This window comes from Bacillus sp. jun7 (assembly GCF_051034795.1).
GTDB classification, from domain to species: domain Bacteria; phylum Bacillota; class Bacilli; order Bacillales; family Bacillaceae; genus Bacillus; species Bacillus velezensis.
In genome coordinates this window covers 3,694,840-3,752,510 of sequence record NZ_CP093219.1, presented here as the reverse complement: position 1 = coordinate 3,752,510, position 57,671 = coordinate 3,694,840, and the positions used below count along the sequence as shown (strand labels likewise).

Genomic DNA, 57,671 nt, shown 5'->3' with positions numbered 1-57,671 from the left:
CCTTTTTAATGGAAGCTCTGTTTACAAAATGCTGTGCGGCAATTTCTTTTGCGGAAACGGGCTTTGAATTCATTAATAAATCATAAGCGATGTGAAGTATTCTTTCTTCATCGGTCTTGTGCCTGCATGTAAAGTGCTCATTATAAATGTGCCGGCTTAACCGTGACCTTTCCTGTTCAGATATATGTAAATAGACGCCTAATCCCGGTTTGCGGATCAGCTGAGCTTGAGCATGTTCATTCAGGAAATCTTCAATCGTTTTCAAATCATTCCTGATCGTTTTTTCAGAACAGCGGACCCTGTCTGCGAAATCTTGCACAACTAAGTAGTCATCAGGTTCAGATAACAACAGATACAAAATCTTTTTCTGTCTTGAATTCATGTATTTCATCTGTTTTTCTATCCTTCCTGTCCGTTTCTGCTGGAGCAATTGTGATAGGTTAAATATACCGCGCATACGAAACCGTTTTCATTGTATAGTGAAACAAAAGAGTAAAAAGTTTTGTTTTTTACCGCAGATTCCGGAAAAATCATGTTTTATACTGAGTCTGTTCACCTTTGGTTGACAACAAAACACCAACCGTTTTTAAACGATTGGTGTCGGCAGCGAAAACCTGCTGTTACAGCCAAAATGTTTCGCCAAGCGCTAATGCTTTCAGGTTTTCAGGAGGTAATGCACGCCGGGCCCACTCGCCGTGCAGTCTGCTTAATGCTTCCGGGCCTGTATCATCAGCAAGCCGGAATGCCCCGTAATGCATGGGAATGAAGCTGTCAGCCTTCAGCTCCAAAAACGCTTTCACGGCGTCTTCCGGATTGATATGTGACACTTTCATAAACCATTCGGGTTCGTATGCTCCGATCGGCATCAGGGCCGCCTTAATACGAAACCTCTCTCCGATTTCTTTAAAGCCTTCAAAATAGCCTGTATCTCCTGCAAAATAGATGGACTCGCCGTTTTCGCTTTCTATGACCCAGCCTCCCCAATGAGAAGTATCGGTATCCCAAAGCGTTCTCCGTGTCCAGTGCTGGGCCGGAACAAATGATATATTCACCCCCCGCATCTCAAAACGATCCCACCAATTCATTTCATGAACCTTTTTGCGGCCTTTTTTGATGAACAGCTTTTTCAGTCCCGCAGGCACGTAAAAATCCGGGTTTCCTCTCAGTTTTTTTATACTCGGAAAATCAAGATGGTCATAATGCCCATGTGAGATGAGCACGGCATCAATGTCAGGCAGTTCGCTCAATTCATATCCCGGCTCTGTCAGCCGTTTTTGAAAACCCATCCTCCGCGCCCATACAGGGTCGGTCATTATGTTAAGCCCCTGTATTTGGATCAGAAATGAAGAATGGCCGATCCATGTTATGGCGGTTTCCGTCCGATTGACGGCAACATCACGGACATCCCTTGTGACCGCTTTCGGAATATTCTCGCTTAAATCTTTACTTTTTTCTCTTCGTTCTTTCATCCATTTCCACATGTCCATGAATCCATGTTCATTCTTCACGCCATTCAAGTTTTCATATCTTTTTTTCATTATCATTCTCCCTTGAAACGTGTATTCCATTAGATCCACCGGACATTTATACAATGTCTGTAAATACCGCTCCGCTTGCTTCGGCTAAATCTTGAGGCGCTACTTTCAGCTGCATTCCGATTTTCCCCGCACTGACAATCATAAACCCCAGTGTTTCAGCGGATCTATCAATAAAAGTCGGAAACCTTTTTTTCATTCCGATCGGAGAACAGCCGCCGCGTATATAGCCGGTCACTCCCAAAAGGTCCTTCATGGCAATCATTTCTATTTTCTTCTCACCTGCCGCCTTCGCAGCCTTTTTCAGATTCAGTTCTTTTGCAACGGGAACGACAAAGACGTAATAACGATCAGTTCCTGCAGATGCCACTAAGGTTTTATAAACATATTCGGCAGAGTATCCGATTTTTTGTGAAACGGAAAGACCGTCTGCGGGCTGTCCCCCTTCTGTTTTGTAACCTAATAGCTCATAGGGAATGTTTTGCTGCTCAATGATACGGACAGCATTTGTTTTCACTGTTTTTTTCGCCATGGTTATCCTCCGTTTTCTGTATTTCTTTCTGCTTTATTTTCAACTTCGATTTTAATAAAATGACCGCTCAGTTGCGTGCTTTGTAATAATCAAGTGCAAACTGTTTAAAACGCTCAGCAGCGGGAGAGAGAGCATGGTTTTTTAACTGGGCTAACGCTATGGTGCGTTCGCATTGGTAATCTGCAACCGGGAGAAAAACGACCGGAAAGTATGAATGCTCCGCGGTTTTCGGCAGCACTGCAGCCCCAAGACCCGCGGCGGTCAGCCCTAATATGGTTGACACTTCCTCTCCTTCAAATGCGAGATGCGGGTGTATATTCAAATCCCGGCACATCAGATCAAACATATACCTCAGCCCGTATCCCGGTTTAAATCCGACAAAATCCTCGTCCTGCATCTCTTTCATTTGAATGCTTTTATTTCCTGCAAGCGGGTGGTTCTCAGGAAGCACCGCATAAAGAGGCTCTTTCTCCAGCACTGTCCATTGTAAAAGCTCGCTGGGAAGCGGCGGGGAGCTGAGACAGATATCCGCATCTCCCGTTTCCACCATTTTGCGAAGCGTTTCATTTGCGCCTTGATAAAGCCGGAAGGTGACGTTTGGGTATAGCTTTTTAAATTCGGCAATCAGCTGAGGCATCAAGCGCAGCCCGAGCGTATGAAGAAAAGATACAGATATTTCGCCGTGCTCCAGGCTCATATTTTTTTTCACTTGTTCAACGCCTTCATTTAAAGCTCGTCTCGCTTGTTTTGCTTTTATTAAGAACTGCTCTCCGTGCCTTGTCAGCCGGACGGCTTTTGTCTCTCTGTAAAATAACGGCGCGCCTAATTCTTCTTCGAGCCTGATAATCGATCGGCTTAATGCCGGCTGAGAAATCATCCTTTCTTTTGCCGCATTTGTGAAATGCTGATGAGTTGCCGCCGCAATGAAGTTGTCAATTTGATGAAGCTCCATTTTCTCCTTCTCCCCTTTCCTCATAACCTACACGCATTAATTCTATAGTTATTATAAATTAGACACATTGAAATGAAAAGCGTACGATACATATATAACCAACAGTGAGAAAAGAGGGACATTCATGACGTTTATTCAGCCTCATACAAAGGCTTACAGAAAGGCCAGCTTGGCTCTGTTTATCAGCGGCTTTGTGACATTTGCCACGCTTTACACGACACAGCCGCTTATGCCTTTGTTTTCGGAAGAGTTTCATATTTCCGCTGCGGCTGCCAGCTTAACTTTATCCATCTCAACAGCCGTTTTGGCATTTTCATTATTGGCCGCCGCTTCGTTGTCTGACGGATTCGGCAGAAAAAAATTAATGGTGCTGTCGTTAACAGCTACTTCTGTTTTAGGTCTATTAACAGCGTTCAGTCCGGCTTTTCCGGCGCTTTTGGCGATGAGGGGGCTGCTCGGTATTTTTCTGGCGGGCGTTCCTGCTGTCGCTATGACATATGTAGGCGAGGAGTTTGATCCGAAGGGCCTCGGGAAAATGATGGGCCTGTATATCAGCGGCACAAGCATCGGGGGAATGAGCGGCAGGCTGTTAACGGGGCTTCTGACTGATGTATTCGGCTGGCGGCCGGCGCTTGCCATTATCGGCATTCTTTCTATTGTATTAAGCTATTTGTTTTGGCGTTTTCTTCCGGCTCCGCGCCATTCATCTCAGCGGCATGCGGGCGTAAAAGCGGCATGTAAGGAATACGGAGCGGTTCTACACCGCAAACGGCTGCTTTTGTTAATATCTCTGGGATTTATATTAATGGGGAGTTTTGTGACATTATATAATTATATCGGCTTTCATTTAATGGCGGCTCCTTATCATTTGTCACAGACTGTGATCGGTTTTATTTTTATTGTCTATCTCGCGGGAACGTTCAGCTCTGTCTATATGGGGAAAAAAGCGGACCTTTTCGGAAGTTCAAAAATGATTAAGATTGCGATTTTTGTTATGCTGGCCGGTGCAGCGGTGACACTTTTGCCCCAGCTTGCCCTTAAAATCGCGGGGATTGCCGTCTTTACCTTCGGCTTTTTCGGCGCACATTCGATCGCAAGCGCCTGGGTCGGCCGCGCAGCCGGTGATCAGCGCGCGCAAGCCTCTTCATTATATCTGCTTGCATACTATATCGGGTCAAGCGTGGCCGGGTCTTGCGGCGGTTTCTTTTGGACGCATTTTCATTGGATCGGTATCATTTCATTTATTTCGGTTTTGCTATTGCTGTCTTATCCGGTTTTATTTCTGGCGGAATTCAGAAAAAAGGGACATAGCCGCCTGCATGTAAATCAATAAAAACATTAAAGATTTGTGTCTTTTGTCCGATACTAAAGATAAGGCCGGCACGATACTCCCTATAACTATTCCTTTTGATTCAGTAGATTTCAAATATCGTGCCGGCTTTCTTCAATTAAAACACAATCTTCAATTGCCTTACGCTTCTGTTACACACCTGCCCAAACATCTTTCGCATATCTTCCTTCCGCCTGCAGCTGTTCAAGCCAATTCAAGGAAACTTTTGAATCAGTGTTATGCACCTTTTCATACGCCTGAAGCAGTACATTTTCGACAGCCGGAGCCATTTTGCTTCCGTCTCCGCATATATAGAGATGGCCGCCTTGGTCAAGAAGCGCAATAATCTGTGCAGCCTCGCGAAGCAGGACATCCTGTACGTAAACTTTACAGTCCTGATCTAATCTGGAATACGCCCGATGCACGGTGACAAGGCCGTTTTTCTCCGCATGGTCGAATTCATCTTTGTACAGATCGTCTTCTTCAGGATGTCTGCAGCCGAAGTATAAATGAGCTTCGCCCAGGCTGTTACCGGACATTTTTTCTGCAGCCCGCGCCTGGATAAATCCCCTGAACGGTGCAATTCCGGTGCCTGCTCCGATCATAATGAGAGGCGTTTTCGTATTTTCAGGCAATGCAAAACCCGACTGCGGCGAGCGGATGAAACAGACCGCAGAATCGCCATTTTGTAATCCGGCTAAATAGTTCGAAGCCACGCCCCTGTATTCTCCCCGGCCGCTCCACGCCGGAGCCGTCACAACGCCGACCGTGATACTGAGCTCCCTTTTGTTTGCCTTCGGTGAGCTTGAGATTGAATAATAGCGCGCCTTTAAGGACGGCAGAAGTTCTAAAAAGCGCTCAAACGGCAGTTCACAAGCCGGATAAGCTTCCAGCAGGTCCAGCATGGTCATTCGTTTTTTCAGCACGTTTTCTTTATATGCCGCATCGTCAGAATAAAGATGCTCCAATTCTTTTTGGTGCGGCGGGCACACGGTATGGGCGGCAAGTTCGCGAAGCTGGGCTCTCGTTGCCGGTTCCTGCAGCTCTACATATGACGCCAAAAGCTCCGGCGCATTAACCGGCCGGTCCATCGGCAGATGAGGCAGCTGCCGGCCCTTGATCTTAAAGTGCTGGTTCGGATCAAGACCGAATCGGCGAATGACACGGCTGATCAGTTCCCCGCTGTTTTGCGGAAGCACCCCGAGATGGTCTCCTTCCCGATACGTTTCGGTTTTCGGGAGACGCAGCTCAATATGCCGGACTGAACGCTTGCTGCTTTCGGTATGAAGCTCTTTGTTTGTGATGACTTCCGCCTCAAATGCTTTGTACGTTTTGGCAATCGGCGTCTCGGCTGCTTCACTTACGTATTCGATTGATAACTGTGATTTGTTTGCCTGTTTTGGAGCGGCCTCTATATGAAAAGCCGTCATGATGTCCTTCCAGAATGAGTCTTCCCAGGCTTCCTGACTGTACTCAAAATCATCGGCATTGTCGCCCTCCCCGATAGAAGTCAGCCGTTTTGCCCCTTTTTCTTCAAGCACTTTGTCTATCAGGCGGGGGATCCTCTGGTAAGTGGCGGCCCAGTTGCGGTCTCCGCAGCCGAAGACAGCGTAAGAAACACCCTTTAATTCCTGATCTTCAAGGGTTTCCATCCATTTCACAAAGCCCGCCGCGTTATCAGGCGGCGCCCCGTTATAAGAAGCCGTCACAATAACGACTGCGCCTTTTACAGGCAGTTTCCCGGCATAATCATCGAGCGGTCCGGTTTCAGTTGAAAATCCTTTGCTTCTGCCGATATCAGCCAGCTCTTCCGCAATTCCTTCCGCAGTTCCTAAATTTGATCCGTAAAGAATGAGAAGCGGCGTTCCATGGGACGGGATTTCTTTCGTTTCTTCTTTGTGACCGCTGCCTTCAGCTTTATGGACTTGTGCGGACTGCTGATTAGACACATCCTTGTTTTTCACACGGATTTTAAAATCACCGGGCTTAATGGTTAAAGCTTCTTTAATCGTAAGCTCATAATCAGTATGATCAATCAGTTCAAAGTGTTTAAGGACAAGGCCGAGCACCATTGTCGCTTCCTGCAGGGCAAACTGCATCCCGATGCATGCGCGCTGTCCGTTTCCGAACGGCTTATACGCATCAGCCGGAATTGCCGCGGGATCGCTGAACCTTTCCGGACGGAATAACTCGGCATCTTCTCCCCACGCGCTTTTATCCCGGTGCAGCTGCGGAGTCAGAATCGTCACCGGCTGTCCCTTCGCAATCGGATATTTCCCGCCGAGAACCGTATCTTCTTTCGCGTACAGGGAAAATGCCGGGGCAGTCGGATACAGCCGCAAAGTCTCGTTCAGCACCATGCGGATATATGTCAGCTGCTGAATCTGCTTATATTCAGGTGTCTCTCCCGTCAGCACCCGCTCGGCTTCCTGAACGGCTTTTTTCAATTTATCTTTATTTTTCAGCAGGCAGTATATCGCAAAAGAAAGCAGCCCGCTTGTGGTTTCATGCCCCGCGATCAAAAAGGTAATGATTTGATAACGGATATTTTCATCATCCAGCCTTTCCCCTGTTACAGGATCTTTCGCTTCAAGCATCAATGCTAAAAGATCAGACAGATTCTCATCCGGATTTTCTCTCCGCTCAGCGATGATCCGGTCTACGAGTTCATTCATCACTTCAATATCCTGCTGGAACTGATGTCTCGTTTTGATCATCAGCTTGTCCTGCAGGCTGTGTCTCTGTGATTGGCGCATTGCCTCCTGCAGCGCGCGAAGCATGCTCGTGATAAAAGGATGCTGTGTGTCGCGGTAAAAGCTGTTAAAGCGGTAATGAAATCCGCACAGGCCGATTGTATCCAGCGTCAGGCGCGTCATATCTTCAGCGACGTCAATTTCTTCATTCGGATTTAACCTGCTCCACTTCTGCACGAGCTGCATGGCAATATCAAGCATCATTGAATGATAGCCTTTCATCGCCTTCTGGCTGAAGCTCGGCAATAAAATCCGATGCGCTTTCTGCCAATTCTTTTCGTGAGTCCAGCTCGTAAATAGTCCGTCACCGCCAAACTCACGGACTTTCAGCAAGGCTTTGCTGAGGTTTTTATCAAATCGCTTTTCATCACAGACTTCTGCCGCGAGCTCGCGGCCTGAGACGAAGACCCCGACAGAGCTCGGAAATTCAAAACGAAAGATCGGGCCGTATTCTTCGGCAATTTTCCAGAGCGATTGTGACAGTTTTTCTTTTTCCAAGTGAGGGAGATTTTTCAGAGGTCCGTATGTTTTCGGCTGCGGTATAGCGCTTAGCTGTTTCATATCGATCTTCCTTCCTTCGGCGAATAATTAATGAGTTCTGATGGCATCCCAAGAACATTGTTCCAGTTCTTTCAGAAACGGTTTTGTTATTTCGACGCTTCCCGTCCGGATAAGCTGATAGAGTTTGAGATATGCCCCGAGCAGCAGCGCCATCAGCACATTGGACGGCAGATTGCGGAGCACACCTTCAGACTTGCCGCGCTGAAAAAAGACGTCAAGCATCTGTGTTATTTCATCAAGAAGCTTACGGCTCGTTTCATTCAGAAAGTAGGCGTCCTTATTCGTTTCAAGAAAAAACAATGCATACTCACTTTCCTTCGTAAAATCAATCAGACAATAAAACAGGTGATGAAACCCTTCTCTTACAGAGATACCCTGAAAGTCCGTTTTGACTTTTTTCATAAAACGCTGCGCACTTTCCTGATACAGTACGTTCACAAGTGTCTCTTTGCTGTCAAAGTAACGGTAGATTGTGCCGGTTCCGACATCGGCCTGAGCGGCAATCATCGGAATCGTCGTGGCGTCAAATCCTCTATCTGTAAACAAAGTAAGCGACGCTTTCATAATGAGTTCAACCTTGTTTGAAGCTGTCATTTCATCCCCCTTTCTAAATGCGGAATGAATGTTCATTCCGTTTGTTCAAAATATTTAAAATGTACGGTCATCTGATTACCATTGTATAAGAAAAAAACTTTTTTTAATATAAAATAGATGTGAAATAACCAAAAATAAGGAAATATGCCCAATTTCACAAAAAGAGCTGCAGTGACTTAAGCAGCTCTTTTTATTTCCCAAGAAATATTCTATTTAATGGCAGTAATAAAATGGAATGAATCTCTGCTGACAACTGAAATGTCTCTGAAATGCTGATCATAGAGCACCTGAATCACATCCTTCTCACTCATCCGCGAAGGTTTCAAAACCATATAGAAACATCCGTCAATTTGAAGAACGCGGTACACTTCTTTACATGCTGTCCGGTAATCGCTGACTGTTTCAGCAGTATGTAATGAGAAAACTTTATGAAAGCTGCGATCGCGGAACGGTAAGCTTTCAGGCCTCCCCTGCTGAATGTTTCCGAGCCCGGCTTTTATAACCGAACGGTTTGCGCGCTGTGTTTTCCGTATTTTACGTTTCGATGTTTCTATGCTTTTAAGACTGCCCTTTTCAAGCTGTCCGATGATTTGTTTAAACATTGAGCCGTTTCCGGTCCCGATTTCCAAAATGCGGTCGTATTCCTGTATGTCCATCAAGATTTGCTGAATGACTGACTCTGCCGGTTCTGATGCAGCAAAGTATTTCGCGCGCATTCGTTTTAATGCTGAAGATGTATGTTGCAACATTGTATAACACCCGCTTTTCCATTCCTGTGATTTATTATTCAGAAATAATATTACCTCGTATTAGTATGAGGTACTAACTAGACGCACTTCTCTTCATGAACGTTTCGATTTATTTGAAATTTATATTTGTTTTCATAAAAAAAAGACGGAAAACGTAGGTTTTCCGCCTGCTCTAGTACCAATAATACGGTGCTATATATCTTGTCTGCCGGGAAAGCGCCGCCATTCTCTGCCGGCGATACGGGTTGCCGTAGCCGTGTTTAAATGAATGGGGCATTGACGCATACCCGTGCCCGATGGATGGAATTCTGTTCTGACCGCCTTGCATGCTATCACCCGCTTACCAATTTTTCTTTCTTTACCATGGTATGCAGGCCGTCTGCGACGTGACAGCAACATCCTCGCTAAACCTGGTCCTTCTCCATTGTGTAATGATTCAGCAGTTCAATTCTGAACATGATGATCTCCTCCTTCTCCTCCGTTTTGGCCCTTCGTGTCCGTTCAGTTCATATAAAAGTGTTTCAGCTGTCGTTCTTTCGCTTCATTATAAAACTCTTCGACCTGCTGTTCTCGTTCATACTCTTCCGCACTTTTAAAACGCTTTGAAATGGTCAGTGTTAAAAAGAAAAGATTAATGGTCATTATCGCTCACCCCCTTTCAATATCCGCACAAGCGAAAATAACCCGCAGCAAACTTCATATGCGCTGCGGGCAGACTAAATCCGCAGACAAAAGAAGACGGAGCTTCTTTCCCTGCGGGGAGCTGCGAATGTCCTGATACTCCGAAATTAACGTGCTTGACGGGCAGAGGTTAAGGAAGGACACGAACTCTTCCACAGGCTGAATCGGTTCAATTGTAAATTTTGATTGCCGTTTAACGTCGTCATGTGATTCAACCTCCCTTTGCTTTTTTCTTACTTTGTAAGTATATCCATCAGTTTCCATTTTGTAAACATTTTTTTCAAGGTTTGGACGGAAAATGTGCTGGCATTCCGCTTCAATTGTCCGTGTTTTCCGGCATCTTTCTTACCTCAGGAAACTCTTTTCATCCCTTGCTTTTTCTGATCTTTTTTTGAATATGCAATAAAATAAATAAGGCCGACAAACACTGCCCCGCCGATTACATTCCCGATAAAGGCCGGAATGAGATTGCCAATCAGATCACCCCACGAAAAAGAACCTGCAAAAATCGCAGCCGGGATGATAAACATATTGGCTACAACGTGCTGAAAACCAATTGCGACAAACGCCATAATCGGAAACCATATACCCGCGATTTTTCCGGCTCCGTCTTCTGCGCCGAAAGAAAGCCAGACGGCCAAACAGACAAGCCAGTTACAGCCGATCGCCGAAACAATGACTTTTCCAAACGGCATATCCAATTTGCCTTGTGCGACCGCAATCGTTTTTTCCAAGTAAGGTCCTGTTTCGGTTAATCCGACAACATGTCCGAAAAAGTAAGCGACAAACAGTGCGCCGACAAGATTCATCAACGTCACGATCACCCAATTTTTCACTAATGCACCGGCGGATATTCTTCTGGAAAACAGCGCCATAGATACCGACATCATATTTCCCGTAATCAGCTCCGCGCCGGCAAGAACGACGAGCACCAATCCGATGGGAAACACGGACGCCCCGATTAAACTCGACAGGCTTCCCCATTCTTTCGGAAGGTCGCCGATGACACGGATATCAAGCAAATAACCGAGTGCGATAAACGCTCCTCCCAAAAATCCTAATACAATCAGTGCTGAAAGCGGTGAATGCACCTTTTTTACCCCTGATTCGACCGCAAGCTCCGCTATTTCGTCCGGTTTACGAAAAGCCATAATAACCCCTCCATTTATCATTTCAGCCCGCAGTTTCCAAAGACGCCTAACAAAAAAGGCAGCATTCAAACAGCCCGTCTAAAACGGGTTTGAATGCTGCCTAACTTGTATGCATACCCATACAACAATATCAAGCAGAATGAAAATATTAGCTATAGAAAATGTACAGATCATGCACACATTCCATAAAAAAATCGTCCTTAAGCCACTGCTGGCAGTTCATATCATATCAAATGTGACAATTTCGTGTCAATTGAATTTTTTTCAGCTTTTGATTTCTTCACGGCGCTCTTCAATGGTTCGGTCAAAGACAAATACAGACACCGCAATATTCTCTTCGATCTTGATGTCTGAAAACAGATGCACGAGCTTTGCTCCGATGAGCTCTTCCATTCCGTCAGGCGTTTGTTTTGAATACAGTTCCTGAATTAAGCTGGTCCGCGCCGCATGAACCATTTCTCTTCCTTCAGGCGTGCGTGCGATAAACTGCTCACTTGCGCTTAGATTGCCGTAAAGCGTTGATACCGCCATGTTATCCACAAAAACGGTGTGAATTCGTTCCGGCCCCTTTCCAAATAATTCTTTGCGCAATTTCCGGATAATATCGTTAAATTCATGAATTTTTTTAGACATATTGTCCCCTCCGATTTCAGCCTATGAAAGACATTCCCGGTTCCCCTTTTTGACATTTCACCTGGTTAAAGTTTTCCTTTCGTATTGTATTATAATAAATATCACCTTATAATAAAAGCAGTGAAGATGGATTTGTAATAGGAAACGTGTTACGAGTCTATCGTTTTATACAAATAGGATTGGTCTGTTAGTAAGACTTGCTAGTGAACTATTCCGCCATGCGTATTTATACCGTTCTCCAGACAGGAGGCCGGTATCTATGTGCATGGCTTTTTTTCGAGTTTAAAAGATGGAGGGGAATTGGAAGTGACAGACGTTCAGTCTATCCGTGTCAAAATTGACGGCACGGAGTATGAAGCACCAGAGGGGTCAAAGATTTTAGATATTTTAAACCAAAACGGAATTGAGATTCCGCAAATATGCCATGTACCGGAAGTAGATCCGATTCAAACATGTGACACCTGTATTGTTGAAGTAAACGGGAAATTGCAGCGCTCTTGTTCCACGGCTGCAGAAAACGGGATGTCCATCTCGCTTACGTCGGGAAGGGTAAAAGAGGCTCAGACAGAGGCCATGGACCGCCTGCTCGAGAATCACCTGCTTTACTGTACGGTATGCGATAACAACAACGGCAACTGCACACTGCATAATACAGCGGAAATGATGGGAATTGAGCATCAGAAATATCCGTATACGCCGAAAGATGATTCAAAGTGCGCGGTTGATATGTCTCACCCGTTTTACCGCTATGATCCGAACCAATGCATCGCCTGCGGCCAATGTGTGGAAGTGTGTCAAAACCTTCAGGTGAATGAGACCCTTTCAATTGATTGGGAGCGCGACCGCCCGCGGGTCATTTGGGATGAAGGCGTCGCCATTAATGAATCATCCTGCGTCAGCTGCGGCCAATGTGTCACTGTCTGCCCTTGTAACGCACTGATGGAAAAATCAATGCTCGGCCAAGCCGGATTTATGACAGGAATAAAAGAAGATGTCATGGAACCGATGATTGATTTAGTGAAAAATGTTGAACCCGACTATACAAGCATCTTCGCCGTGTCAGAAGTGGAAGCGGCTATGCGCGATAAACGGACGAAAAAAACAAAAACAGTCTGCACGTTCTGCGGCGTCGGATGCTCTTTTGAAGTATGGACAAAAGGCCGTGACATCCTTAAAATTCAGCCTGTTTCCGATGCTCCGGTTAACGCGATTTCCACTTGTGTGAAAGGGAAGTTCGGCTGGGACTTCGTGAATTCGGAAGAACGGATTACAAAACCGCTTATCCGGAAAAACGGCGCATTTGTTGAATCGTCATGGGAAGAAGCTCTTGATCTTGTCGCTTCAAGACTCGGTTCGATCAAGGCCGAACACGGAAATGGTTCTGTCGGTTTTATTTCTTCTTCTAAAATTACGAATGAAGACAACTACGTTATTCAAAAATTAGCGCGTCAAGTATTTGAAACCAACAACGTGGATAACTGTTCACGCTACTGCCAGTCACCGGCAACGGACGGCTTATTCCGCACAGTCGGTATGGGCGGTGACGCCGGCACAATTAAAGATATCGCAAAAGCGGGCCTCGTGCTCATCGTCGGCGCCAATCCGGCGGAAGGACATCCGGTTCTGGCCACACGCGTGAAACGCGCCCATAAGCTGCACGGACAAAAATTAATTGTTGCCGATCTGCGCAGAAATGAAATGGCTGAACGGTCCGACCTCTTTATCAGCCCGAAACAAGGGACTGACCAAGTCTGGCTCATGGCAGTGACAAAATATATGATTGACCAAGGCTGGCACGATCAAGCGTTTATTGATGAGAATGTCAACTACTTTGAAGATTATAAAGAAACGCTGAAAAAGTATACATTAGAATATGCGGAGCGCATCACCGGACTTTCTCAGGATACGATCATCCGCATTGCCGAAATGATTCGTGATGCAGACGGCACTTGTGTTCTTTGGGGCATGGGCGTTACCCAGAATACAGGCGGCTCTGATACATCAGCGGCGATTTCCAATCTGCTGCTTGCCACAGGAAACTACCGCCGCCCGGGCGCCGGAGCCTATCCGTTGCGGGGACATAACAACGTTCAAGGCGCTTGCGATATGGGAACTCTTCCAGGCTGGCTTCCGGGGTATCAGCATATTACCGATGATGCGGCACGCGCTAAATTCGAAAAAGCTTACGGTGTTGAAATTGACGGCAAGCCGGGTCTTGATAATATCGAAATGCTCCATGCGATTGAAGAAGGAAACATGAAAGCCATGTATCTTGTCGGTGAAGATATGGCGCTCGTCGATTCAAACGCCAACCATGTTCATGACATTTTATCCAGCCTTGATTTCTTTGTTGTGCAGGATATTTTCCTTTCAAGAACGGCGCAATACGCGGATGTCATCCTGCCTGCGGTTCCATCTCTTGAAAAAGACGGAACATTTACAAACACAGAGCGTCGTGTACAAAGATTGTATCAGGCGCTTCCGACACTAGGCGATGCCAAACCCGACTGGTGGATTATTCAGGAAGTCGCCAATCGTTTAGGCGCTGATTGGAATTACACGCATCCAAGCGACATTTTCTCAGAAATGGCAAGCCTTTCTCCGCTGTTCGGAAAAGCAAGCTACGACGTTCTTAGCGGCTGGAACAGCTTCCTGTGGGGAAGCTTTACGGGAGAAAGCACTCCGCTTCTTTATGAAGACGGCTTTAACTTCCCGGACAAAAAGGCCCGTTTTGCGCTGAGCGATTGGGTGGAGCCTGCCGTATTCCCTGAAGAATATGACCTGCATATTAACAACGGACGGATGCTTGAACATTTCCACGAAGGAAACATGACAAACAAATCGAAGGGCATTCAGTCTAAAGTGCCGGATGTATTTGTTGAAGTATCGCCGGAGCTCGCGGCTGAACGCGGAATTTGCGACGGAACAATGATTCGGCTCGTCTCTCCTTTTGGGGCGGTTAAATTGAATGCGCTTGTGACAGACCGTGTCCGCGCAAATGAGCTTTATCTGCCGATGAACTCTACAGATAAAGATTCTGCGATTAATTTCCTGACCGGGCCTGCGTATGATTCACGGACACATACACCTGCCTATAAACAGACAAAAGTCCGCATGGAAGTGCTCGGTTCCTGTGATACACCGCCGCTTCCGAAAACGAATCCGCGGAACAAAAAACGTCATCCGCAAAACGGTGTGGAAGCTCAGCGAAAATGGAACCGTCCGGGCTATGTGCACTTAACTGATTAAGGAAAGGGGGAAACATTATGGCAAGCCCAATTACTGAAATTCAAAAAGAAACGAAAACAGAGGAACAGCTGAAAGCTGAAAAACTGGAAGAACTGAAGACGCTTCTCGCAGAAAATGAAGAAGCCGTCGCGAAAACGATGTCTATTATGGCAGAGCTGAATGGCTTGGGCATTTTTGATGCCGCCGGCTATATGCTCCAGGCAAAAGAGGAGATTGCCAAAATCGCACTCGGACAGATTTCCCGGGAACCTGTCACCAATCTTCTGAATACGATGATGGCCGCGGGAGGCGCGCTGTCAAAAGCTGATCCCGAATTTATGGGCAGACTTTTAGAAAGCGCCATGGCCGGGACGGATCAGGCGCAAAGATTTTTAAAAGAGGACAGGAAAGTCAGTATGTTTGAACTGATGAAAGCCGTCGGTGATCCTGATATTAACCGCGCGCTCGGCTTCGGGCTGCAGTTTTTAAAAGGAATGGGAAAAGAATTACGCGAAACCCCGTCTGAATAAGAAATGAAAAAGCCATTGTCAAAAGACAATGGCTTTTTTTATTCATCGGCCTCTTCCAGCCTCTTTTTATAAATAAGTGAACGGTCAACGCAGAAATAAGCGCCCGCTAAAAATGCACAATCCGTTACAAACATCAGCATTTTCTGGCCCGCAGTCAGCCCTTGTCCGGGAAGAACCGCGCCGATATAAATGAAGGTGCTGACTGCAAGCAGAATAAATGCGTAATGCTTAAAATCTTCTATTAATGATTTCAGTCTTTTCTTCTCCATATAAGGTCACCTGCCAGTTTTATAGTCTACCAACATTATAATACAAGCTGACAGCCGACAGAGAATGTAAATCTATCCATTCTTTATAAAAGGGAATCAAGCGCCTGTTTCACATCCGCCGTTAAATCCTCAGTATCCTCAATACCGACTGAGATCCGTACGAGCCCGTCGGTAATGCCAAGCGCAAGCCGGCGGTCGCGCGGAATCGAAGCGTGCGTCATTCTGGACGGCACGGAGATTAAGCTTTCAACCGCTCCTAAGCTTTCAGCGATTGTAAACAGGTTCAATTTTTCTAAAAATGCGTCGACGCGTTCACTGCTGCCGATATCAAAGGAAATCATTCCGCCGAAACCGGAGCTTTGCGCTTTTGTCAGCTCATGGCCCGGATGTTTCGCTGATCCCGGATAGTAGAGCGTCTGAACGGCATCATGCGCTTCAAGCAGCTCGGCGATTTTCCCGGCGCTGTGATTGATGGCATCCATTCTGAGTCCCAGTGTTTTAATGCCTCTCATTAAAAGCCATGAATCCTGCGGTCCTAAAACGCCGCCCGTTGAGTTTTGCACGTAATGAAGCTTTTCACCGAGCTCTTTATCAGCCGTCACGACTAAGCCGCCGACGACATCGCTGTGGCCGCCGAGATATTTTGTCGCGCTGTGAAGCACGATGTCCGCGCCGAAGCTGAGCGGCTGCTGGAAATACGGCGTGTAAAACGTATTATCGACGATAAGCAATACGCCCGCTTCTTTTGCGATGTCAGACATCAGTTTGAGGTCAGTCACTTTCAATAACGGGTTTGTCGGTGTTTCGATATAAATGGCTTTCGTATTCGGGCGAATGGCCTTTTTGACTTTTTCTTCACTGCTCGTATCAACAAAGTCCGCTTCAATACCGAAGCGGTTCAGCACACCTGTCATCACCCGGTAAGTGCCGCCGTATACATCATCCGTCAAAATAACATGATCGCCGCTGTCAAACAGCATCATGACGGCAGTAATCGCAGCCATGCCTGAGCCGAACGCATATCCCGCCGCGCCGCCTTCAAGCTCCGCAATTAAGCTTTCAAGCGCCGTCCGCGTCGGATTGGCCGTTCTTGAATATTCATAACCCGTGTGCTCGCCCGCTTTCGGCTGCCGGTACGTGCTTACTTGATAAATCGGTACGGAAACCGCTCCTGTTTTTTCATCTCCCGTAATTCCTCCGTGCACCATCAGCGTTTTTTTTCTTCATCTTACTGACCTCCTTGAAAAATGTTTTTGCTTATATATCGATCGCTGCCGTCAGGGAAAATAGTGACGATATTTGATCCGGCGGGCGCTTTTTTCGCTTCTTCAAGTGCTGCATAAAGAGCCGCCCCTGAAGAGCTGCCGATTAAGAGGCCTTCTTTCTCGGCCGCTTCTCTGACAAGCGAAAACGCCGTATCGTCTTCCACTGTGTAAATGGCGTCAAAATGGTTCTCGTCCATATAATCCGGGATAAACTCCATGCCGATGCCTTCCGTTTTATGGGCATGCGGCTCTCCTCCGTTCAGGATCGAGCCTTCCGGTTCAACGATCACCGTTTTGACGGCAGGATTTTTCTCTTTTAAATAAGCTGCCGTACCGGCAAAGGTGCCGCCGGAACCCGCTCCTGCGACAAAGGTGTGGATATCCCCGCCGAGCGCGTTCCATATTTCAGGTCCGATCGTTTTATAGTAAGTCAATGGATTTACTCGGTTTTTAAATTGCAGAACGGCATAAGAATTATTAATCTCTCTCTCCAGTTCAAGCGCTTTTCGAATGGCTCCCTGCATGCCTTCTTCTCTCGGCGTATGCACGATGTCCGCTCCGAGAGCTTTCATAATTTGCTGCTTTTCTCTGCTGAAATGCTCCGGGACGCAAAAAACGGCGCGAAGCTGATGCTTTCTGGCGCACAGAGCGAGTCCGATCCCGGTGTTTCCGGCAGTCGCTTCGATGATAACACCGCCCGGTTTCACCTTTCCCGTGCGTAGCGCATCTTCAATGAGCATTCCGCCCAGCCTGTCTTTAATGCTTCCGCCCGGATTCATCATCTCAAGTTTAGCATAAACCGCTGTTCCCTCCGGTATATCAAAATGCTTGAGACGGAGCAGCGGTGTATTTCCGATCAGTTCTGTAATATCTGTTATCACGTTCAATATATGTCCTCCTCCTGGAAAAGCGGAGGAGAACGAGAATCCCCCGCTTAGTGAATTCGTTTGATGACATTCAGGACAAGCTCAGTTGAATGAACGGCAGCCTGTTCTAAAAATTTATCAAATGAAACGTCAGATTCTTTTCCGGCAATATCAGATAAAGCTCTGATGACAACAAAAGGCGTTTTGAACTGGTGGCACACCTGTGCGACAGCCGCAGCTTCCATTTCAACCGCGTACAAATCCGCAAATTTGGCGCGTACGTCTTCAACCCGCTTCGGATCATTCATAAAAGAATCTCCCGTAGCGATTGTGCCTTTGGCGACTTGAATGCCGTTCAGTTCAGAAACCGCTTCCTCAGTAATACTGATCAGCTTTTCATCAGCTTTGTATGCTGCCGGAAGACCCGGCACCTGTCCGTATTCATAGTCAAACGCCGTCACATCCACGTCATGATGGCGGACTTCTGTTGAGATGACGACGTCGCCTACATTCAATGTATGATGAAAACCGCCCGCTGAGCCTGTGTTAATCACATAATCAGGTTTGAAACGGTCAAGCAGAAGCGTCGTGCTGATCGCGGCGTTGACTTTTCCGATCCCCGATTTCAGCAAGATAACTTCGACGCCTTCATAGCTGCCCGTCGTAAACTCACAGTGAGCGATCATCTCTTGTTTTGCGTCTTTCAGTTTGCTTCTTAAAATCGTAACTTCCTCTTCCATTGCTCCGATGACTGCCAGTTTCATTTATACACAATCCCTTCGATTTACCGTTTAATCGCCTCCATTATCCAGACAAAGTCATTTTGCTGCGTAAACCGCGCGGCAAATCCCTCTTCTGAAAAGATGTTTTTCATTGTCCCGAGTGTCGGATAATGTTCCGTCTTTAAATCGTCCGCTAATTGATGATAGCCGTTTCGGATTGCTTTTTTAATTGTTTCATCATAAGCTTCATGATCTTTAAAGACGGTATCGGCAAACACTATTTTATCATGCTTCTGAAGGATTGTGCCATACTGCTTTACAGCCGTTCGCTTTTCTTCATCGGTTAAATGATGAAAGGCGTACGAGCTGACGATGGTATCTATTTGAAAAGGCGGAGCGGGAAACTCCAGAAAATCTCCGTCACTGAACACGGCTTTGTCAGAAAGCTTGTCAGCCGCCAGTTTTCTCATTGACGGAGACGGTTCTACACCAAACACCTTTTTGTTCGCGGCGGCTAATTTCGCCGTTAAATTCCCTGTGCCCGGTCCGAACTCTAAAACGTTTGAACCTGAAAGTGCGACGATGCTGTCAAGAATATTGTCATACCCTTTAAAAACATCAGCATATTGTTTGTCTGCCCCGTGCACTGTGGCATCATAAGTCGCTGCCCAATCTTCAAATAATGGAATAAATTCACGGCCCATATTTTTCACTCTCCATAATTTATAATTCCTATGAGTATAGTATGGATTAATCGTGGAACAGTTCCTATCCTATCACAAAAAAGAATGGAAGGGTACTAAAATACTTTGGGATTATTGCGCAATTACGGCAGAAAGGCTTATACTTTCATTGACTCAGAAGAAAAATCAGGAGGATCTGTACTGATGAATTTTCAATTGGATTTAATCAAAGATAAAGTAGAATTTTTCGAAGCGGCATCTTTGCAGGAGCTTGAAAAGAAAATAAACGTTCAGATTGAAAACAACCAGGCGATTATGCTTCGCGTCCGTTCTGTATCCCATCAGGTGACGGCCGTTGACGGCAGAATCCTTTACAGCGCGTCGGTGCATTTTTCAGCTGACGTATGACAGAAAAAAGCAGCTGAATAATCAGCTGCTTTTTTGCGGTTATTTTAACGTTTCTACTTTTGTCGGCTTCCAGCCTTTTTTGTCTTTCCAAGTGATGGTGACCTGATACTTTTTGCCGTTCGTTTTGTCTAAAACTTTACCCTTCGCATCTTGCGGGCTTCCATTGTTTCCGAGCCACAGCACTGTCATGTGATCTTTTGACACGCCTGTTGCGTAAGAGATGGCGTCAAGCATTTCGGACCAGTCTTCAGAGCTTGAGTCATACGTCGCCGCATGTTCTCCCGTCTGCTTTGTTCCGACCGCTTTCCATTTTGGGTTAACAATTGTTTTCTCGACATCGCTTGATGAGCCGCCCTCTGTTATTTTTGCTCCTTTAAAAGGATCGCTTGAATCAGAGTCTTTTTTGCTGCTGTCATCACTTTTCGATGAATCATCGTCTTTTTTGCTGTCAGAGTCTGAAGATGAATCAGATGTGTCCTTATCCTGTTTATCTTTTTTGTCATCGTCTGATGCCTTATCTTTTTTGCTGTCTTTTATGTCTTCATCGGATGTCTGCTTCGTCTTGCCTGATGCAGGTGTTTCCTGCTTCTGGCTCGTGTCCGCTTTTTCGCTCACGTCGCTCGACGGACTGTTGATGAAGAGGCTGACTGCAACGACGACAATAAGAATAGATACGATAGCAATTAAAATGTTAAGCACCATATTTGCTTTTCTGCGCTTATCACGGTTTTCAAAACGAGATTGTTTATTGCTCAATCATTCTGCACTCCTTTATCCCTCTTGCTCAGCATATATTTTAACATGGGCTGAGCGGTTGTTCTATGTCTGATTTGTTTCATTTTCATGTACCTTTTTAACAATATCATAAAACACTGTATTTGTCAGAGCCTTATCCCCCGGCGTGTCCATGTGCAGCACCACGAGAGCGTATTTCGGCTTGTCCGCGGGAAAGTATCCCGCAAACCATTTGTGGTAAAGCGTCTGTTTTTCTTTTGTGAACATTCCCGTCTGGGCCGTTCCCGATTTGCCTGCTATCTCATACGGCAGATCCTGAAACCTTCGGCCGGTTCCTTTCGGTGAGGTGACGACTTCTCTGAGAATTTTTTGAAGCTGCTGCGCCGTATATTTGTCGATGTTTTCCCCTTTTAACGGCTGATCTTTGAATGACGCCATCGTCGTTTTGTTTTTGTATTCAATTTTGTCCGCGATTTTGACTTGTTTTTTTTCACCGCCGCGCGCGATCGCCGCCATCATATTGGCGACTTCAAGAGGCGTGACTTTCACGTTTTTTTGCCCGATCGCCGTCTGTGCGACGGCTTTTTTTACGGTTTTGTCTTTGTCATCTCCCCAAATGACCCCGCTTTTTTCATTATACAGCTGCCTGAATCCGTCTTCCCGGTACAGCTTGCCTTCCCAGCCCGCCCGCTGTGTGAGACCTAGTTTTTCCGCCATGTTTTCAATAACGGAATCATCTTTTTTGATCAATTTTTCCGCAAGACTTGTAAACGTATAATTGCAGCTTTGGGCAAAGCTTTCTCCAAAACTGAGCGTGCCTTTGTCATCCCCCGGCTCTCCGTACAGGTTGAGATTGCAGTTAAAGGATGTGCCCGGCTTCACTTCGTTTTGTTCTATTGCGGCTGCGGCAATCACCGTTTTAAACACTGATCCCGGATAAATCGGCGTCAGCATGTAATTTTGCAGTGTCTGCTGCTTTGACATGTCAGCGTCAGGCTTTGATACCATTCCGAGCACACTGCTTTTTTCAATGTCTAAAAGGACGGCTCCCCCCTTTTTTAACCCGCGGTCTTTCAATACATCTTCCATTGCTTCTTGAATATTGCGGTCGATGGAGGTTTTGACTTGCAGCGGATAAAACGCGTTTGCTTCAGCCGTATATTTGACGTCCATTCCGAATAAAGGGTTTCCCCTTCCGTCGACATGATACAAAAGTTTTGTGTCCTGATCCGCCAGTAAAAACTCATCAAACGTCCGCTCCATCCCGCTTGTCCCGATTTTTGCCGTGATCGGCAGTTCCTTCCTCCCGGGGTATTTCTTTTTCAAAAGCTCAGGGTCCTGGTTTGTCGCGCCCAACAGATGAGCGGCTATGTTTGTTTCTTTGCTGTCTTTCATATATACGCCGTAAATGCCGGGATATTTCAAAGAATTGATATTTGCCACGGATTGTTTCGTTAAATGTTTTATTTTTCTGCTGTTCAGGATCACCGGTTTTTTTGCTTCCGTGAGCAGCTGCCTGAGCTCCCCCTGTTTCATTCCGAGAATGTCTGATACCCGGTCAACCGGCCAATCCTGCGTCACGAGAAAGGGAAACAGTATGACGGCAGGCTGCTTTTTTCCGGTCAGCTCTTTGCCGTTCCGATCAAGAAAAGAGCCGCGTCCGTCTGAAATAAGGACTTCTTCCGTCCGCTGCTTGACGCTTTCCTGAATCAGATTAATATTGGATTTTGAAAAAGATTCTGTAAAAAAAAGCTGAATTTCAGCCAGCCTTGCAAGCAGAAAGAAAAACACGAGCAGAAAACAAATCACGGCCGTTTTCAGCCTTTTTGATACGATCATAAAAAACACCTCATCCACATTTTGGACGAGGTGTTTCATTGTTAAACGGATCTTATGAAATTTTCACAATTTTCACGAGCATTTCTCCGCCCGGCGTCTGAACTGTCACTTCTTCGTCCACTTTTCTGCCGAGCAGGCTTTTTGCGATTGGCGAGTCGTTTGAGATTTTTCCTTCAAACGGATCAGCTTCAGCGCTTCCGACAATCGTGTAAGATTCTTCTTCACCGTCCGGCAATTCGATGAATGATACGGTTTTTCCCAAACCGACTACATTTGAACCGCCGTCGTCCTCGATGATTTTCGCATTGCGGATCATGTTTTCAAGCGTCGTGATGCGCCCTTCCACAAATGCCTGTTCTTCTTTTGCGGAATCATACTCAGAGTTCTCTGACAGATCTCCGAAGCTTCTTGCGATTTTAATGCGTTCTACTACTTCTTTACGTTTAACCGTTTTCAATTGCTCTAATTCTTGTTCAAGTTTTTGTTTTCCTTCGTGAGTCATCGGAAAAACTTTTTCTTGTGCCATGTTCCTTCACTCCTTGGTGGTTGTCCCTCAACAATAACGTGTGATTATGTATGAGAGCATAAACGAAAAAATCAAGAATGAGAACACAGGGCAGTCCTCGTTCTTCTCTCCCATATAGGTACTGTTTATCTTAAACTGAATGTGTGTTTTCTGCAAATGTTTCGGTTTATAAACAGGGAAAGAAGGGAACTGTCTCATTCCCTTCCAGCCTATACATAATATGGTCTGAGTTATTTATGTCTATGCTATGGTATTACAAAATTGCATTTTGTTCAAGGATCGTTTGAATCTTCGTGACCATCAGATCAATTGCGACGTGGTTTTGTCCGCCTTCCGGAATAATGATGTCCGCGTAGCGTTTCGTCGGTTCAACAAACTGATTGTGCATCGGTCTGACGACGGACACATACTGCTCAATGACAGAATCGATTGAACGGCCTCTTTCGTTAATATCTCTCATAATCCGTCTGATGATACGGAGATCCGCGTCCGTGTCGACATAAAGTTTCATATCCATGAGGTCGCGAAGTCTTTTATCTTCGAGGACGAGAATGCCTTCCAGAATAATGACATCCTTCGGCTCAACCGGAATGGTTTCCTCAGAACGCGTATGCAGTTTATAATCATAAATCGGCTTTTCTATCGGCCGGTAATTCAAAAGCTCTTGAATATGCTCGATTAAATAGTCATTATCAAATGCGAGCGGGTGATCATAGTTTGTGTTCAGCCTTTCTTCAAACGGAAGATGGCTTTGGTCTTTATAATAAAGGTCTTGCTGGATCATTAAAATCGAGTGTCCTTTAAACTGTTCATAGATGGAACGGGTGACACTTGTTTTTCCTGATCCGGAACCTCCTGCGATGCCTATAACTACAGGACTCTTACCCATTGGTGATTACTTCCCCTTTCTCATCATGTTGCTCGGATAAATCTTTTTGTCTACTTTAAATGTAACGATTTGCAGGGGATGGCGGGCAGCATCAAGCTCGTTTCCGTCTTCGTCCCAAATAGTGCCGATTGTGAATGTGAAATTGTCGATTTCAGGACCGAAAAATTCCACTTCGTCACCTTGTTTAAAGAAATTGCGCTGCTGGAGCGTCACCATTTGAGTTTCCTCGTTATACGCGAGCACGAGACCGGCAAAATCAAATGTTGTTTTCTTTCCGTGTTCGCCGAACATCTGCTCTTCATACCCGGGCGTGCCTTCAAAGAAAGCAGGCGCGGTATCCCGGTTTGCACATTTGTCCAGCTCATCCAGCCATTCTTTTTGAATGACAAAGTTTTCAGGATCAGCGCAGTATGCGTCGATGACTTTGCGATACACGCTGACAACCGTCGCAACGTAATGAATCGATTTCATCCGGCCTTCAATTTTCAGACTGTCGATACCCATCTCGATCATTTGCGGAATGGATTCAATCAATTTTAAATCTTTCGGGCTCATCGCAAACGGAGCGTCTTCTTCGTCATAGAGCGCGACCGCGTTTGCACCGTCTGTCTGATACAGGTCATAATCCCAGCGGCAGGACTGACAGCAGCCGCCGCGGTTGGAATCCCGGGCTGTCATGTGATTGCTCAGCACGCATCGTCCTGAATAAGCGATACACATAGCGCCGTGGATAAAGGTTTCGATTTCAATATCCACCTTTTCCTTCATTTCTTTAATTTCCAGTCCGCTCGTTTCACGGGCAAGCACCACGCGGTCAAGCCCTTCTTCTTTCCAGAACTGCACCGCTTTCCAGTTGGAAAGGGACTGCTGTGTGCTGAGGTGAATTTCTACGTCCGGGGCCACTCTCCGGCATGTTTCAATAATCAGCGGATCAGCGACGATAATTCCGGCAACTTTTGCGTCTCCCAACGCTTTTAAGTATTCTTCCAGACCGTCCATATTTTCATTATGGGCGAAAATGTTTGTTGTCACATATATTTTTGCCCCGTATTTTTTGGCAAATTCTACGCCCTCTGCGATTTCTTCTATTGAGAAGTTATCCGCATTTGAGCGGAGTCCGTATTCCTGTCCTCCGATAAAAACCGCGTCCGCTCCGTAATGAACGGCAATTTTTAATTTTTCAAGGTTTCCTGCCGGAGCAAGGAGTTCAGGTTTTTTCGTAATGACGCGTTTTCCGTTTACGACTTTGGAAATGGTTTGATTTACGGCTGTCATCCGTTGCACCCTCCTTTTTAATAGACCGTTTCTTTAAAGAAGAATCCTGTGTCGATGCTTCTGTTCACAGGCTGAATGCTTTCAATCCGCTCTATCCAGCTCTCTTTTTTCTCTTCGTATGTCTCTCGGCTTTCAAAGCACAGATCGATTGCTTCTCTGTACATGCGGGTCACTTCAGTTAAGTATTCAGGAGACTTCAAAACTCCGTCAATTTTGAAAGAATCGATGCCGGCGTCCATCAGGTCCTCTAATTCATCAATCATGCACACATCGTTCGGGCTCATGATGTGCGTGCCGTTTTCATCTTCAAAAATCGGGTATTTATTGCCCCGTTCCTTGTCATGCAGAAACATTCCCGCTTCTTTTTTCTTCTGTTCGATGTCCATGACTTTTCCCTGGTATTCGAAGTAATGGCCCACTAAAGAACGCTTCGATTGGAACATGCACGTCATGCCGTGGATTTGAATTTCAATTTCCACTTCGGCGTTTTCTTTTATGTCAATGATGCTGTCCATATTTAATTCTTTAGCCAGCACTGCCCGCCGTGCGCCTTTGCGTCCCCAGTAATTGCAGGAATAGTAGTTGGTACCCGTTGTTTCCGTGCTCCAGTGCAGTTTGAGATCGGGAGCCGCTTCACGCGCCGCCATTAAAACGGCCGGATCACCGAAAACAGCCGCATCAACGCCGGCCTCCTGCAAAAAGGCAAGATAGCCGTTCAGCTCGTCCACTTTTTCGTTGTGAAAAATAGCATTGACGGCGGCGTACACTTTCGCGCCTTCCTGATGAGCTGTCTTTACGGCTTCTTTTATATCTTCTCTTGAAAATTCCCCGGCCAGTCTCAGGCCGTATCTCTGTTCTCCGACTAACAGGGCCGTTGCGCCCGCTTGAATGAGCGGAAGAATATCCTGTACAGAAGTCGGAGTCACCAAAAGTTCAGGTTTTTTCATGATCATTCACCTCTTCTTTTTACTGATGGCGATGCCGTCTCCGACCGGAAGTATGACCGTTTGATAGTCAGGCCGGTTCATCAGCCATTGGTTATATTGATCAATTTTTTCAACAAGCTTCCGTCTTCTTTTCGGCTCAATGTCCGAGTGATTTTGTGCCACCAGTCCTTTAAACAGAACATTGTCCGTAAAAATGACTCCATCCGGCGCAAGCATCGGTTCATAGAGCTCAAAAAAGTTCGTGTACTGGCCTTTGGCCGCGTCGATAAAAATGGCATCATAAGGAGCCGTGACACGGACAGACTCAGAAAGTTCCAGCGCATCCCCGTGCATTACGTGAATCCGTTTTTCCATTTCAAAGTCTTTTATATTGTTCACAGCTTCTTCATAGCGTTTGTCGTCCCGTTCAATCGTGTAAATATTCGCATCCGGAAGCTCAAGCGCCATCCGTATGGCGGAATATCCGATTGCCGCGCCGATTTCCAAAATGTTTTTCGCCTGTTGAATCGACAGCATTTGAAGCAGCACTTCAATACCCGCTTCTTCCATAATCGGAACATGGTGCTCTTTTGCATAGGCTTCAAGCTTTTTTACTTTATCAGGCCGAGGCTTCAGCATCGCGTTTATATACTCGTTTATTTGTTCATACCGATCATTCACGGCAAACAGCCTCCGTTCTAAAAAGGAGTGCCCCTGACGAATCCGCGGGGACACTCTCTTAAGACACTTCTTTATCCATAAGTAAACAACCCGATATATTTTATCATAAAACCTTTCAGAATGGAATAAAAGGAGAGCTTTTGCCCTCCTTTTATTCGCTGTCTTTTTTGGAAATATACTTTTCCTTCGCTTTATTATGGTCTTTTAATGTTTTGGTGAAAACGACCTCGCCGTTTGATTTTGCAAGGAAATAGAGATAATCCGTTTTGTCAGGGCGGAGAGCCGCTTCCCATGATGAATCACCGGCATTTGCAATCGGTCCCGGCGGCAAGCCCCTTATGTTTATACGTATTAAACGGAGAATCAATTTTCAGGTCTTTGTAGTAGACCCGGCTTTTATGCTTACCGGCCGCATATAATACCGTCGGGTCAGTCTGCAGCGGCATTTTTTCTGCAAGCCTGTTGTAAAAAACGCTGGCGATTTTGTGACGGTCGGCTTTGGCGGTGGCTTCTTCTTCAATAAGCGATGCCATCGTCAGCGCGTTATGGACGGAAAGTTTCTTTTTTTTCCAGTTCAGATTTATACGTTTCAACACGGGTGTTTGTTTCCTGAACCATTGCCGTCAAAATCGTGTCAAGCGATGCATCCGGATCATTAAACGGATATGTGGCCGGATACAGATAGCCTTCGAGCGGATGCTTGAGCTTCTTGTTTGAAAGTGCGTCCGTTATTGTATCAGGAAACTGTTTTTTCAGTTTGCCGATGAATGTTTTGTCATCCAGTTTTGCCATGATCTCTTCTTTTGAATATGATGTTTCTTTTGCGATCGCATCCGCAATCTGTGTAAGCTGTTTTCCTTCAGGAACGGAGATCTGAAAGGCATATCCCGTTGATCCCGCGGTCAGTTTTTTGATAATCGCATCCGCATCCATTCCTTTATTCAGGTGGTAAAATCCCGCCTGAAACCCGGAAGCGCCTTTATACTTCACATACAGCTGAAATGCTTTTTTGCTTTTGATGACATGCTGATCCTCAAGAATTTCAGCGATTGCCGAAACGGAAGAACCGCTCGGAATATTAATATTGACTGCCGTTTTGCTGCCTTTGTCAACCGGGGACAGCAGAGATTTTCCATAGAAAAAAGCACCGCAAATGATGATAAGCAGAGCGATCACGGAGGACAGTATTATCGTTGTTTTTTTGTTTTTACGCGGAAATGAATTTTTAGTCTGATTGATATTCATACAAGTATTTTCCTCCCAACAGCTCTTATACTACATGATTCATGTGCATTCGGCAATTTATTACAAAAAAAAGCCGAAGCACATATGCGCTCCGGCTTTTTCTGTTCATTTTATTCTTCGTCTTCTTCCGCTAAAAACGTGTTCAGCGTTTCTTCGATCATTTCCCACTCTTCATCAGTTTCAATCGGCATCAGTTCGCCGTCTTCACCGTTTTCGTTCGGTTCGAAGCTTGAAGCGTGAATTTCGATTTCATCATCGTCTTGAGCATCAATCGGATAATAAAGTACGTAAGATTTGTTGAATGTGTCGTTTTCAAATGTGAACAGCACTTCGCAAAGCTGTTCGTTGCCTTGATCATCGACAATTGTAATGTGTTTTTCGCCGTGTTCCATTTCTTTCACCTCTTAGTTTAAACTGTCCAGATATCCTTGAAGGATCATGACAGCCGCCATTTTATCAATGACTTTTTTTCGTTTTTGCCTGCTGACGTCAGCCGCGATCAGCATTTTTTCAGCCGCCATCGTCGTCAGACGCTCGTCCCACAGCACAACAGGGACATTGTACGCTGTTTCAAGCAGTTTCGCAAATGTTTGGCTGGCTTCGCCTCTCGGACCGATCGTCCCGTTCATGTTTTTCGGAAAACCGAGCACGATCTTCTCTACATTATAGTCTTTCATCAGCTCGGATAAACGGTCCAGACCGTAATCTCCTTCAGCCTCGTTTATTTTTATCGTCTCAATGCCTTGAGCGGTCCAGCCCATTTCATCGCTTAAAGCTACGCCGAGTGTTTTCGTACCAAGATCAAGTCCCAATATTCTCATGAATGTATTTACGCCTCTTTATGCTGTTCTAGATAGGATTTTACCAATTCCTCGATTAATTCGTCACGTTCCAGTTTGCGAATTAAGTTCCGGGCGTCGCGATGCCTAGGAATGTATGCAGGATCTCCAGACAGCAAGTATCCGACAATCTGGTTGATAGGATTGTACCCCTTTTCCTGAAGCGCATCATATACCGTATTCAGCACTTCTTCGACGTTTGTTTCAGCAGAATCATCGGAGAAATTAAATTTCATCGTTTTATCAAACGAGCTCACCGTTTTGCACCTCTTTCCCAAATTCGCAGGCAAAGTTCAGCCTGAGGTCCTCATCTTATCATCATTCTACACTAGTTGAAAGGATTATAAAACGGATTTTATCCAATCTTCCGCAGATGCGAGCGCCTCTTCCAATTTTTCAGGCTGCTTTCCGCCGGCCTGCGCCATGTCCGGACGGCCTCCGCCTCCGCCTCCGCAGACTTCAGCCGCTTGTTTGACCATTTTGCCGGCGTGAAGGCCTTTTTCGATCAGGTCTTTCGTCACGCCTGCTGAAAGGTTGACTTTCTCGTTTTGCACGGCGCCGAGAATGATGACCGCAGAACCGAGCTTCGCTTTCAGATCATCCACCATAGTGCGAAGGTGGTTCATGTCTTTCGCATTTACTTTTTCAGCCAGCACTTTTACGCCGCCGATGTCTTTTACTTTAGACAGAATGGCTCCGGCTTCCACATTGCCAAGTTTGCTGAGCAATGATTCATTTTCTCTTTGCGCTTCCTTCAGCTCTGCTTGAAGAGACTGAATTCGCTTCGGTACGTCTTTTACGTTTGATTTCAGCTCGTCCGCAGCGTGCTGCAGAAGGCTGAGCTGGCTGTTCATTTCCTGATAAGCGCCTTTTCCTGTTACGGCTTCGATTCTTCGCGTACCTGCGCCGATCCCTGATTCGGATACGATTTTAAACAGACCGATTTCAGCCGTATTCGTGACATGGCATCCGCCGCAAAGCTCAAGGCTGTAATCTCCGACTTGTACGACGCGGACGATATCGCCGTATTTCTCGCCGAACAGGGCCATCGCGCCCATTTCTTTCGCTTCATTGATCGGTTTCAAATCAATCGCTACCGGAATGCTCTCCCAGATTTTTTCGTTGACGATTCCTTCAATGCGTTCAAGTTCTTCTTTTGTCACTTGACCGAAATGAGAGAAGTCAAAACGCAGACGATTTTCGGTAACGAGTGAACCCGCTTGGTTGACATGTGTGCCGAGAACGTCTTTCAGCGCCTGGTGCAGAAGGTGGGTTGCTGTATGGTTTTTCACCACGCCGCTTCTCATTTGATCTTCAACTTCAGCCGTCACGCTTGCGCCTTTTTGAATCGTGCCGCTATCCACCGTGCCTTCGTGTACATGCTGACCGTTCGGAGCTTTTTTCACGTCCTTAATGGTTACGACAGCCTGCTCGCTTCTCAGCACTCCTCTGTCACCGATCTGTCCGCCGCTTTCAGCATAGAAAGGCGTTTTGTCGAGAAGGATTTGGACGGTATCCCCTTCCTGCGCCTCGCTGATTAATTGACCGTCATGAAGAAGCTCGATTACCGTCGCTTCAGCTTTTACGGAACTGTAGCCGACAAATGTGCTTTCTGCGGTAATGTCGCGCAATGCGCCGCCCTGCACCTGCATGCTTCCTACATCTTGGCGCGCATTTCTCGCCCGTTCACGCTGTTTTTCCATTTCGGCTTCAAAGCCTTTATGGTCAACCTTCATTTGCTCATCTTCCGCGTATTCCTCCGTCAATTCAACCGGGAATCCGTATGTATCGTACAGTTTGAATACGTCTTTTCCGGAGATGATGCCGCTGCCTTTTTCCTTCTCTTTCTTTATCACGTCGGATAAAATGGCCAGACCTTCGTTTAATGTTTCATGGAAGCGCTCTTCCTCCGTTTTGATGACTTTGGCAATAAACTCTTGCTTTTCTTTCACCTCCGGATAGAAAGCGTCCATAATTCCTGCAACAGTCGGTACCAGCTCGTACATAAACGGACGGCTGATACCGATTGTTTTCGCGTATCGTACAGCCCGGCGAAGGAGGCGTCTCAGAACATACCCGCGCCCTTCGTTTGACGGCAGAGCTCCGTCGCTTACCGCAAATGCGACCGTTCTGATATGATCGGCGATCACTTTAAAGGCCGTATCCTTCACTGCATCCTTTCCGTAAGCATCTCCGGAAATGCGCTCTGTTGCTTCAATAATCGGCATAAACAAATCAGTGTCAAAGTTTGTCGGGACGTCCTGAATCACGGAGACCATCCGTTCAAGCCCCATGCCCGTATCAATGTTTTTCTTCGGAAGCGGTGTGTACGTGCCGTCCGGGTTGTGGTTGAACTCTGAGAATACCAGGTTCCACACTTCAAGATAGCGGTCATTTTCGCCGCCCGGATACAATTCAGAATCTGACGGATCATTGCCGTATTTCTCGCCGCGGTCATAGAAAATTTCTGTATTCGGTCCGCTCGGGCCTTCGCCGATATCCCAGAAGTTCCCTTCCAGACGGATGATTCTTTCTTCCGGAACGCCGATTTTTTCCGCCCATAGCGTATAAGCTTCTTCATCCTCAGGGTGAACCGTTACAGACAGCAGCTCCGGATCAAAGCCGATCCACTTTTCGCTCGTTAAAAACTCCCAAGCCCACGTGATGGCTTCTTCTTTAAAATAATCACCGATGGAAAAATTTCCGAGCATCTCAAAGAACGTGTGGTGGCGCGCCGTTTTCCCCACATTTTCAATATCATTTGTGCGGATTGATTTTTGCGCGTTTACAATTCTCGGATTCTCCGGCACAACGCGGCCGTCAAAGTATTTTTTCAGCGTCGCAACGCCGCTGTTGATCCATAATAAAGACGGATCTTCATGCGGAACCAATGAGGCGCTCGGTTCAACGGCATGGCCTTTTTCTTTAAAGAAATCTAAAAACATTTGACGCACTTCAGCAGAAGTTAAGTGTTTCATCTATATTCCTCCTTATCACTACCCGAAATTCTCTTTTGCGACAGCAAAAAAGCTCTCTCCCTATGCAAACCATGCGTTCACACAGGGACGAGAGCTGTCTCGCGGTACCACCCTGATTACAGGCCGAAAAAGGCCTGTCACCTTTCATCCCGTAACGCAGGATTGCGGCAGCCTTTAACTGCACTCAGGATTAGCTTCGGCCGATCTTCTGCTGAAGCTCCTTTCAGCGTATCGGAGCTTCTCTCTTAAACAGGGCTTCGGCGTACTCATATCCGTCACTCGAGATTCGTATGTATTCTACTCGAAATTATAGACAAGCAGAACCCGAATGTCAATGTTCCGTCCTGATCCGCAAAAAGTGAATGGCCGTCACTTTTAAAACGGCTGCCGCCGGAACAGCGAGAATCATGCCGGGAATGCCCGCGAGCTCCCCTCCGGCAAGAAGCGCAAGCATGATCACGACGGGGTGCATCCTGAGACTTCGCCCGACAATGAGCGGGCTCAAAATGTTTCCTTCTATAAATTGAAGAATAAAAATCGTGACGATTACGATGATCACAGCCTTGGAGGAAATCGCCAGCGATAGGAGCAGCGCCGGCACAGCGCCGATAAACGGACCGAAATACGGGATGACATTCGTAATCCCGATGGCAAGGCCCAAAATCAGCGGGTAAGGAAGCCCGAACAGCCAAAATGAAACGCCGGCTATGAACCCGAGCAAAAAACAAACGAGAAGCTGACCGCGGATGTAATCACCGAGAGAGTCGTCCACATCCCGCAGAAATTCACTCCCCCTTTTTCTCCAGGATTTCGGCGTCAAATACCAGACCGTCTTTTTCATAACGTCTATATCCTTCACCATATAGAACACGAGAAAAGGAATCGTCGCCGCGATCAGGATATAATCAAGCACGAAACGGATGCTTCTGATCGTGCTTTCAATCGTGCCGGCAAGAAACGTTTCTGTCTGCTGAATCATTTTGTCCATCCGATGGTGCATGCCGTCAGGCCAATGATCTGTGTGATTATGCAGATGCCTCAGCATGCTGTTGTAGTTTTCGGCAAGACCGGGAATGCTCTCAGACAGATCCTGCAGCTGTTCAATTAAAACAGGAACCCCTTTATAAACCCCCCCAGCCGATTCCGCCGAAAAACAGGCAATAAATCAGAAGCAGGCTTAAAGTTCTAGGCATCCCTTTTCTATGAAGCCATTCAGTAATCGGAAGTAAAAGATAAGCAATAAATACTGCGATGAATATAGGAATAAAGAGAGATTTTATAACAAGCCAAATGGGAGACCATAACATATCGAGCATGCAAAAGACATACACTGTTAACAAAACGAGCAGACATACAGCCGTCCACATTAAGAGCTGCAGCGGTTTTTGAAGCATGACGTTTCACCTCTTGCTTTATCTTTTGACAGAAAGCCGGAATTATTCCCGATTCATAAACTCCGCCTTATGACGCAGACCTCTTGACGGAAATAATTATCAGAAATTACGAAATAATCTAACTAATATTCATAAAAGTCTGTATAACCATCGTAATGTGTTAAAGGATTTCAAAACTGTCCAGTCAATATGACTCATGTTTTTTAAGGAGGATGGCCATGATTTCATTTCAGGATGTAAATAAGCACTACGGACATTTCCACGTGCTGAAAAACATTAATCTGCACATTAAAAAAGGGGAAGTCGTCGTTATCATCGGACCTTCAGGATCGGGAAAAAGCACACTTCTCCGCTGCATTAATCAGATGGAAACAGTTGATGGAGGCGCCTTAACGGTAAACGGCGTCTCCATCCATGACAAGAAAACGGATATCAATCAGGTCCGCCGGAATATCGGCATGGTGTTTCAGCATTTTCATCTGTACCCGCACAAAACCGTTCTGCAAAATATCATGCTCGCACCGATCAAAGTGCTCAAGCAATCAAAAGAAGAAGCAAAGGAAACGGCTTTATACTATTTGAAAAAAGTCGGTATACCGGACAAAGCGGACGCTTATCCTTCACAGCTTTCCGGCGGCCAGCAGCAGCGTGTCGCCATCGCCAGGGGGCTTGCGATGAAGCCCGAAATTATGCTGTTTGATGAACCCACATCCGCGCTTGATCCGGAAATGATCGGGGAAGTGCTGGATGTCATGAAAACACTTGCAAAGGAAGGCATGACCATGGCAGTCGTCACACATGAAATGGGATTCGCAAAAGAAGTGGCGGACCGCATCGTGTTTATCGACGGCGGATCCATCTTAGAAGAAGCTGCACCGGCTGAATTTTACGAAAGCCCCCGTGAAGAGAGGGCGCGTTTATTCTTAAGCCGTATTTTAAATCACTGAAAAGAAACGGAGGAGCGCTTATGTCACGCGTAACAAAATGGTTGTCATTCGGATTGATATCACTGCTGGCCGTCTTTATGCTGGCAGCCTGCGGAGGGAAAGAAACGTCCGGGGATTCAAAAGGAACGGGAAAAGACACGTTAGCCTCTATTAAAGACAGAGACAAAATCATCTTCGGCGTCAAAACCGACACGAGGTTATTCGGGCTGAAAAACCCAAGCTCCGGTGATATTGAAGGCTTCGATATTGATATCTCAAAACAGCTCGCAAAAGATATTCTGGGGGATGAGAAGAAAGCGGAATTTAAAGAAGTGACGTCAAAAACGAGAATTCCGATGCTGCAAAACGGCGATATCGACGCCATCACCGCCACGATGACGATAACGGATGAGCGGAAAAAAGAAGTTGATTTCTCAGATGTTTATTTTGAAGCCGGGCAATCCCTGCTCGTCAAAAAAGGAAGCAGCATCAAAAGCACCGAAGACCTGGGAAAAGGCTCAAAAGTATTAGCGGTAAAAGGCTCCACTTCCTCACAGAACATCAGAGAAAAAGCGCCTGACGCCTCAGTGCTGGAATTTGAAAATTACGCCGAAGCGTTCACTGCGCTTAAAGCGGGACAGGGAGATGCGCTCACAACCGATAATGCGATTTTATACGGCATGGCGGATGAAAATAAACAATATCAGCTGACGGGCGAAACCTTCACCGATGAACCTTACGGAATCGCCGTCAAAAAAGGCCAATCCGGCCTTGTCAAAAAAATCAACGCCTCTTTGAAAAAAATGAAAGCCGACGGCAGGTACGAAAAAATCTATAAAAAATGGATAAAAGAAGAACCGGCAAAATAGGACGGACCGCGGGATGAGCAGGCATGCTCATCCCCGTTTTATAAGGAGTGACATAGATGAACTTTTCAATTTTAACGGAAAACTTCGATATGTATATGGACGGTTTCCTGCACACATTGCTTGCGAGCTTCATCGCGCTGGCAGGCAGCTTTGCGGTGGGCGTTCTGATCGCAGTCATGAGAATCACGGCTTTCAAACCCCTTCAATGGATCGGCACTGCGTATGTGGAATTTATCCGGAACATCCCTCTTCTCCTCATCACATTCGTTTTTTATTTCGGACTTCCGAACGCCGGGCTGAGACTGGACGGCTTTCAGGCGGGAACGATTGCGCTTACGATTTACACGTCCGCCTTTATCGCAGAAGCCATCAGAGCCGGAATTCAGACTGTCCCCAAAGGGCAGATGGAAGCGGCCAGATCGTCAGGCTTCACCTACAGTCAGGCGATGAGATATATCATTCTTCCTCAGGCCGTAAAAATCGTCATTCCCCCGCTCGGAAACCAATTTCTCAACCTTGTCAAAAACTCATCAATACTCGGAGTGGTGGCGGGACTCGATTTGATGTATCAGGCGGATCTCGTGTCCTCGAGCACTCTTGTCGTGTTTGATGTCTATATTTTCGTCGCGCTTTTTTATTTGATATTAACGATCCCGCTCAGCATCGGGGTTCACTATTTGGAAAGACGTCTCGGAAAGAGTTATTAGAGAAGGAGAGTGAATAACATGGATTTTAGCGGCGCCTATACACCTGACCACCTGCTGTTTTTATGGGACGGCTTTTTGGTCACACTTTATGTTGCGCTGATCTCCATTGTCCTGAGTTTTATGTTCGGGCTTGCCGCCGGTACTTTGCGCTATGCGAACATTCCTATCGTCTCGGGCATTATAGCGGCCATTGTGGAAACAATCCGCAACCTGCCGCTGTTATTAATCATTTTCTTTACGTTTTTTGCCCTTCCGGAAATCGGGATCAAACTGGAAATTACCGCGGCCGCCATCACGGCGCTGACGATTTTTGAATCGGCCATGCTGTCAGAAATCATCAGAAGCGGTTTGCAATCCGTTGACAAAGGACAGATTGAAGCGGCGCATTCTTCAGGACTGACGTACACGCAGACTCTTTTTCTCGTCGTCATGCCGCAGGCGCTCAGGCGTATGGTTCCTCCGATTGTGAGCCAGTTTATCTCCTTATTAAAGGATACGTCACTTGCGGTCGTCATCGCTCTGCCCGAACTGATTCATAACGCGCAGATTTTAAACGGACAAAGCGCTGACGGGGGGTATTTTTTCCCGATCTTTCTGCTGGCGGCCCTGATGTATTTCGCGGTCAATTACAGCCTGTCTCTCGCAGCCAGACGGCTGGAAGCGAGACAAACGTAAAAAGGATACTTCCGGAGAAGTATCCTTTTTTCTGCTTAAAACATTTTCATGACTCGTCTTCTCATCCGTTTCATCCCTTTTTTATTCAGCATATCGGACTGAGAAGCCATACGATACATAACGGCTCCAGCTCCTAAAGCCAACAGAGAGGTCATTGTTCTGCCCATCGCGCGTATCTCCTTTCAACTTTAAAAATTGATACTGCGTTCGTCTTCAGAAAACAAATCATCAAGACTGCTTAACGTGCCGTCTTCCTCTACTTGATGTGTCGCAATTTTGCCTTTGGCCACCGTCAGCTCAATGAAGCAGCCCCAGCAATAGTATTGGTTTACGCCGATTTTGCCGATATCTTTACTTTTGCAGTTCGGACATACAAGCACAGACTACACCTCTTATCCGTTCAGGACGATGCCTTCTTTCCCCGCTTCAATAAGCGTATCGGCGGCGCGGCGCACTTGGCGTCTGCCAGCCAGATCTGAAAAGAAGCCGTCCGAGAGTTCATATGCTACGATTATGCCCCTGTCCAAACAAAAGTATACATCTTCCAGCAAACCGAACATTTCACCATCAGGCGATTTCACCGGCTGCATTTTAATCTGTTCAAAGGTGAAACAGCTCTTCGGCAAAGGCTGCAAATGAGCATGACCGGCAGCTACGGCTTCTTGATCCATCTCTTTTATATCACTTGCCCCTAAAAAAAGATGGCGGTTGTGAAACAAGCGTTTCTGCTCCAGCACGAAACCGAGAAACCGGCCGTCCAGAGAGAAACATACATCCGATATCATTCCAAGACTGCGCCCGGTGTTTTCGTCATATACTGTTCGTCCTTCAGCTGCATGGCATGTTCTCAAAGTGTGATCAACCACCTTTTGTTGAACACGTATAGGTTTTGCCAAGAAGCCGGGCAGCATACTTTGAAATGACTTCCACAGGCGAAAACCCGGCGCATAAACATACGCCGGGTTTTATTTACGCTTTTTCTTCCATAAAGTCAAAAGGCGTGATGCCTTCCATTCCGATGTTCGCATCGTATACACTGAACGGCAGCTCTTTTTGCAGGGCGGCCAGTTCTGCATCCATCTCTTCAGTCTGCTCTGTGAGCCTGTTTTTAAGCGATGTCTGTCTGACGGTGGCATCATTGTTTTTGACGCCCCATTCAAGCGCTTCTTCTTCTCCGCAAAGAATCAGGAATTTTTTCGCTCTTGTAATGGCGGTATAAAGCAGATTTCTCCTGAGCATTCGATAGTAGCCTTTGACGACAGGCAGGACGACAATCGGGAATTCGCTTCCCTGCGACTTATGGATGGAACAGCAGTACGCGTGGGTAAACTGGCTGAAATCCTTTTTCGTAAAGGTGATTTCGTTGCCGTCAAACGAGACGACGACCATGTCTTCTTTTTCCGTATTTTCTTTGGCATAAAAAATGGACACGATTTCGCCGATATCGCCGTTAAACACATTGTTTTCCGGCTGGTTGACAAGCTGCAATATTTTATCGCCCGTCCTGTAGACGACATCCCCGAATTTCAGCTCCCGCCTTTTTTCTTCAGGCGGATTCATGATGTCCTGAAGAAGCATGTTCAGCTCGTTAATTCCCGCTTTTCCCCTGTACATCGGGGCAAGCACTTGAATATCTCTGGAGGTATACCCCTTTTTTAACGCGTTCGAGACGACCTGGTCCACGACTTCTTTAATCTGTGAAGAATTACAGCGGATAAATGAGCGGTCCTTTGTCGGCGCGGTCAGCCCCTTTGGAAGCAGCCCTTTTTTCATATCATGGGCAAGTTCCACAATGGATGATCCTTCAGCCTGACGGTAAATATCTGTCAGGCGTACGGTCGGCAGCACCTCAGAAGCCAAAAGGTCTCTGAGCACCTGCCCCGGTCCTACTGAAGGAAGCTGGTCTTCATCACCGACTATAATGAGCTGAATGTGCTTAGGAAGCGCCTTAAACAAATGGCTGGCGAGCCAAATATCGAGCATACTCGCTTCGTCTATAATGATCAGTTTTCCTTCAATCGGCTGATCTTCATTATAGGTAAAGCCTTCAGCGCCATTCCAGCCAAGCAGCCTGTGAATCGTAACAGCCGGCAGACCCGTAGATTCGCTCATTCGTTTTGCGGCTCTTCCGGTCGGCGCGGCAAGCAGCACCGGAAATGCTTCATCTTTTTTATAATCACCAGGGTCAAGCGATACTCCGTGCAGTTCACTGTATAATTCCACGATTCCTTTAATAACGGTCGTTTTCCCCGTTCCCGGTCCCCCGGTCAGTAAAAGCATCGGTGAAGACAGCGCTTTTTGAATGGCATCCTTTTGGCTTGGTGCGTATTGAACATTCATCCGTTCTTCCAGTTCACCGAGTGCAAGCAGAAATTCCGATTCAGGAAACTGATCGGCATACTCCGTCTGGGCCGCAATGTCGAGCACGCGTTTTGCGACGTTTTGTTCCGCATAAAACAAGGACGGAAAATAGCAGCGCTCTCCTTCGATGACGATATCCTTACTCTCCCCGAGGGCGATGATGCCGTCAGCCGCATCCATTTCCGTGACGCGGCCGCCTTCAGCTGACTGATTCAGAAGCGTTTGCGTATTGATAATCAGCTGCTTTGTCTCTATGTACGTATGGCCCTCTGAAAGACAGGTCGATTCAATCGTATATAAGATTGCCGCTTTGATCCGCTCCGGGTGGTTTCCTGACAGACCCATTTTTCCGCCCAGCTCGTCAGCTTTCACAAAGCCGATGCCTTCAACGTCTTTTACAAGCTGATAAGGATTTTCCTGAATTTTCTCCAAGGTTTCCGTTTCGTAGGCCTGATATATTTTCATGGATAGCTGGGGCCCGAAACCGTATTGGTTCAGAGAGATCATAATCTGCTCAAGACCCTGATGCCGCTGCAGCTCTCCCGCCAGTTTGTCCGCTTTCTTTTTTGACATTTTCGGCACATCATAAAGCACCGATGCATCAGCCAGAATTTTATTGAGCGCGCCGTCTCCAAGCTTTTTGACGATTTCTTCCGCCGTTTTTTTTCCGATTCCTTCAAACAGATCACTTGATAAATAGTGAATGATCCCTTCTTTTGTGGTCGGAATTTCTTTTTTAAAGTGTTCAGCCTGAAATTGCAGGCCGAACTTAGGATGCGTGGCGGTTTTTCCGTAAAATGTGTAGGTCTCATCTTCTTGCAGCAGAGGGAAGTAGCCCGTTACGGATACGACCTTGTCTTCGATCGCCTCAGACGTTTCTGCAACCTTGACTTTCAGCACTGTATACAGGTTGGTGTCATTATGATAAATGACCGTATGAATGACGCCTTTTACATACGGCTGTTCTTCGATGTTCAGCTGATCCACGAGCCTTCCCTCCTTTTGTTATGACTGGGTGATAAGCTGTTTCGCATGAAGCGCAAGCATATGATCAGGCTGTATGCCGATTGCGCCTTCCAGCATCTCAAGCGCCTTTTCACGATTTTCTTTGTATGCGTAAGCGACCCCGGCATTATAAAATGCGTCCGCGTGGCCCGGATCCTGCTCGATCACCGTCTCAAACTGCGCAAGAGCTTCATCCAGCATTTCTTCATTTGCGAGACACATTCCGAACTGGAAGCGCGCTTCCGTGTCATTTTCGTTTAATTCAACGGCACGCTGCAAATACGGCAGTGCAAGCTTCGTCCGCTCTAATTTAACGAGAACGGTCCCCAGCATATAAAACAAATCTCCGTTTTCCATTCCGGAGCGAAGCGCTTTTTCAAACATATCCTTCGCTTCGGAAAACGATTCTTTCATCACATATACGTTTCCCGCACCGTAATAAGCGGCTGCCGCCGAATTGTCCAATTCAAGCGCTCTGTTATAGAATGCAAGCGCCCGTTCGAGTTCGTTCACAGAAGAAAGCAGATTTGCGAAGTTGATGTACGGCACCGGGTCTTGGCCGTTTTCCTCAATCGCTTTCGTAAAAGCCTCTGCCGCTTTTTCAAAATCGCCCTCCTGCATGGCGTCAATCCCGATTTTATTATAATCCATTTTTAACTTCCTTTCGCTAAAAAACCCCAACATGCGAGTTGAGGTTTTTTACATGTGTTATACGTACCACAGTTTTGTTCCGTCTTTATAAACGTCATCTATCGTTCCGCCGCCGAGGCACTCTTCTCCGTCATAAAAAACGACGGCTTGTCCCGGCGTAACGGCGCGTACCTGCCCGTCAAAAATGATTTCCGCTTCATCATCACCCGTCATTTTCACCGTTACTTTGTGATCTTCCTGACGGTAGCGGAATTTCGCCGTGCATGTCATTTCGCCGCTGTCCATCAGACCGAGACGCGTCCAGCTGACATTTGTCGCCGTGATCTTATCGGAATACAGAAGCGGATTATGGAATCCTTGATCAACATACAGAATGTTTTTTTCAAGATCTTTACCGACGGCGAACCACGGCTCGCCGCTTCCGCCGATTCCAAGACCGTGGCGCTGTCCGATTGTATAATACATCAGACCGTCATGACGCCCTTTTATTTCTCCGTCCATTGTCATCATATCGCCCGGCTGAGCGGGGAGATATTGGCTGAGAAACGTTTTGAAGTTGCGTTCGCCGATAAAGCAGATTCCCGTGCTGTCTTTTTTCGCAGCTGTCGCAAGTTCCGCTTCTTTGGCGATTTCCCGCACGCGGCTTTTTTGCAGATCACCGATCGGGAACATGACTTTGCTGAGCTGTTCCTGATTGAGCTGATTCAGAAAATAAGTCTGGTCCTTGTTTTCATCCAGACCGCGGAGCATGCGCACTGTACCTGCGCTTCTATCCACGCGGGCGTAATGGCCCGTCGCAAGATAATCCGCGCCGAGTGACAAAGCATGATCCAAGAAAGCCTTAAACTTAATTTCTTTATTGCACATGACATCCGGATTGGGGGTTCTTCCGGCTTTATATTCATCAAGGAAATATTGAAATACCTTTTCCCAATATTGCTTCTCAAAATTGACGGCATAATACGGAATTCCGATCTGGTTGCAGACCCGGATGACGTCTTCATAATCTTCCGTCGCCGTGCAAAAACCGTTTTCGTCCGTATCATCCCAGTTTTTCATAAAGATTCCGATTACATCGTAGCCCTGCTCCTTCAGCAGAAGGGCCGCCACGGAAGAGTCCACGCCGCCGGACATGCCGACTACGACTCTTGTATCCTCCGGCCGTTTTTCCATTTGCATTCACTCCATTAAAAACGTAAGTCCGCCGTTTTAAGCAAGCCGTTTAACGACGGCGGCAAGCTTTTCGGCGGCTGTTTCGATTTGTTCCGCCGTATTGCCGAGGCCGAAGCTGAGGCGGATTGACGAAGTCAGCCTGCCGCTTTCACTTCCGAACATGGCCGTAAGCACATGGGACGGAAGAACGGATCCCGCTGTACAAGCAGATCCGCTGGATACGGCAATGCCTTCCATGTCAAGATTGACCAGCAGCGCTTCCACCGGCACACCGGGAAAGTAAAGGTTTAAAATATGAGGCAGGCATTTCTCGGCATCTCCGTTCACCTCCGCTGTGACGCCGGCTTCTTCCAGCGTGCTCATGATGATGTTCTTAAACTCCTTATACTTCGCTGTTTTCTCTTCCCTCTCACGGTTTGAAAGGACGACCGCTTCTTTTAAGCCGGCGATGCCCGGTACATTTTCCGTCCCCGCGCGGCGCTTTCGTTCCTGCTCTCCCCCAAGAAGAATCGGTGACAGCTTCACCTCTTGATTTACATATAAAAAGCCTGTCCCTTTAGGCCCGTTAAGCTTGTGACCGGAAACAGACAGCATGTCAATTCTGCTTTTTTTCACATCAATCGGCATATAACCGAATGCCTGAACGGCATCTGTGTGAAAATAGGCCTGGTGCCCGCTTAACAGCTCTCCGATTTCGTCAATCGGCTGAATGGTTCCGACTTCGTTATTGCCATACATGACGGTAACAAGGATTGTATCATCACGGAGCGCTTCTTTCACCTGATTTGCACTGATCCGTCCTGAAGGGCCGGGGATGAGGTATGTCACCTCAAAGCCGTCTTCTTCCAGCTTTTCGCAGGCGTGCAATACAGCATGATGCTCAACAGCGGTCGTAATGATATGCTTTCCTTCATTCTTCCGGGCGGCAGCCGTTCCGAAAATCGCTAAATTATCAGCCTCCGTGCCGCCGCTTGTGAAAATAATTTCCTGTTCTTTCGCACTGATTTGGCGCGCGATGTCCGCTCTCGCTTCATCGACCCATTTCCGGGATTCTCTCCCGAATGAATGAATGCTTGACGGGTTGCCGAAACTGCCGAAGAAATGGGGCTTCATTTCTTCGAGCACACGTTCATCCATCGGGGAAGTCGCGGCATGATCTAAATAAATCCGTTCCATTGTCTTTACACCTCTGGTTTAAATATAGAACATATAAGCTTCCTGCTCGCCGTCCGTGTAGCTCGCAAGGTCTTCTAACGTCGTGCTGTCCAGCACGTCTTTTACAGCGTCGCGGATGCGGATCCATAACTCCCGCTTGGCAGGCTCTTCATTCTCAAGCACTTCTACCGGGCTGATCGGCCCTTCCAGCACTCTGATAATATCTCCGGCCGTTATCTCTTCAGGCTGGCCCCCGAGCACGTAACCCCCGTAAGCGCCTCTGATGCTTTTTACGAGTCCGGCGTTTCTGAGCGGTGATACAAGCTGTTCCAAGTAATGCTCAGAAAGGCTGTTTGTTTGGGCGATGCTTTTGAGCGACGTCGGACCGTCTCCGTGCTTTTTCGCCAATTCAATCATAATGGTGAGCCCGTATCTTCCCTTTGTCGATATTTTCAATATGAACACCCCAGTCAATTCTAATTGTTAATTTATACAAGTAAATGGATATGAATAATCTGTTTAGTATCTTATAGACCAACTGTTATTATAACATAACTTATCCTAATTTTCATTGAAACACGGGGCCCGCCGCAATTCGCTTTTCTAATCGGCCGTTTTCCGTTACCCTGTATATGTAAGGAGAGATGTTCATGAAACCATTGGCATATCGGATGCGGCCTGCCAATATCGAAGACATTATCGGCCAGGAACATTTGGTCAAAGAAGATAAAATCATCGGCAGAATGGTGCGTGCGAAGCACTTATCATCCATGATCCTGTACGGACCGCCGGGCATCGGAAAAACGTCCATCGCCACAGCGATCGCAGGATCGACAAGCATCGCATTCAGGAAATTGAATGCCGTCATTCATAATAAAAAAGACATGGAGATTGTCGTACAGGAAGCGAAAATGTCAGGTCAGGTCATTTTAATCCTTGATGAAGTGCACAGGCTTGATAAGGGAAAGCAGGATTTTCTGCTGCCCTATTTAGAAAACGGCATGATTATTTTAATCGGCGCGACGACCGCCAATCCTTATCATGCCATTAACCCGGCCATCAGAAGCCGAACCCAGATATTTGAGCTTGAACCGTTAACACCCGACCTGATCAAGCAGGCATTGAAAAGAGCGCTCACAGATGAACACCGGGGACTCGGTTCCTACAGCGTTTCGGTGGACGACGACGCGATGGATCATTTCGCACAAGGATGCGGAGGAGACGTCCGCTCCGCTTTGAACGCACTGGAGCTTGCCGTGCTCTCCACAAAGGAATCAAGCGACGGCACGATCCGGATTACACGGGAAACGGCGGAGGAATGTCTGCAGAAAAAAAGCTATACCCATGATAAAAACGGCGATGCGCATTATGACGTCTTATCCGCGTTCCAAAAATCGATCCGGGGCTCGGATGCAAACGCCGCCCTTCATTATCTGGCCCGTCTGATCGAAGCCGGAGACCTTGAAAGCATATCAAGAAGACTTCTCGTGATCGCCTATGAAGATATCGGCCTCGCAAGCCCGCAGGCAGGCCCCCGGGTGCTGAGCGCGATTCAGACCGCAGAACGGATCGGCTTTCCGGAAGCGAGAATTCCGCTGGCCAATGCGGTAATCGAATTATGCCTCTCGCCAAAATCAAACTCCGCCATCTCAGCCGTTGATGAGGCGCTCAAAGACATCAGGACTGGTAAAATCGGCGATGTGCCGAAACATTTAAAAGACGCTCACTATAAAGGGGCCCAAGAGCTCGGACGCGGGATCGGCTATCAATATCCTCACGATTTCGAGAACGGATGGGTCGAACAGCAATATTTGCCCGATCCGTTAAAAAACAAGCAATACTATAAACCGAAACAAACGGGGAAATTTGAAGCCGCCATAAAGCAAGTGTATGAAAAACTGATGAAGCAGAAAAAATAACCGGACAAGATCTTTCGTGTAAACGGCGGATTCAAATAAAAAAACAGCCTTTCCTGAAGAAGGCTGTTTTTCTTTTTACTTATCTTTAACCCGTTTAATGTCGATGTCCTTTAAGAGCTCCATGACAACATGTCCGCCCATAATCAGACCGCCCACTGACGGAACCCAGGCGTTGGAAGACGGCGGCATTTGCGCTTTGCGGATTTTCGCTTCATCATTCCCGACTTCTTTTCTGACGTCTTCACGGATGACGATCGGGCTTTCATCAGAAAAAATGACCTGTATGCCTTTTTTAATGCCCTCTTTACGAAGCCTTGTGCGGACGACTTTGGCAATCGGATCAGTATGGGTTTTTGAAATGTCAGCAATCTGAAAGCGTGTCGGGTCTGTTTTATTCGCCGCTCCCATGCTTGAAATCAGCGGAACATTCCGTTTCAGACATTCTTTCATCAGATGAATTTTATAATGAATCGTATCCGACGCGTCAATGACGTAATCAAGCGGATACTCAAAGAACTGCTCATACGTCTCTTCTGTATAAAACATTTTTAAGGCGACGACGTCACAATCCGGATTAATATCAGCGATCCGCTCTTTCATCAATTCTGTTTTCGGCTGTCCCACCGTCGACAATAGCGCATGCAGCTGGCGGTTTACATTTGTAATGTCAACATCATCTTTATCGACAAGCACGATCCGCCCCACTCCGGACCTCGCCAATGCTTCGGCTGCGAATGAACCGACTCCGCCGACGCCGAGAACGGCAACCGTGCTGTTTCTTAACGTGTCCAGCCCTTCTTTTCCAATCGCTAGCTCATTTCTGGAAAACTGATGTAACAAGAGACTCACTCCACATTCTGGTTTTATAAACTCGGCTTGTCAGAAAGCCGCTGGTTTTAGCGCACAAAAAATAAAGTCCCAATTGTGCCGTTGCAGCTTTCCTTCGTTTTGAACCCGCTCTCAGCAGGTGGGTGCCCTTTTTTAAATCTTGTAAGTCCTCTTTAGCGAATGAAAAGAGGCATGTACGCCATTTAAAAATGCGGGCTCCCAAATCAAAAAAATGTTCGGTCAAAACTAGGTGTACAACTAACACATCAGGACTTTATTTAACTTGTCAAAATCATATCACAGCAGATTTTGATTTTCAAGAAACAAACTGCTGATCTTTACTGTTTCACTTTTCTTTTGACAGAAAGGTGAAGTTCTTCAAGCTGGGCGTCGCTCACTTCGCCGGGCGCTTCCGTAAGAAGGCAGCTTGCGCTTGCCGTTTTCGGGAAAGCGATCGTATCTCTTAAGTTAGTGCGGCCTGCAAGAAGCATAACCAACCGGTCTAAGCCGAGCGCGATTCCGCCGTGCGGAGGGGCGCCGTATTCAAAGGCTTCAAGAAGGTATCCGAACTCCTCCTCCGCTTCTTCTTTTGTAAAGCCGAGAAGCCCGAACATTTTTTCCTGAACGTCTTTTTCAAAAATACGGATTGAGCCTCCGCCGAGTTCATAGCCGTTTAAGACAAGGTCGTAAGCCTGCGCTTTCATATCTTCAGGCGCCGTTTCAATCAGGTCAAGATCTTCACGGACAGGCATTGTAAACGGATGGTGAGCCGCATAGAAACGGCCTTCTTCCTCGTCATGCTCCAGTAACGGCCAGTCCACAACCCACAGAAAGTTGAAGAGGCTTTCGTCAATCAGGCCGCGTTCTTTACCTAGTTTTAAGCGAAGCGCTCCGAGGGATTGAGCCACAACCTCAAACTTATCAGCGCCGAACAGGAGCAGATCGCCTTCAGAAGCATCCAGCGCTTCAGCCAGTTTTGCCTGCTTCTCTTCATCAAAGAATTTCGCAATCGGGCCTTTTACGCCGTCAGCTTCAACTTTCACCCAAGCGAGACCTTTCGCGCCGTAATTTCCGGCAAAAACGCCGAGCGCATCGATATCTTTTCTGGAATAGTCGCCGGCAGCGCCTTTGACATTGATCGCTTTTACAACGCCGCCGTTTGCCACGGCTGATGAGAACACCTTAAATTCAGTATCTTTCACTATGTCTGACACGTCCGTCAGCAGCATGCCGAAGCGGGTATCGGGTTTGTCGGAACCGTAGCTGTTCATCGCTTCTTCATATGTCATTCGCGGAAGCGGCAGCGGTACTTCAACACCTTTTGTTTCAAGCATGACTTTCGCCATCATCTCTTCCGCCAGAGCCATGATGTCCTCTTGACTCATAAAGGACATTTCAATATCAATCTGCGTAAATTCCGGCTGGCGGTCGGCACGCAAGTCTTCATCGCGGAAGCAGCGGGCCACTTGATAATACCGTTCAAAGCCCGACACCATCAGAAGCTGTTTAAAAATCTGCGGCGATTGCGGAAGGGCGTAAAATTCCCCTTCATGCACCCGGCTCGGCACTAAGTAATCACGGGCGCCTTCGGGAGAACTTTTTGTTAAAATCGGTGTTTCAATATCAAGAAATCCGTTTTCATCCAAGAAATGGCGGATGGATTTTGTGACTTGATGGCGCATTTGCAATGTTTGAAACATCGCCGGGCGGCGCAAATCCAAATAGCGGTGTTTTAACCGGACGTCTTCAGAAACGTCAGCCGCCTGGTCACTGATCGGAAACGGAGGCGTTTTCGCCGTACTGAGCACCGTCACCGCTTCAGCTTTGATTTCAATTTTACCGGTTTTCAGGTTGGGATTCACCGTGCCTTCTTCACGGGCAGAAACCGTGCCTTCGATATCAAGCACATATTCGTTTCTGATTGCTTCCGCTGCGGCAAGGGCTTCCTTCGATACGTCAGGGTTGAACACGACTTGCACAATACCCGAGCGGTCCCGCAAATCAATGAAAATCAAGCCGCCGAGATCGCGCCGTTTCTGCACCCACCCTTTCAGTTTGACGGTTTCGCCAATCGCTTTTTCAGTTATCTCGCCACAATAATATGTTCTTCCAAACATAGCGTTCCTCTCCTTCACTGCTTTTGATCTGCCTTTAACACTTGTATCAGCTCGTCTAACACCACTTCACGCTGCTCTCCTGTTTCCGCATCTTTTACATTGATTTTATTTTGAGCAAGCTCATCTTCCCCTAAAATCGCAATAAAACGTGCGCCGAGACGGTCAGCCGTTTTGAATTGGCCCTTCATCTTTTTATTTTCATAATCGATTTCACTTGAGATGCCCGCTTCTCTCAGTTTGTACACAAGGGAAACGGAATAATCCTTCGCTTTTTCTCCGAGCGTCACGATGTAGCAGTCAATCCCCTGATTGACGGGAAGCTCTGTTTTCTCAGCGTCAATGGCTGCCAGCAGACGTTCGATGCTCATCGCAAATCCGATACCCGGCGCTTCAGGTCCGCCGATCTGTTCAACAAGCCCGTCATAGCGGCCCCCGCCGGCAAGGGTTGTAATCGCTCCGAATCCTTCGGCATTGCTCATAATTTCAAAAGCGGTATGGTTATAATAATCAAGCCCTCTGACAAGGTTCTGATCTATTTCGAACGGGATGCCGAGATCGTTTAAATATTGTTTTACCTTCTCAAAATAAGCGGCTGATTCTTCATTTAAGTAATCAAGAATGGACGGAGCCGTTTTCATCAGTTCATGCTCTCTGTCTTTCTTGCAGTCAAGAATTCTGAGCGGATTTGTGTGCAGGCGCGACTGGCAGTCTGAGCAAAACTCTCCGATGCGCGGTTCAAAATGTTTGACGAGCGCTTCCCGGTAGGATTTGCGGCTCTCCTGGTCACCAAGGCTGTTCAGCACAAGCTTGACATGTTTCAAACCGGCTTTACGGTAAATACTCATCGCAAGCGCAATGACTTCTGCATCCACGGCCGGATCTTTGGAGCCGATCGCTTCAATTCCGAATTGATAAAATTGGCGGAAACGCCCTGTCTGCGGACGTTCGTAACGGAACATCGGTCCGACATAATAAAGCTTCGTCGGCTGCACCGGGTTCGCAAATAATTTATTTTCATTGAACGCACGGACTGCGGCGGCTGTTCCTTCCGGCCGAAGCGTCAAGCTTCTCCCTTTACGGTCTTCAAACGTGTACATTTCTTTCTGCACGATATCTGTAGACTCACCGACGCCTCTTGCGAATAATTCCGTATGCTCGAAGATCGGCGTGCGGATTTCTTTATATTGATAAGTGCGGCACGTCTCCCTCATAATTTGTTCGACGAACTGCCATCTGTCTGATTCACCCGGCAGTATGTCCTGTGTGCCTCTTGGAATGTGATATGCCATGTTACAGGCCTCCTTAATGTCTTTCTTCAAATAAAAAAACTCCCGCTCCTACTATACATGTATAGTAGGGACGAGAGTTATACCCGTGGTGCCACCCTAGTTGGAATGCCGAAGCATCCCCGCTCTGACCTTTAACGCAGGTTCACGTCCGCTGCCTAATGACTTGCAAAAGCGTTCAGCAGGGAACCTCCGGAGTGTTGTTTCGAGAAAGATGCAGTGCGGATCCGCTTTCAGCCCGGGACGGTTCCTCTCTTCTCCATGCATTCTGACCTACTCTTCTCCATTATCGGTTCAAAATCGTTATCATGACTTATGTACATCAATTTCTATTATAATAATGGGATTGCACTCCCCTGTCAAGTTTTATTCCGTCTGTTTTTCCTTGCGACCGCTTCTTTCGATAAGAGACCGAACTCCGTCGACGTCTCTTCTAGAAAACCCGCCTTTTCTCTATCGCTCTGATCACTGAAGTGCAGATTTCCTTCCGCATCGTGCAGCGCGCGTCCCATTTTTGGTTGATATTTCATGATTTGCACACCTTTTCGCTGTATTTATGACTAGTATAAACAAACCATTTTATTTTTATTTAACATTCAGCAAGGAAAATACGATATTATACAAGAATGTATTTTAGTTAGTTCAGAAAGGAGGACAGCCATGAAGAAGAGAACTCTTGCTCTTATTTTATGCGGCGTCATCATCACAGCGCTTCTTCCGTCATTTCACACCGCAATCGCCGCAGAAGGAGAAGCGGTCATCGCGACAGACAAGATCAATGTCAGAGGCGGTCCCGGCCTGAGCTACGGAATTAAGGCTGAAGTGAAAAAAGGGGAAAGATACCCGATCACTAAAGAAGAGGGAGACTGGGTACAGCTTCAGCTGAGCCCCGGTAAAACCGGATGGGTCGTTTCCTGGCTGATATCAAAAACAGCCGGGGGAGCAGACAATTCATCCGCAACAAGCGGAACGGTCACTTCCACCGATCCTGACCTCCGCATCAGAAAAGGCCCGGGGACATCGTATGAAGTCATCGGCAAACTTCCGCAAGGCGCGCATGCATCCGTGCTGGACAAGAACAGCGGATGGGTGAACATTTCTTATCAAGGCACAACCGGGTGGGTTTCTTCCGAATACGTCACTGCGGACAGCGGCGGATCGGATACGAAAGCAACTTCGGCCCGAAGCGGGTCAAAAAGCGGGACTGTCGGCGTTTCTTCATTGAATGTCAGAAGTGCAGCGTCACATGATTCAGCGATTATGACTAAATTATCACGCGGAACAAAGGTTTCCATCTTAAGTGAAGACCACGGCTGGCTGAAAATTGAAGCAAACGGTCAAAAAGGCTGGGCAGCAAGCCACTACATCATAAAGGATTCTGACTCATCGGGCAGCGCATCCGGCTCGGGAGACGGTTCTGCGGGCTCAGGCTCCTCGAAAAAAGCGTATATTGTTTACGGCGGCACCAACTTAAGGAGCTCGGCCTCGACTTCCGCTTCTATCGTAAAAAGAGCAGATAAAGGCGCAGCCTACCCGATTGTCGGCTCAAGCGGCAAATGGTATGAAGTCCGGCTTGAGAACGGACAAACCGCATATGTGGCAAACTGGGTCGTACAAACGTCAAAAAGCGGTGAGGAAACAGGCGAAGCACCTTCTCCCATCACGTCAGGCGGCAGCGGCTCACTTAAAAACAAAACGATCGTCGTTGATCCCGGACACGGAGGAAAAGACAGCGGAACGATCGGCTACTCCGGAAAGTTTGAAAAAAACGTAACGATTAAAACAGCTAAGCTGCTGGCCCAAAAATTGAGAGCGGCCGGTGCAAACGTGTATATCACCAGACAGGATGATACATTTATCAGCCTGCAGGCCAGGGTTTCAACCTCTCATTACCGGAATGCGGATGCCTTTATCAGCATTCACTATGACAGCTATGCCGATACGTCAACGCGGGGAAGCACGGCTTATTATTACAGTCCGTCTAAGGACCGCCAGCTTGCCTCAGACGTCCATTCTGAAGTAGTGAAGCGTTCCCCTATCCCGGATCGCGGCGTTCTGTTTGGCGATTATTACGTCCTGAGGGAAAATAAACGGCCTGCCATGCTGTATGAGCTCGGCTATCTCAGTCAACCGCAAGAAGAAACAATCATACATAGCGGCTCTTACCAGGAAAAAGTGACAGACGGAATTGAAAGCGGATTGGAACATTATTTTCAATCATAAAAAAAGCTGCCGAACGGCAGCTTTTTTATTGTTTAGAATCCATAATCAATGTAATCGGCCCGGAATTCGTCAGCTGAACATCCATCATGGCTCCGAATATTCCGGTTTCCACTTTGACTCCTTTTTCCCGAAGGAGTTCGTTCCACTTTTCATAAAGGAGCACAGCCTGATCCGGTTTAGCCGCATTCATAAAATTCGGGCGTCTCCCTTTCTTCGTTTCGCCGTAAAGCGTAAACTGGGAAACGGATAAAATCTCCCCGCCCGTATCCAAAAGCGATAAATTCATCTTGCCGCTTTCATCATCAAAAATCCGAAGATTCACGATTTTATCCGCCAAGTAAGCGGCATCTTCTTCTGTATCTTCATGAGTGATACCGACAAGCGCCATAATACCGGGTCCGATCCGGCCGGCGACAGCGCCGTCAACCGTCACACTCGCTTCTGTTACACGCTGAACAACTAATTTCATAGCAAGCTCCTTTTAGTTCATTACCCGGCGGACTGAATAGATGTCTCTGATCTGTTTAATCCGCTCGACCACTTTGTGCAGATGATTGATGTTTTGAATAAAAATCGCCATATGAATCGTAGCGACTTTATTGCGGTCGGATTTGCCGGAGACAGAGGAGATGTTGGTTTTCGTTTCATTTACGGCTTGGAGCACCTCATTTAAAAGCCCGAGACGGTCATACCCCAAAATCTCAATCTCAACGTTATATTCTTTGCGCCTTTGAACCTGTGATTCATGCTCCCATTCAACGGGGATCAAACGTTCCTGCGCTTCATTCGTTTTGACGTTCGGACAGTCATCCCGGTGAACGGATACACCGCGCCCTTTTGTAATAAAACCGACAATATGGTCGCCCGGCACCGGGTTGCAGCATTTCGACAAGCGGACGAGAAGGTTGTCAATGCCTTTTACGCGCACACCCGCTTCCCGTTTTCTCCCTTGCGGATAATGTTTCGGCTCGGAAGTGACTTCCTGAACGATTTTTTCCTGCTCTTCCTGGTCACGCAGCTTCCGTTCTTTTTCGGTGAGCCTGTTGGCCACCTGAAGAGCGGTAATGCCGTTATACCCGACCGCCGCGTACATATCCTCTTCATTTGAGAAATTGAACTTGTCGGCAACTTTTTGAAGATTTTCAAGCGTTAAAACATCTTTCACTTCAAAATCAAGATTTTTAATTTCTTTCTCGACAAGCTCACGGCCTTTTTCGACGTTTTCTTCCCGGCGCTGTTTCTTAAAGAATTGGCGGATTTTGTGTTTCGCCTGGGACGTCTGCGCCAGTTTGACCCAGTCTTGGCTCGGACCGTAAGAATGCTTGGACGTCAGAATCTCGACGATGTCGCCCGTCCGGAGCTTATGGTCAAGCGTCACCATTTTTCCGTTCACTTTCGCCCCGATTGTTTTGTTGCCGATCTCCGAATGGATCCTGTAGGAAAAATCAATCGGCACAGAGCCTGACGGCAGTTCAATGACATCGCCTTTTGGCGTAAATACGTATACCATGTCAGAAAACAGATCGATTTTCAGCGATTCCATAAATTCTTCCGCATCGGTAGACTCGTTTTGGAATTCCAGAATTTCACGGAACCAGGACAGTTTTTTCTCAAATGTCGCTTCTTCGTTTGCAGCCTTGCCTTCTTTATATGCCCAGTGTGCGGCCACCCCGTATTCAGCGATCTCATGCATCTCAAACGTTCTGATCTGCACTTCCAGCGGATCGCCTTTAGGCCCGATTACGGTCGTATGCAGAGACTGATACATATTCGGCTTAGGCATCGCAATATAATCTTTGAATCTGCCCGGCATCGGCTTCCAGCACGTATGAATAATGCCGAGTACGGCGTAGCAGTCTTTAATGCTTCCGACAAGAATACGGACGGCGAGCAGATCATATATTTCATTGAACTGTTTATTTTGCAGCGCCATCTTGCGGTAAATGCTGTAGATGTGCTTCGGACGTCCTGAAAAGTCCGCTTTAATATTCACTTCTTCAACGCGTTTTTTCACTTCATTGACAACCTCTTCGACATAAAGTTCGCGTTCCGCGCGCTTTTTCTTCATGAGGTTGACGATTCTGTAATATTGCTGAGGATTCAAATAACGGAGAGCGGTGTCTTCCAGCTCCCATTTGATCTTAGAAATCCCGAGCCGATGGGCCAGCGGAGCGAAAATCTCCAGCGTCTCATTTGAAATTCTCCGCTGCTTTTCCTGCGGAAGATGCTTTAACGTCCGCATATTGTGAAGGCGATCCGCCAGCTTGATCAATATGACTCTGATATCCTGAGCCATAGCGACAAACATTTTTCGATGGTTTTCCGCCTGCTGCTCCTCTTGAGATTTATACTTAATTTTACCGAGCTTCGTCACGCCGTCGACAAGCATCGCCACTTCTTCAGAAAATGCTTCCTTCAGGTCGTCGAGGGTGACATCCGTGTCCTCCACCACATCATGCAGAAATCCGCCCGCAATTGTGGAAGGGTCCATTTCCAGATCCACGAGGATCCCCGCCACCTGAATCGGATGAATGATGTACGGCTCACCTGATTTGCGGTACTGTTCGCGATGCGCGTCTTGCGCATACAGGTAAGCTTTCTCAACAAACGCAATCTGCTCCTCCGGCAGATAAGTGCGCGCTTTATCTATTACTTGCTCGGCAGTCAATACTTGTTCGTTCGCCATGGAATCACCTTTTTTAAATGTAAACTGTATTAGTTTATTATCAAGAAAAAAACGAGAGATGTAAAGGGCAGAAGTTCAAAACACCTAAAGAATCTGTCAGGATGATGAAATAATAGGAAAAAAGCACCCTGACACGAGTGCTTTTTTCCATATGCGGTTAATATTTCATTAATGTTAAAATATCGTAATCGTCAAGCTTGTCTCTGCCGTCAAGGTAAGAAAGCTCGATTAAGAATGCAATACCGGCTACGACGCCGCCCAGTTCTTCGACTAGCTTAATCGTTGCTTCGATCGTGCCGCCTGTTGCAAGCAAGTCATCAGTAATCAGCACGCGCTGTCCCGGCAGGATCGCATCTTTATGAATCGTCAGTACGTCTTTTCCGTACTCCAAACCGTAATCGACTTTAATGACCTCACGCGGAAGTTTTCCTTCTTTCCGAACCGGGGCAAAACCGACTCCGAGCGCGTATGCAACCGGACAGCCGATAATAAAGCCGCGCGCTTCAGGCCCGACAACTAAATCAATTTCTTTTTCTTTTGCATATTCAACAATCTGGTCAGTGGCGTAACGGTATACGTCGCCTTTGTCCATCAATGTCGTAATATCTTTAAATTGTACGCCTTCTTTCGGGTAATCGGGCACAATTGTTACGTATTTTTTAAGATCCATCTGTTCTATGTCCTCCTCGTACTTTCATAAGCCTCTGAACCTTGGTTCATCAGCTTATTCAGCCATTCCTTCAGCTCATGGGCTGCGGAATAATTGAGCTTCTGGTCTAATTCCATCAGCTGCTGTTTTACCTGATAGGTTTGCGAATCTGCCAGGTCGCGTTTTTTCGCGCCGTTCACGACAGACAGCACACCATCTTCTATTTTAACAAAACCGAGATCAAAAAACACCTTTGTCATAAAATTGATTGTGTCAATTGACCATCCTCTGTGTCTCGCAAGCTCTGAACCATGCTTGCCGAAGTCAAAAGCGCCCCTTTTCAAGAGAAATGCGTAAAACCACTTGAAATCATTCCGCGATGGAAATGAGGACAGGAAATGTTCTTCATGATTGATAAAAACAAAATAAATCCGTTCCGGCTTCTTTCCGTCTAGCAAATGCTGCAGGCGATCCGCTGACGGCGGCACATCCAGAAAAACGGCATATTTTCCGTCAAGCTGGAGAACTTCCGCCTCGGATTCCGAAGTGATCTCGGCAAGCTCGCCCGACAGCTCTTTTTCACGGAGCTTCTGAGCGGTTTTTTCGTTAAAGCTGATGAGCACCCGTTTTTCCTTCGGCAGCGCGGTGACCGTATCTTCCCACGTCCGCTTGCCTCGAATATCAAAAAGCTGCCATTCCGGCACCGCAGCATCTTTAATCATCAGCTGGGGCTTCTTTCTGTTGTTCCATTCATTAATGGACATCTCGCCGACAATGGAAATCGTTGATCCGGGAACAACTCCGGCTTCCAGCTCTCCTTTGTTAAAGCCGACGCAGTCAAGGACGGCGGAATCACTTTTCACCGTCATTTTTACGTGGTTTTTATTCGCTCCGATCAGGCGCACATCATCAAGCACGGCATTTTTCACCATCACATGCGGTTTAGGGTTAAGCATGCCGAACGGCGACAGCATATTCAATTCTGTAATGCTTTCAACGGTTATGTCTTCAACGCCGCAGACAAGATCAACCTCCTGAACGGGAATAAAATCCTCTTCCGTCAGGGTTTCTTCAGCCATTTGATTCAGCCTGTCCCTTAATTCCGCCACATCTTCAGCCTTCAACGTCATTCCGGCCGCCATCGGATGCCCGCCGAAATGAGGAAGAATGTCTCTGCACTGTGAAAGGCTCGTAAAAAGGTTGAAGCCCCTGATGCTTCGCGCCGACCCTTTAGCGATTCCCTGCTCCTCATCTATTCCAAGCACAACAGCGGGCCGGTAAAAACGTTCAGCCAGCTTCGATGCGACAATACCGACGACTCCCGGATTCCAGCCGGCTTTTGCCACTACAATGGCAGACGGGTTTCCGCCTTGCTGCTGAACCATTTCAACAGCCTCTTCGGTCATGGTTTTCACCATTTTCTGCCGCTCTTTATTCAGCCGGTCAATATCCGAAGCCAGTTCCTCCGCTTCAAACTGATCTTCGGTCATCAGCAGGTGAACGGCGGGATCGGCCTGTTCTATTCTTCCGACAGCATTGAGCCTCGGTGCGACCTGAAATCCGATCGTTTCCTCATCAGCTTGTCCGATATCTCCGCCGGAAAGCTTAATCAGAGCTTTGAGGCCCGGCCGATTTGTCGTCCGAAGCCTTTCAATTCCGAGTGACGCAATTAATCTGTTTTCATCATGAAGAGGCACCAGATCTGCAACCGTACCGATTGCCGCCAAGTCCAGCATAGCTTCCGGCAAAGAACCCGTAAGCGCGTGGGCAAGCTTAAACGCCACACCGACGCCGGCCAATTCTTTAAACGGATAGCCGCATCCCGGCTGCTTCGGATGGATGATCGCAAATACGTCAGGAAGCTCGGGTCCCGGCTCATGGTGGTCGGTAATAATGACGTCTAAGCCCAGCTCTTTTGCGACTTCAGCTTCATGGACGGCGGCGATTCCCGTATCCACTGTAATGATCAGCGAAAATCCCCGCTCTTTTATGGAGCGGAAAGCTTGTTCATTCGGGCCGTAGCCTTCTGTAAAACGGTCGGGAATATAAAAGTCAACGTCCGCCGACAGCTGTCTGAGTGCCGTCAGCATCACTGACGTGCTTGTAACGCCGTCTGCATCGTAATCTCCGTAAATCATAATCGGTTCCCCTTGAGAAACCGCCAGTTTTATCCGATCAACTGCTTCCCGCATTCCCTTTAATTCATACGGGTCATAAAAGTCTGCATCCTTTGTATGTAAAAACAGCCTTGCGCTTTCGGCAGTATCAAAACCTCTTTTTACAAGCAGTGATGCCACAAGAGGTGTTATGTCCAATTGTTCTGTGAGTGATTTGACTTTTTCCTGATCCGGCTGCTGGATTTCCCAGCGCATTTTTGACGCTAACATAAATTCACCCCTCAACCACCCTATTATACTAGAGCGGACTGAGGGGTTTCAAATGTTATTCTGATCCTTTTTTCTCTTCAAGCATTTCTTCCGGCGGAGCGGCTGTTTTTTTGCCGTCCGAATCAGCCGTCAATTCACCTGCGGATCTGTTTTCTTTCCGCAGCATTTTAATTTCGCGCTTCAGTTTCATCACTTGAAATATACCGGCTGAAAACACGATCAGCGCTCCCATTAACACAGAGCCTAAAATGACTAAAATCAGCGGCCATTCAGCGGTTCCGAACAGATAATCAACCTCAACCGCCCGCACGTTAATGACAGCAAAGATGGCGACAATCAGAGTAAATAGTAAAGCAAATATAATAGTCCATTGTTTATTCATGCGTCTGCCCCCAATTATTGATTCTTATCTTTTCCCCCGTTTTCCCGGGAGTAAACCCCGGCCTCAGGAAATCCGGGCCGTCAACTGCTCGCGGACCAGCTTTTTCAGTCCGCTTCTTTCTCCCGATATGACGAGGGTGTCCCCTTCTTCAATTACGGTATCAATACCGGGACTCAGCTGTTTTTGCCGGTTTTTCTTCACGATCGCAATAATCTGGACGTTGTAATGTTTCTTGATCTCCAAATCTCCGATTGTACGGCTGACAGCCGGTGCATGAGATTCGGCTTTAAACCACTCAATGACGAGGTCATCAAGCGCGACTTCCACAGATTCCAGCGCTTTCGGCTTATACGTCATCCCGCCTAAAATAGCGGAAATCTGCCTTGCCTCTTCGTCGTTAAATTCAACGGATGCCAAGCATTCGTCATGATCATTCTCATCGAAGTAATAGAGCTCTTTTCTGCCGTCATCATGAAGAATAATACTGATTTTATCGTGATTTTTCGTAATGACTTCTACTTTCTGGCCGATGCCCGGAAGCTCCGACTCACGAACGTTCATAAGAACCCTCCTACATGTTTTTACAATGATGATTGATTATGTAAGCGTATGTCATTATAGCAAATGCAGGTTTTAAGTTCAATGCGGCCTAAAAAAAACAGGCTGCCTTCCGGAAGACAGCCTGTTTCCTTTTACTCTTCGATTGATTTTTTCCCTCTAAATTCTTTTCCTTTCCATACAAGCCACAGCTGCGCGGCGATGTAAAGAGAGGAATAAACGCCCGTCAATAAACCGACCAATAAGGCGACGGAGAAGTTTGTAATTGACGATGAGCCCAAAATGAGCAGCACGACGACCACAATCACAACGGTCAAGACCGTATTGATCGAACGTGTAAAGGTT

At 47.0% G+C, this 57,671-nt stretch carries 56 protein-coding genes, 1 other RNA gene, 2 pseudogenes and 2 other annotated features (2 of these 61 only partly in view); of the genes and pseudogenes, 10 read left to right on the top strand and 49 right to left on the bottom strand.

Annotated features, from left to right (window positions below; genetic code table 11):
- From MJQ52_RS18635 to MJQ52_RS18620, 4 genes are all read right to left on the bottom strand, one after another.
- Positions 1 to 391, bottom strand: partial view of a BglG family transcription antiterminator gene (locus MJQ52_RS18635; protein WP_014305473.1) — the 5' portion only. Its footprint begins 1,562 nt before the window's first position; 391 of the gene's 1,953 nt are visible here — the first part of the coding sequence; its start codon is at positions 389 to 391; its stop codon lies off the left edge, out of view.
- Positions 392 to 620: 229 nt separating this feature from the next.
- Positions 621 to 1,538 carry an MBL fold metallo-hydrolase gene (locus tag MJQ52_RS18630; RefSeq protein WP_072588437.1) on the bottom strand — a complete coding sequence of 306 codons (918 nt, stop codon included), beginning with the start codon at positions 1,536 to 1,538 and terminating at the stop codon, positions 621 to 623.
- 46 nt (positions 1,539 to 1,584) lie between these two features.
- Positions 1,585 to 2,067 carry a Cys-tRNA(Pro) deacylase gene (ybaK, locus tag MJQ52_RS18625; RefSeq protein WP_013352996.1) on the bottom strand — a complete coding sequence of 161 codons (483 nt, stop codon included), beginning with the start codon at positions 2,065 to 2,067 and terminating at the stop codon, positions 1,585 to 1,587.
- 67 nt (positions 2,068 to 2,134) lie between these two features.
- Positions 2,135 to 3,019 (bottom strand): LysR family transcriptional regulator, encoded by an 885-nt coding sequence (locus MJQ52_RS18620; RefSeq protein WP_003152795.1) that lies wholly within the window; start codon positions 3,017 to 3,019, stop codon positions 2,135 to 2,137.
- 124 nt (positions 3,020 to 3,143) lie between these two features.
- Here MJQ52_RS18620 and MJQ52_RS18615 point away from each other — a divergent pair, with 124 nt between their 5' ends.
- Positions 3,144 to 4,352 carry an MFS transporter gene (locus tag MJQ52_RS18615; RefSeq protein ID WP_070082149.1) on the top strand — a complete coding sequence of 403 codons (1,209 nt, stop codon included), beginning with the start codon at positions 3,144 to 3,146 and terminating at the stop codon, positions 4,350 to 4,352.
- A 149-nt stretch (positions 4,353 to 4,501) separates the two neighbouring features.
- Here the strand turns inward: MJQ52_RS18615 and MJQ52_RS18610 are convergent, their stop codons facing one another.
- From MJQ52_RS18610 to MJQ52_RS18580, 7 genes are all read right to left on the bottom strand, one after another.
- The gene (locus tag MJQ52_RS18610; RefSeq protein WP_094247710.1) at positions 4,502 to 7,663 is read right to left on the bottom strand and encodes a bifunctional cytochrome P450/NADPH--P450 reductase; all 3,162 of its coding nucleotides are present in this window, start codon (positions 7,661 to 7,663) and stop codon (positions 4,502 to 4,504) included.
- 27 nt (positions 7,664 to 7,690) lie between these two features.
- The gene (locus MJQ52_RS18605) at positions 7,691 to 8,257 is read right to left on the bottom strand and encodes a TetR/AcrR family transcriptional regulator (protein ID WP_003152789.1); all 567 of its coding nucleotides are present in this window, start codon (positions 8,255 to 8,257) and stop codon (positions 7,691 to 7,693) included.
- 209 nt (positions 8,258 to 8,466) lie between these two features.
- The gene (locus MJQ52_RS18600; RefSeq protein ID WP_013352999.1) at positions 8,467 to 9,006 is read right to left on the bottom strand and encodes a class I SAM-dependent methyltransferase; all 540 of its coding nucleotides are present in this window, start codon (positions 9,004 to 9,006) and stop codon (positions 8,467 to 8,469) included.
- Positions 9,007 to 9,178: 172 nt separating this feature from the next.
- Positions 9,179 to 9,334 carry a hypothetical protein gene (locus MJQ52_RS18595; RefSeq protein ID WP_007408227.1) on the bottom strand — a complete coding sequence of 52 codons (156 nt, stop codon included), beginning with the start codon at positions 9,332 to 9,334 and terminating at the stop codon, positions 9,179 to 9,181.
- 173 nt (positions 9,335 to 9,507) lie between these two features.
- Entirely contained in the window at positions 9,508 to 9,648 is a 141-nt protein-coding gene (locus MJQ52_RS18590) for a YrzI family small protein (RefSeq protein WP_003152787.1), read from the bottom strand.
- Between the two features lie 389 nt (positions 9,649 to 10,037).
- Positions 10,038 to 10,838, bottom strand: coding sequence for a formate/nitrite transporter family protein (locus MJQ52_RS18585; RefSeq protein ID WP_007408225.1), 801 nt, complete (start codon positions 10,836 to 10,838; stop codon positions 10,038 to 10,040).
- Positions 10,839 to 11,102: 264 nt separating this feature from the next.
- Entirely contained in the window at positions 11,103 to 11,471 is a 369-nt protein-coding gene (locus MJQ52_RS18580; RefSeq protein ID WP_003152783.1) for a DUF2294 domain-containing protein, read from the bottom strand.
- A gap of 306 nt (positions 11,472 to 11,777) precedes the next feature.
- Here MJQ52_RS18580 and fdhF point away from each other — a divergent pair, with 306 nt between their 5' ends.
- The gene (gene fdhF / locus MJQ52_RS18575; RefSeq protein WP_094247929.1) at positions 11,778 to 14,720 is read left to right on the top strand and encodes a formate dehydrogenase subunit alpha; all 2,943 of its coding nucleotides are present in this window, start codon (positions 11,778 to 11,780) and stop codon (positions 14,718 to 14,720) included.
- Positions 14,721 to 14,737: 17 nt separating this feature from the next.
- On the top strand, positions 14,738 to 15,229 hold the full coding sequence (locus MJQ52_RS18570) for a DUF1641 domain-containing protein (RefSeq protein WP_003152780.1): 492 nt from the start codon (positions 14,738 to 14,740) through the stop codon (positions 15,227 to 15,229).
- Between the two features lie 38 nt (positions 15,230 to 15,267).
- Here MJQ52_RS18570 and MJQ52_RS18565 read toward each other — a convergent pair whose 3' ends face one another.
- From MJQ52_RS18565 to MJQ52_RS18545, 5 genes are all read right to left on the bottom strand, one after another.
- Positions 15,268 to 15,498, bottom strand: a complete 231-nt coding sequence (locus MJQ52_RS18565; protein WP_013353003.1) for a YrhC family protein — start codon at positions 15,496 to 15,498, stop codon at positions 15,268 to 15,270.
- 83 nt (positions 15,499 to 15,581) lie between these two features.
- Entirely contained in the window at positions 15,582 to 16,709 is a 1,128-nt protein-coding gene (locus MJQ52_RS18560) for a bifunctional cystathionine gamma-lyase/homocysteine desulfhydrase (RefSeq protein WP_434181931.1), read from the bottom strand.
- Between the two features lie 17 nt (positions 16,710 to 16,726).
- Positions 16,727 to 17,650 carry an O-acetylserine dependent cystathionine beta-synthase gene (locus tag MJQ52_RS18555; protein WP_014305481.1) on the bottom strand — a complete coding sequence of 308 codons (924 nt, stop codon included), beginning with the start codon at positions 17,648 to 17,650 and terminating at the stop codon, positions 16,727 to 16,729.
- Positions 17,651 to 17,697: 47 nt separating this feature from the next.
- On the bottom strand, positions 17,698 to 18,393 hold the full coding sequence (gene mtnN, locus MJQ52_RS18550) for a 5'-methylthioadenosine/S-adenosylhomocysteine nucleosidase (RefSeq protein WP_094247708.1): 696 nt from the start codon (positions 18,391 to 18,393) through the stop codon (positions 17,698 to 17,700).
- 20 nt (positions 18,394 to 18,413) lie between these two features.
- Positions 18,414 to 19,055, bottom strand: coding sequence for a class I SAM-dependent methyltransferase (locus MJQ52_RS18545; RefSeq protein WP_013353005.1), 642 nt, complete (start codon positions 19,053 to 19,055; stop codon positions 18,414 to 18,416).
- A gap of 183 nt (positions 19,056 to 19,238) precedes the next feature.
- Here MJQ52_RS18545 and MJQ52_RS18540 point away from each other — a divergent pair, with 183 nt between their 5' ends.
- A complete protein-coding gene (locus tag MJQ52_RS18540) occupies positions 19,239 to 19,442 on the top strand; it encodes a YrzA family protein (protein ID WP_003152771.1) in 204 nt (67 codons plus the stop codon).
- A gap of 39 nt (positions 19,443 to 19,481) precedes the next feature.
- On the opposite strand, the gene MJQ52_RS18535 is transcribed toward MJQ52_RS18540, so the two are convergent.
- The 13 genes and pseudogenes from MJQ52_RS18535 to MJQ52_RS18475 all read right to left on the bottom strand — a co-directional run bounded on the left by MJQ52_RS18535 (position 19,482) and on the right by MJQ52_RS18475 (position 32,769).
- Positions 19,482 to 20,198: a YrrS family protein gene (locus MJQ52_RS18535; RefSeq protein WP_003152769.1), complete on the bottom strand. Its 717-nt coding sequence runs from the start codon at positions 20,196 to 20,198 to the stop codon at positions 19,482 to 19,484.
- A 63-nt stretch (positions 20,199 to 20,261) separates the two neighbouring features.
- The gene (locus tag MJQ52_RS18530) at positions 20,262 to 22,016 is read right to left on the bottom strand and encodes a peptidoglycan D,D-transpeptidase FtsI family protein (RefSeq protein ID WP_003152768.1); all 1,755 of its coding nucleotides are present in this window, start codon (positions 22,014 to 22,016) and stop codon (positions 20,262 to 20,264) included.
- 52 nt (positions 22,017 to 22,068) lie between these two features.
- Entirely contained in the window at positions 22,069 to 22,542 is a 474-nt protein-coding gene (greA, locus tag MJQ52_RS18525; RefSeq protein WP_003152766.1) for a transcription elongation factor GreA, read from the bottom strand.
- 253 nt (positions 22,543 to 22,795) lie between these two features.
- Entirely contained in the window at positions 22,796 to 23,431 is a 636-nt protein-coding gene (gene udk / locus MJQ52_RS18520) for a uridine kinase (protein WP_003152763.1), read from the bottom strand.
- A 6-nt stretch (positions 23,432 to 23,437) separates the two neighbouring features.
- Complete coding sequence (locus MJQ52_RS18515; RefSeq protein WP_003152759.1) at positions 23,438 to 24,706, bottom strand: peptidase U32 family protein; 1,269 nt, start codon at positions 24,704 to 24,706, stop codon at positions 23,438 to 23,440.
- Positions 24,707 to 24,723: 17 nt separating this feature from the next.
- Positions 24,724 to 25,653, bottom strand: coding sequence for a peptidase U32 family protein (locus tag MJQ52_RS18510; protein ID WP_003152757.1), 930 nt, complete (start codon positions 25,651 to 25,653; stop codon positions 24,724 to 24,726).
- A 6-nt stretch (positions 25,654 to 25,659) separates the two neighbouring features.
- Entirely contained in the window at positions 25,660 to 26,313 is a 654-nt protein-coding gene (locus MJQ52_RS18505) for an O-methyltransferase (protein WP_003152755.1), read from the bottom strand.
- A 151-nt stretch (positions 26,314 to 26,464) separates the two neighbouring features.
- A pseudogene (gene mltG / locus MJQ52_RS18500) lies at positions 26,465 to 27,558 on the bottom strand (endolytic transglycosylase MltG).
- 110 nt (positions 27,559 to 27,668) lie between these two features.
- Complete coding sequence (locus MJQ52_RS18495; protein ID WP_003152751.1) at positions 27,669 to 27,950, bottom strand: DUF1292 domain-containing protein; 282 nt, start codon at positions 27,948 to 27,950, stop codon at positions 27,669 to 27,671.
- A 12-nt stretch (positions 27,951 to 27,962) separates the two neighbouring features.
- A complete protein-coding gene (gene ruvX / locus MJQ52_RS18490) occupies positions 27,963 to 28,379 on the bottom strand; it encodes a Holliday junction resolvase RuvX (RefSeq protein WP_003152750.1) in 417 nt (138 codons plus the stop codon).
- 8 nt (positions 28,380 to 28,387) lie between these two features.
- Positions 28,388 to 28,654, bottom strand: coding sequence for an IreB family regulatory phosphoprotein (locus MJQ52_RS18485; RefSeq protein ID WP_012118070.1), 267 nt, complete (start codon positions 28,652 to 28,654; stop codon positions 28,388 to 28,390).
- 84 nt (positions 28,655 to 28,738) lie between these two features.
- A complete protein-coding gene (gene alaS / locus MJQ52_RS18480; protein WP_094247707.1) occupies positions 28,739 to 31,375 on the bottom strand; it encodes an alanine--tRNA ligase in 2,637 nt (878 codons plus the stop codon).
- Positions 31,376 to 31,455: 80 nt separating this feature from the next.
- Positions 31,456 to 31,663, bottom strand: a binding site (T-box leader).
- Between the two features lie 43 nt (positions 31,664 to 31,706).
- Positions 31,707 to 32,769 (bottom strand): annotated as a pseudogene (locus tag MJQ52_RS18475) (AI-2E family transporter).
- A gap of 218 nt (positions 32,770 to 32,987) precedes the next feature.
- Here MJQ52_RS18475 and MJQ52_RS18470 point away from each other — a divergent pair.
- Genes MJQ52_RS18470 through MJQ52_RS18455 form a run of 4 tightly spaced genes read left to right on the top strand, consistent with a single transcriptional unit; the run spans position 32,988 to position 35,946 of the window.
- Entirely contained in the window at positions 32,988 to 33,716 is a 729-nt protein-coding gene (locus MJQ52_RS18470; RefSeq protein WP_094247706.1) for an amino acid ABC transporter ATP-binding protein, read from the top strand.
- Between the two features lie 20 nt (positions 33,717 to 33,736).
- Entirely contained in the window at positions 33,737 to 34,564 is an 828-nt protein-coding gene (locus MJQ52_RS18465) for a transporter substrate-binding domain-containing protein (protein ID WP_094247705.1), read from the top strand.
- Positions 34,565 to 34,620: 56 nt separating this feature from the next.
- Complete coding sequence (locus MJQ52_RS18460; RefSeq protein WP_058906206.1) at positions 34,621 to 35,271, top strand: amino acid ABC transporter permease; 651 nt, start codon at positions 34,621 to 34,623, stop codon at positions 35,269 to 35,271.
- A gap of 18 nt (positions 35,272 to 35,289) precedes the next feature.
- Positions 35,290 to 35,946: an amino acid ABC transporter permease gene (locus MJQ52_RS18455; RefSeq protein ID WP_434181846.1), complete on the top strand. Its 657-nt coding sequence runs from the start codon at positions 35,290 to 35,292 to the stop codon at positions 35,944 to 35,946.
- A gap of 35 nt (positions 35,947 to 35,981) precedes the next feature.
- Here the strand turns inward: MJQ52_RS18455 and MJQ52_RS18450 are convergent, their stop codons facing one another.
- The 8 genes from MJQ52_RS18450 to cymR form a co-directional block, all read right to left on the bottom strand.
- Complete coding sequence (locus MJQ52_RS18450; RefSeq protein ID WP_003152741.1) at positions 35,982 to 36,113, bottom strand: YrzQ family protein; 132 nt, start codon at positions 36,111 to 36,113, stop codon at positions 35,982 to 35,984.
- A gap of 21 nt (positions 36,114 to 36,134) precedes the next feature.
- Complete coding sequence (locus MJQ52_RS18445) at positions 36,135 to 36,326, bottom strand: hypothetical protein (RefSeq protein WP_003152738.1); 192 nt, start codon at positions 36,324 to 36,326, stop codon at positions 36,135 to 36,137.
- Between the two features lie 12 nt (positions 36,327 to 36,338).
- The gene (locus MJQ52_RS18440) at positions 36,339 to 36,797 is read right to left on the bottom strand and encodes a PRC-barrel domain-containing protein (RefSeq protein WP_017418223.1); all 459 of its coding nucleotides are present in this window, start codon (positions 36,795 to 36,797) and stop codon (positions 36,339 to 36,341) included.
- Between the two features lie 118 nt (positions 36,798 to 36,915).
- Positions 36,916 to 39,294, bottom strand: a complete 2,379-nt coding sequence (gene recD2 / locus MJQ52_RS18435; protein ID WP_094247704.1) for an SF1B family DNA helicase RecD2 — start codon at positions 39,292 to 39,294, stop codon at positions 36,916 to 36,918.
- Between the two features lie 18 nt (positions 39,295 to 39,312).
- A complete protein-coding gene (locus MJQ52_RS18430; protein WP_094247928.1) occupies positions 39,313 to 39,933 on the bottom strand; it encodes a tetratricopeptide repeat protein in 621 nt (206 codons plus the stop codon).
- Between the two features lie 87 nt (positions 39,934 to 40,020).
- Positions 40,021 to 41,136, bottom strand: coding sequence for a tRNA 2-thiouridine(34) synthase MnmA (gene mnmA / locus MJQ52_RS18425; RefSeq protein WP_094247703.1), 1,116 nt, complete (start codon positions 41,134 to 41,136; stop codon positions 40,021 to 40,023).
- 36 nt (positions 41,137 to 41,172) lie between these two features.
- On the bottom strand, positions 41,173 to 42,312 hold the full coding sequence (locus MJQ52_RS18420; protein WP_058906211.1) for a cysteine desulfurase family protein: 1,140 nt from the start codon (positions 42,310 to 42,312) through the stop codon (positions 41,173 to 41,175).
- An 18-nt stretch (positions 42,313 to 42,330) separates the two neighbouring features.
- Entirely contained in the window at positions 42,331 to 42,747 is a 417-nt protein-coding gene (gene cymR / locus MJQ52_RS18415; protein ID WP_094247702.1) for a cysteine metabolism transcriptional regulator CymR, read from the bottom strand.
- Between the two features lie 194 nt (positions 42,748 to 42,941).
- Between cymR and MJQ52_RS18410 the strand changes: the two genes are divergently transcribed.
- A complete protein-coding gene (locus MJQ52_RS18410) occupies positions 42,942 to 44,210 on the top strand; it encodes a replication-associated recombination protein A (RefSeq protein WP_003152729.1) in 1,269 nt (422 codons plus the stop codon).
- A 75-nt stretch (positions 44,211 to 44,285) separates the two neighbouring features.
- Here MJQ52_RS18410 and MJQ52_RS18405 read toward each other — a convergent pair whose 3' ends face one another.
- The 5 genes from MJQ52_RS18405 to MJQ52_RS18385 all read right to left on the bottom strand — a co-directional run bounded on the left by MJQ52_RS18405 (position 44,286) and on the right by MJQ52_RS18385 (position 48,971).
- Positions 44,286 to 45,050 (bottom strand): tRNA threonylcarbamoyladenosine dehydratase, encoded by a 765-nt coding sequence (locus MJQ52_RS18405; protein WP_094247701.1) that lies wholly within the window; start codon positions 45,048 to 45,050, stop codon positions 44,286 to 44,288.
- 71 nt (positions 45,051 to 45,121) lie between these two features.
- Positions 45,122 to 45,314: non-coding RNA, 6S RNA (gene ssrS / locus MJQ52_RS18400), on the bottom strand.
- Positions 45,315 to 45,376: 62 nt separating this feature from the next.
- On the bottom strand, positions 45,377 to 47,155 hold the full coding sequence (gene aspS, locus MJQ52_RS18395; protein WP_007408199.1) for an aspartate--tRNA ligase: 1,779 nt from the start codon (positions 47,153 to 47,155) through the stop codon (positions 45,377 to 45,379).
- Between the two features lie 14 nt (positions 47,156 to 47,169).
- A complete protein-coding gene (hisS, locus tag MJQ52_RS18390) occupies positions 47,170 to 48,444 on the bottom strand; it encodes a histidine--tRNA ligase (RefSeq protein WP_094247700.1) in 1,275 nt (424 codons plus the stop codon).
- Positions 48,445 to 48,507: 63 nt separating this feature from the next.
- Positions 48,508 to 48,740, bottom strand: a binding site (T-box leader).
- A gap of 60 nt (positions 48,741 to 48,800) precedes the next feature.
- On the bottom strand, positions 48,801 to 48,971 hold the full coding sequence (locus tag MJQ52_RS18385) for a YrzK family protein (RefSeq protein ID WP_094247699.1): 171 nt from the start codon (positions 48,969 to 48,971) through the stop codon (positions 48,801 to 48,803).
- A 130-nt stretch (positions 48,972 to 49,101) separates the two neighbouring features.
- Between MJQ52_RS18385 and MJQ52_RS18380 the strand changes: the two genes are divergently transcribed.
- A complete protein-coding gene (locus MJQ52_RS18380) occupies positions 49,102 to 50,664 on the top strand; it encodes an SH3 domain-containing protein (RefSeq protein WP_094247698.1) in 1,563 nt (520 codons plus the stop codon).
- A gap of 25 nt (positions 50,665 to 50,689) precedes the next feature.
- On the opposite strand, the gene dtd is transcribed toward MJQ52_RS18380, so the two are convergent.
- The 7 genes from dtd to secDF all read right to left on the bottom strand — a co-directional run.
- On the bottom strand, positions 50,690 to 51,133 hold the full coding sequence (gene dtd / locus MJQ52_RS18375) for a D-aminoacyl-tRNA deacylase (protein WP_007408194.1): 444 nt from the start codon (positions 51,131 to 51,133) through the stop codon (positions 50,690 to 50,692).
- Positions 51,134 to 51,145: 12 nt separating this feature from the next.
- A complete protein-coding gene (gene relA, locus MJQ52_RS18370) occupies positions 51,146 to 53,350 on the bottom strand; it encodes a GTP diphosphokinase (protein WP_060674703.1) in 2,205 nt (734 codons plus the stop codon).
- Between the two features lie 157 nt (positions 53,351 to 53,507).
- Complete coding sequence (locus MJQ52_RS18365; RefSeq protein ID WP_003152714.1) at positions 53,508 to 54,020, bottom strand: adenine phosphoribosyltransferase; 513 nt, start codon at positions 54,018 to 54,020, stop codon at positions 53,508 to 53,510.
- A gap of 5 nt (positions 54,021 to 54,025) precedes the next feature.
- A complete protein-coding gene (gene recJ, locus MJQ52_RS18360; RefSeq protein WP_094247697.1) occupies positions 54,026 to 56,386 on the bottom strand; it encodes a single-stranded-DNA-specific exonuclease RecJ in 2,361 nt (786 codons plus the stop codon).
- A 55-nt stretch (positions 56,387 to 56,441) separates the two neighbouring features.
- Positions 56,442 to 56,768: a LapA family protein gene (locus MJQ52_RS18355; protein WP_003152709.1), complete on the bottom strand. Its 327-nt coding sequence runs from the start codon at positions 56,766 to 56,768 to the stop codon at positions 56,442 to 56,444.
- Between the two features lie 63 nt (positions 56,769 to 56,831).
- A complete protein-coding gene (locus MJQ52_RS18350; protein WP_012118088.1) occupies positions 56,832 to 57,329 on the bottom strand; it encodes a cation:proton antiporter regulatory subunit in 498 nt (165 codons plus the stop codon).
- 131 nt (positions 57,330 to 57,460) lie between these two features.
- Positions 57,461 to 57,671, bottom strand: partial view of a protein translocase subunit SecDF gene (gene secDF, locus MJQ52_RS18345; RefSeq protein ID WP_070082161.1) — the end only. The gene runs 2,009 nt beyond the window's last position; the window shows 211 of its 2,220 coding nt (coding positions 2,010-2,220); its start codon lies beyond the right edge, outside the window; the stop codon is at positions 57,461 to 57,463.

Excerpts from the sequence above, each read along its gene's own strand:
- relA (WP_060674703.1), bottom strand. The coding sequence starts at position 53,350 with ATGGCGAACGAACAAGTATTGACTGCCGAGCAAGTAATAGATAAAGCG.
- MJQ52_RS18615 (WP_070082149.1), top strand. The coding sequence starts at position 3,144 with ATGACGTTTATTCAGCCTCATACAAAGGCTTACAGAAAGGCCAGCTTG.
- MJQ52_RS18365 (WP_003152714.1), bottom strand. The coding sequence starts at position 54,020 with ATGGATCTTAAAAAATACGTAACAATTGTGCCCGATTACCCGAAAGAA.
- MJQ52_RS18470 (WP_094247706.1), top strand. The coding sequence starts at position 32,988 with ATGATTTCATTTCAGGATGTAAATAAGCACTACGGACATTTCCACGTG.
- MJQ52_RS18545 (WP_013353005.1), bottom strand. The coding sequence starts at position 19,055 with ATGGGCCGTGAATTTATTCCATTATTTGAAGATTGGGCAGCGACTTAT.
- MJQ52_RS18450 (WP_003152741.1), bottom strand. The coding sequence starts at position 36,113 with ATGGGCAGAACAATGACCTCTCTGTTGGCTTTAGGAGCTGGAGCCGTT.
- MJQ52_RS18430 (WP_094247928.1), bottom strand. The coding sequence starts at position 39,933 with ATGCAGGAGGGCGATTTTGAAAAAGCGGCAGAGGCTTTTACGAAAGCG.
- MJQ52_RS18605 (WP_003152789.1), bottom strand. The coding sequence starts at position 8,257 with ATGACAGCTTCAAACAAGGTTGAACTCATTATGAAAGCGTCGCTTACT.
- MJQ52_RS18580 (WP_003152783.1), bottom strand. The coding sequence starts at position 11,471 with ATGTCTAAAAAAATTCATGAATTTAACGATATTATCCGGAAATTGCGC.
- mnmA (WP_094247703.1), bottom strand. The coding sequence starts at position 41,136 with ATGGAAAAACGGCCGGAGGATACAAGAGTCGTAGTCGGCATGTCCGGC.
- MJQ52_RS18465 (WP_094247705.1), top strand. The coding sequence starts at position 33,737 with ATGTCACGCGTAACAAAATGGTTGTCATTCGGATTGATATCACTGCTG.
- greA (WP_003152766.1), bottom strand. The coding sequence starts at position 22,542 with ATGGCACAAGAAAAAGTTTTTCCGATGACTCACGAAGGAAAACAAAAA.
- udk (WP_003152763.1), bottom strand. The coding sequence starts at position 23,431 with ATGGGTAAGAGTCCTGTAGTTATAGGCATCGCAGGAGGTTCCGGATCA.
- hisS (WP_094247700.1), bottom strand. The coding sequence starts at position 48,444 with ATGGCATATCACATTCCAAGAGGCACACAGGACATACTGCCGGGTGAA.
- ruvX (WP_003152750.1), bottom strand. The coding sequence starts at position 28,379 with ATGAGAATATTGGGACTTGATCTTGGTACGAAAACACTCGGCGTAGCT.
- dtd (WP_007408194.1), bottom strand. The coding sequence starts at position 51,133 with ATGAAATTAGTTGTTCAGCGTGTAACAGAAGCGAGTGTGACGGTTGAC.
- MJQ52_RS18510 (WP_003152757.1), bottom strand. The coding sequence starts at position 25,653 with ATGAAAAAACCTGAACTTTTGGTGACTCCGACTTCTGTACAGGATATT.
- MJQ52_RS18350 (WP_012118088.1), bottom strand. The coding sequence starts at position 57,329 with ATGAACGTTCGTGAGTCGGAGCTTCCGGGCATCGGCCAGAAAGTAGAA.
- MJQ52_RS18590 (WP_003152787.1), bottom strand. The coding sequence starts at position 9,648 with ATGACCATTAATCTTTTCTTTTTAACACTGACCATTTCAAAGCGTTTT.
- MJQ52_RS18460 (WP_058906206.1), top strand. The coding sequence starts at position 34,621 with ATGAACTTTTCAATTTTAACGGAAAACTTCGATATGTATATGGACGGT.
- MJQ52_RS18380 (WP_094247698.1), top strand. The coding sequence starts at position 49,102 with ATGAAGAAGAGAACTCTTGCTCTTATTTTATGCGGCGTCATCATCACA.
- aspS (WP_007408199.1), bottom strand. The coding sequence starts at position 47,155 with ATGTTTGGAAGAACATATTATTGTGGCGAGATAACTGAAAAAGCGATT.
- MJQ52_RS18495 (WP_003152751.1), bottom strand. The coding sequence starts at position 27,950 with ATGGAACACGGCGAAAAACACATTACAATTGTCGATGATCAAGGCAAC.
- mtnN (WP_094247708.1), bottom strand. The coding sequence starts at position 18,393 with ATGAAACTGGCAGTCATCGGAGCAATGGAAGAGGAAGTTACGATTTTA.
- MJQ52_RS18585 (WP_007408225.1), bottom strand. The coding sequence starts at position 10,838 with ATGGCTTTTCGTAAACCGGACGAAATAGCGGAGCTTGCGGTCGAATCA.
- MJQ52_RS18410 (WP_003152729.1), top strand. The coding sequence starts at position 42,942 with ATGAAACCATTGGCATATCGGATGCGGCCTGCCAATATCGAAGACATT.
- MJQ52_RS18515 (WP_003152759.1), bottom strand. The coding sequence starts at position 24,706 with ATGACAGCCGTAAATCAAACCATTTCCAAAGTCGTAAACGGAAAACGC.
- MJQ52_RS18595 (WP_007408227.1), bottom strand. The coding sequence starts at position 9,334 with ATGCAAGGCGGTCAGAACAGAATTCCATCCATCGGGCACGGGTATGCG.
- ybaK (WP_013352996.1), bottom strand. The coding sequence starts at position 2,067 with ATGGCGAAAAAAACAGTGAAAACAAATGCTGTCCGTATCATTGAGCAG.
- MJQ52_RS18530 (WP_003152768.1), bottom strand. The coding sequence starts at position 22,016 with ATGATCGTATCAAAAAGGCTGAAAACGGCCGTGATTTGTTTTCTGCTC.
- recJ (WP_094247697.1), bottom strand. The coding sequence starts at position 56,386 with ATGTTAGCGTCAAAAATGCGCTGGGAAATCCAGCAGCCGGATCAGGAA.
- MJQ52_RS18600 (WP_013352999.1), bottom strand. The coding sequence starts at position 9,006 with ATGTTGCAACATACATCTTCAGCATTAAAACGAATGCGCGCGAAATAC.
- MJQ52_RS18455 (WP_434181846.1), top strand. The coding sequence starts at position 35,290 with ATGGATTTTAGCGGCGCCTATACACCTGACCACCTGCTGTTTTTATGG.
- MJQ52_RS18355 (WP_003152709.1), bottom strand. The coding sequence starts at position 56,768 with ATGAATAAACAATGGACTATTATATTTGCTTTACTATTTACTCTGATT.
- MJQ52_RS18570 (WP_003152780.1), top strand. The coding sequence starts at position 14,738 with ATGGCAAGCCCAATTACTGAAATTCAAAAAGAAACGAAAACAGAGGAA.
- MJQ52_RS18620 (WP_003152795.1), bottom strand. The coding sequence starts at position 3,019 with ATGGAGCTTCATCAAATTGACAACTTCATTGCGGCGGCAACTCATCAG.
- MJQ52_RS18565 (WP_013353003.1), bottom strand. The coding sequence starts at position 15,498 with ATGGAGAAGAAAAGACTGAAATCATTAATAGAAGATTTTAAGCATTAC.
- MJQ52_RS18385 (WP_094247699.1), bottom strand. The coding sequence starts at position 48,971 with ATGAAATATCAACCAAAAATGGGACGCGCGCTGCACGATGCGGAAGGA.
- MJQ52_RS18420 (WP_058906211.1), bottom strand. The coding sequence starts at position 42,312 with ATGGAACGGATTTATTTAGATCATGCCGCGACTTCCCCGATGGATGAA.
- MJQ52_RS18630 (WP_072588437.1), bottom strand. The coding sequence starts at position 1,538 with ATGAAAAAAAGATATGAAAACTTGAATGGCGTGAAGAATGAACATGGA.
- MJQ52_RS18540 (WP_003152771.1), top strand. The coding sequence starts at position 19,239 with ATGAATTTTCAATTGGATTTAATCAAAGATAAAGTAGAATTTTTCGAA.
- MJQ52_RS18610 (WP_094247710.1), bottom strand. The coding sequence starts at position 7,663 with ATGAAACAGCTAAGCGCTATACCGCAGCCGAAAACATACGGACCTCTG.
- alaS (WP_094247707.1), bottom strand. The coding sequence starts at position 31,375 with ATGAAACACTTAACTTCTGCTGAAGTGCGTCAAATGTTTTTAGATTTC.